The 57,120-nt window shown below is 67.8% G+C and carries 49 protein-coding genes (1 of these 49 only partly in view); 24 read left to right on the top strand and 25 right to left on the bottom strand.

Translation table 11 applies throughout. The features are described from left to right. Positions 1-126: the final stretch of a flagellar hook-basal body complex protein FliE gene (fliE, locus tag Q8L83_RS06130; protein WP_305285433.1), read on the top strand. Its footprint begins 180 nt before the window's first position; the window shows 126 of its 306 coding nt (coding positions 181-306); its start codon lies beyond the left edge, outside the window; its stop codon occupies positions 124-126. Here the strand turns inward: fliE and Q8L83_RS06125 are convergent. Next, a complete protein-coding gene (locus tag Q8L83_RS06125; protein ID WP_305285432.1) occupies positions 107-1,600 on the bottom strand; it encodes an amidohydrolase family protein in 1,494 nt (497 codons plus the stop codon). The two genes, fliE and Q8L83_RS06125, sit on opposite strands and share 20 nt — an antisense overlap. Positions 1,601-1,726: 126 nt before the next feature. Between Q8L83_RS06125 and Q8L83_RS06120 the strand changes: the two genes are divergently transcribed. Beyond that, positions 1,727-2,497, top strand: coding sequence for an ABC transporter ATP-binding protein (locus Q8L83_RS06120; protein ID WP_305285431.1), 771 nt, complete (start codon positions 1,727-1,729; stop codon positions 2,495-2,497). After that, a complete protein-coding gene (locus tag Q8L83_RS06115) occupies positions 2,494-4,047 on the top strand; it encodes an ABC transporter permease/substrate-binding protein (protein WP_305285430.1) in 1,554 nt (517 codons plus the stop codon). The genes Q8L83_RS06120 and Q8L83_RS06115 overlap by 4 nt, the downstream gene beginning before the upstream one ends. Before the next feature lie 20 nt (positions 4,048-4,067). Here the strand turns inward: Q8L83_RS06115 and Q8L83_RS06110 are convergent, their stop codons facing one another. Genes Q8L83_RS06110 through fdhD form a run of 3 tightly spaced genes read right to left on the bottom strand, consistent with a single transcriptional unit; the run spans position 4,068 to position 5,330 of the window. Beyond that, positions 4,068-4,274: a hypothetical protein gene (locus Q8L83_RS06110; protein WP_305285428.1), complete on the bottom strand. Its 207-nt coding sequence runs from the start codon at positions 4,272-4,274 to the stop codon at positions 4,068-4,070. A 7-nt stretch (positions 4,275-4,281) separates the two neighbouring features. Beyond that, positions 4,282-4,413 (bottom strand): hypothetical protein, encoded by a 132-nt coding sequence (locus Q8L83_RS06105; RefSeq protein ID WP_305285426.1) that lies wholly within the window; start codon positions 4,411-4,413, stop codon positions 4,282-4,284. Between the two features lie 56 nt (positions 4,414-4,469). Next, entirely contained in the window at positions 4,470-5,330 is an 861-nt protein-coding gene (gene fdhD / locus Q8L83_RS06100) for a formate dehydrogenase accessory sulfurtransferase FdhD (RefSeq protein WP_305285424.1), read from the bottom strand. Between the two features lie 95 nt (positions 5,331-5,425). Here fdhD and Q8L83_RS06095 point away from each other — a divergent pair, with 95 nt between their 5' ends. The 5 genes from Q8L83_RS06095 (at position 5,426) to Q8L83_RS06075 (ending at position 11,075) form a co-directional block, all read left to right on the top strand. Next, positions 5,426-7,720 carry an FdhF/YdeP family oxidoreductase gene (locus Q8L83_RS06095; protein ID WP_305285422.1) on the top strand — a complete coding sequence of 765 codons (2,295 nt, stop codon included), beginning with the start codon at positions 5,426-5,428 and terminating at the stop codon, positions 7,718-7,720. Between the two features lie 134 nt (positions 7,721-7,854). Then, positions 7,855-8,373 (top strand): hypothetical protein, encoded by a 519-nt coding sequence (locus Q8L83_RS06090; protein ID WP_305285420.1) that lies wholly within the window; start codon positions 7,855-7,857, stop codon positions 8,371-8,373. Between the two features lie 43 nt (positions 8,374-8,416). Then, a complete protein-coding gene (locus Q8L83_RS06085; RefSeq protein ID WP_305285418.1) occupies positions 8,417-9,151 on the top strand; it encodes an SDR family NAD(P)-dependent oxidoreductase in 735 nt (244 codons plus the stop codon). Positions 9,152-9,157: 6 nt separating this feature from the next. After that, on the top strand, positions 9,158-10,126 hold the full coding sequence (locus Q8L83_RS06080; protein WP_305285416.1) for a magnesium and cobalt transport protein CorA: 969 nt from the start codon (positions 9,158-9,160) through the stop codon (positions 10,124-10,126). Positions 10,127-10,208: 82 nt separating this feature from the next. Further along, positions 10,209-11,075 (top strand): alpha/beta fold hydrolase, encoded by an 867-nt coding sequence (locus Q8L83_RS06075; protein WP_305285414.1) that lies wholly within the window; start codon positions 10,209-10,211, stop codon positions 11,073-11,075. Between the two features lie 176 nt (positions 11,076-11,251). Here Q8L83_RS06075 and Q8L83_RS06070 read toward each other — a convergent pair whose 3' ends face one another. Further along, positions 11,252-14,797, bottom strand: coding sequence for a hypothetical protein (locus Q8L83_RS06070; RefSeq protein WP_305285412.1), 3,546 nt, complete (start codon positions 14,795-14,797; stop codon positions 11,252-11,254). 301 nt (positions 14,798-15,098) lie between these two features. Here Q8L83_RS06070 and fliQ point away from each other — a divergent pair, with 301 nt between their 5' ends. The 4 genes from fliQ (at position 15,099) to Q8L83_RS06050 (ending at position 17,774) form a co-directional block, all read left to right on the top strand. Further along, complete coding sequence (gene fliQ, locus Q8L83_RS06065) at positions 15,099-15,362, top strand: flagellar biosynthesis protein FliQ (protein ID WP_304713386.1); 264 nt, start codon at positions 15,099-15,101, stop codon at positions 15,360-15,362. Positions 15,363-15,369: 7 nt separating this feature from the next. Continuing rightward, the gene (fliR, locus tag Q8L83_RS06060) at positions 15,370-16,125 is read left to right on the top strand and encodes a flagellar biosynthetic protein FliR (RefSeq protein ID WP_305285407.1); all 756 of its coding nucleotides are present in this window, start codon (positions 15,370-15,372) and stop codon (positions 16,123-16,125) included. A gap of 9 nt (positions 16,126-16,134) precedes the next feature. Continuing rightward, complete coding sequence (flhB, locus tag Q8L83_RS06055) at positions 16,135-17,226, top strand: flagellar biosynthesis protein FlhB (protein WP_305285405.1); 1,092 nt, start codon at positions 16,135-16,137, stop codon at positions 17,224-17,226. Positions 17,227-17,315: 89 nt separating this feature from the next. Continuing rightward, positions 17,316-17,774, top strand: coding sequence for a DUF4126 family protein (locus tag Q8L83_RS06050; protein ID WP_305285402.1), 459 nt, complete (start codon positions 17,316-17,318; stop codon positions 17,772-17,774). A gap of 12 nt (positions 17,775-17,786) precedes the next feature. Here the strand turns inward: Q8L83_RS06050 and yghU are convergent, their stop codons facing one another. Then, positions 17,787-18,662 (bottom strand): glutathione-dependent disulfide-bond oxidoreductase, encoded by an 876-nt coding sequence (gene yghU, locus Q8L83_RS06045; RefSeq protein WP_305285400.1) that lies wholly within the window; start codon positions 18,660-18,662, stop codon positions 17,787-17,789. 233 nt (positions 18,663-18,895) lie between these two features. Between yghU and cckA the strand changes: the two genes are divergently transcribed. Then, complete coding sequence (gene cckA, locus Q8L83_RS06040) at positions 18,896-20,968, top strand: cell cycle histidine kinase CckA (protein WP_305285398.1); 2,073 nt, start codon at positions 18,896-18,898, stop codon at positions 20,966-20,968. 19 nt (positions 20,969-20,987) lie between these two features. Here the strand turns inward: cckA and Q8L83_RS06035 are convergent, their stop codons facing one another. The 3 genes from Q8L83_RS06035 to Q8L83_RS06025 form a co-directional block, all read right to left on the bottom strand. Next, positions 20,988-21,665, bottom strand: a complete 678-nt coding sequence (locus Q8L83_RS06035) for an exopolysaccharide biosynthesis protein (RefSeq protein WP_305285396.1) — start codon at positions 21,663-21,665, stop codon at positions 20,988-20,990. A 103-nt stretch (positions 21,666-21,768) separates the two neighbouring features. Continuing rightward, the gene (locus Q8L83_RS06030) at positions 21,769-22,443 is read right to left on the bottom strand and encodes a hemolysin III family protein (RefSeq protein WP_305285394.1); all 675 of its coding nucleotides are present in this window, start codon (positions 22,441-22,443) and stop codon (positions 21,769-21,771) included. Between the two features lie 102 nt (positions 22,444-22,545). After that, a complete protein-coding gene (locus Q8L83_RS06025) occupies positions 22,546-23,841 on the bottom strand; it encodes a M20/M25/M40 family metallo-hydrolase (RefSeq protein WP_305285392.1) in 1,296 nt (431 codons plus the stop codon). 190 nt (positions 23,842-24,031) lie between these two features. On the opposite strand from Q8L83_RS06025, the gene Q8L83_RS06020 reads away from it, so the two are divergent. After that, positions 24,032-25,522: a sodium:alanine symporter family protein gene (locus Q8L83_RS06020; protein WP_305285390.1), complete on the top strand. Its 1,491-nt coding sequence runs from the start codon at positions 24,032-24,034 to the stop codon at positions 25,520-25,522. 105 nt (positions 25,523-25,627) lie between these two features. Beyond that, positions 25,628-27,451: a DUF885 family protein gene (locus Q8L83_RS06015; protein ID WP_305285388.1), complete on the top strand. Its 1,824-nt coding sequence runs from the start codon at positions 25,628-25,630 to the stop codon at positions 27,449-27,451. A 19-nt stretch (positions 27,452-27,470) separates the two neighbouring features. Here Q8L83_RS06015 and Q8L83_RS06010 read toward each other — a convergent pair whose 3' ends face one another. After that, positions 27,471-29,111: an EAL domain-containing protein gene (locus Q8L83_RS06010; protein WP_305285386.1), complete on the bottom strand. Its 1,641-nt coding sequence runs from the start codon at positions 29,109-29,111 to the stop codon at positions 27,471-27,473. A gap of 135 nt (positions 29,112-29,246) precedes the next feature. Between Q8L83_RS06010 and Q8L83_RS06005 the strand changes: the two genes are divergently transcribed. Beyond that, entirely contained in the window at positions 29,247-30,392 is a 1,146-nt protein-coding gene (locus Q8L83_RS06005; RefSeq protein ID WP_305285385.1) for a phosphatidylinositol-specific phospholipase C1-like protein, read from the top strand. Here Q8L83_RS06005 and Q8L83_RS06000 read toward each other — a convergent pair. The 4 genes from Q8L83_RS06000 to Q8L83_RS05985 all read right to left on the bottom strand — a co-directional run bounded on the left by Q8L83_RS06000 (position 30,368) and on the right by Q8L83_RS05985 (position 34,704). Then, positions 30,368-30,796, bottom strand: coding sequence for a GFA family protein (locus Q8L83_RS06000; RefSeq protein WP_305285384.1), 429 nt, complete (start codon positions 30,794-30,796; stop codon positions 30,368-30,370). The two genes, Q8L83_RS06005 and Q8L83_RS06000, sit on opposite strands and share 25 nt — an antisense overlap. Beyond that, entirely contained in the window at positions 30,793-32,811 is a 2,019-nt protein-coding gene (gene mdoH, locus Q8L83_RS05995) for a glucans biosynthesis glucosyltransferase MdoH (protein WP_305285382.1), read from the bottom strand. The genes Q8L83_RS06000 and mdoH overlap by 4 nt, the downstream gene beginning before the upstream one ends. After that, positions 32,799-34,340 (bottom strand): glucan biosynthesis protein G, encoded by a 1,542-nt coding sequence (locus tag Q8L83_RS05990; RefSeq protein ID WP_305285380.1) that lies wholly within the window; start codon positions 34,338-34,340, stop codon positions 32,799-32,801. Before Q8L83_RS05990 ends, mdoH begins: the two co-directional genes overlap by 13 nt. A 166-nt stretch (positions 34,341-34,506) precedes the next feature. Beyond that, positions 34,507-34,704: a hypothetical protein gene (locus tag Q8L83_RS05985; protein ID WP_305285379.1), complete on the bottom strand. Its 198-nt coding sequence runs from the start codon at positions 34,702-34,704 to the stop codon at positions 34,507-34,509. A gap of 205 nt (positions 34,705-34,909) precedes the next feature. Here Q8L83_RS05985 and mnmA point away from each other — a divergent pair, with 205 nt between their 5' ends. Together mnmA and Q8L83_RS05975 are read left to right on the top strand one after the other, a co-directional pair. Continuing rightward, positions 34,910-36,103 (top strand): tRNA 2-thiouridine(34) synthase MnmA, encoded by a 1,194-nt coding sequence (gene mnmA, locus Q8L83_RS05980; protein ID WP_305285377.1) that lies wholly within the window; start codon positions 34,910-34,912, stop codon positions 36,101-36,103. Between the two features lie 47 nt (positions 36,104-36,150). After that, positions 36,151-37,341, top strand: a complete 1,191-nt coding sequence (locus Q8L83_RS05975; protein WP_305285376.1) for an acetyl-CoA C-acyltransferase — start codon at positions 36,151-36,153, stop codon at positions 37,339-37,341. Positions 37,342-37,407: 66 nt separating this feature from the next. On the opposite strand, the gene fumC is transcribed toward Q8L83_RS05975, so the two are convergent. Beyond that, entirely contained in the window at positions 37,408-38,799 is a 1,392-nt protein-coding gene (gene fumC, locus Q8L83_RS05970; protein ID WP_305285375.1) for a class II fumarate hydratase, read from the bottom strand. Between the two features lie 84 nt (positions 38,800-38,883). On the opposite strand from fumC, the gene Q8L83_RS05965 reads away from it, so the two are divergent. After that, positions 38,884-39,294 (top strand): RusA family crossover junction endodeoxyribonuclease, encoded by a 411-nt coding sequence (locus Q8L83_RS05965; RefSeq protein ID WP_305285374.1) that lies wholly within the window; start codon positions 38,884-38,886, stop codon positions 39,292-39,294. Here the strand turns inward: Q8L83_RS05965 and Q8L83_RS05960 are convergent. The 5 genes from Q8L83_RS05960 to Q8L83_RS05940 form a co-directional block, all read right to left on the bottom strand. Beyond that, the gene (locus Q8L83_RS05960; RefSeq protein WP_305285373.1) at positions 39,268-39,654 is read right to left on the bottom strand and encodes a DUF5367 family protein; all 387 of its coding nucleotides are present in this window, start codon (positions 39,652-39,654) and stop codon (positions 39,268-39,270) included. The two genes, Q8L83_RS05965 and Q8L83_RS05960, sit on opposite strands and share 27 nt — an antisense overlap. A 142-nt stretch (positions 39,655-39,796) precedes the next feature. Then, positions 39,797-40,084 carry a DUF1153 domain-containing protein gene (locus Q8L83_RS05955; protein WP_305285372.1) on the bottom strand — a complete coding sequence of 96 codons (288 nt, stop codon included), beginning with the start codon at positions 40,082-40,084 and terminating at the stop codon, positions 39,797-39,799. 177 nt (positions 40,085-40,261) lie between these two features. Then, positions 40,262-41,647, bottom strand: a complete 1,386-nt coding sequence (locus Q8L83_RS05950; RefSeq protein WP_305285371.1) for a flagellar hook protein FlgE — start codon at positions 41,645-41,647, stop codon at positions 40,262-40,264. Between the two features lie 61 nt (positions 41,648-41,708). Next, positions 41,709-42,452 carry a flagellar hook assembly protein FlgD gene (locus Q8L83_RS05945; protein ID WP_305285370.1) on the bottom strand — a complete coding sequence of 248 codons (744 nt, stop codon included), beginning with the start codon at positions 42,450-42,452 and terminating at the stop codon, positions 41,709-41,711. Positions 42,453-42,461: 9 nt separating this feature from the next. Beyond that, positions 42,462-44,057: a flagellar hook-length control protein FliK gene (locus Q8L83_RS05940; protein ID WP_305285369.1), complete on the bottom strand. Its 1,596-nt coding sequence runs from the start codon at positions 44,055-44,057 to the stop codon at positions 42,462-42,464. Between the two features lie 383 nt (positions 44,058-44,440). Here Q8L83_RS05940 and flgK point away from each other — a divergent pair, with 383 nt between their 5' ends. Both flgK and Q8L83_RS05930 read left to right on the top strand, forming a co-directional pair. Continuing rightward, complete coding sequence (gene flgK, locus Q8L83_RS05935; protein WP_305285368.1) at positions 44,441-46,537, top strand: flagellar hook-associated protein FlgK; 2,097 nt, start codon at positions 44,441-44,443, stop codon at positions 46,535-46,537. Between the two features lie 11 nt (positions 46,538-46,548). Next, the gene (locus tag Q8L83_RS05930) at positions 46,549-47,481 is read left to right on the top strand and encodes a flagellin (RefSeq protein ID WP_305285367.1); all 933 of its coding nucleotides are present in this window, start codon (positions 46,549-46,551) and stop codon (positions 47,479-47,481) included. A gap of 103 nt (positions 47,482-47,584) precedes the next feature. Here the strand turns inward: Q8L83_RS05930 and Q8L83_RS05925 are convergent, their stop codons facing one another. Next, positions 47,585-48,127, bottom strand: a complete 543-nt coding sequence (locus tag Q8L83_RS05925) for a glutathione S-transferase family protein (protein ID WP_305285366.1) — start codon at positions 48,125-48,127, stop codon at positions 47,585-47,587. 197 nt (positions 48,128-48,324) lie between these two features. Here Q8L83_RS05925 and recA point away from each other — a divergent pair, with 197 nt between their 5' ends. Beyond that, positions 48,325-49,392 carry a recombinase RecA gene (gene recA / locus Q8L83_RS05920; protein WP_293320976.1) on the top strand — a complete coding sequence of 356 codons (1,068 nt, stop codon included), beginning with the start codon at positions 48,325-48,327 and terminating at the stop codon, positions 49,390-49,392. A 258-nt stretch (positions 49,393-49,650) separates the two neighbouring features. Further along, positions 49,651-52,290: an alanine--tRNA ligase gene (gene alaS / locus Q8L83_RS05915; RefSeq protein WP_305285365.1), complete on the top strand. Its 2,640-nt coding sequence runs from the start codon at positions 49,651-49,653 to the stop codon at positions 52,288-52,290. Between the two features lie 40 nt (positions 52,291-52,330). Here the strand turns inward: alaS and Q8L83_RS05910 are convergent, their stop codons facing one another. The 3 genes from Q8L83_RS05910 to Q8L83_RS05900 all read right to left on the bottom strand — a co-directional run bounded on the left by Q8L83_RS05910 (position 52,331) and on the right by Q8L83_RS05900 (position 54,368). Beyond that, positions 52,331-52,756 carry a VOC family protein gene (locus Q8L83_RS05910; RefSeq protein ID WP_305285364.1) on the bottom strand — a complete coding sequence of 142 codons (426 nt, stop codon included), beginning with the start codon at positions 52,754-52,756 and terminating at the stop codon, positions 52,331-52,333. A 69-nt stretch (positions 52,757-52,825) separates the two neighbouring features. Continuing rightward, complete coding sequence (locus Q8L83_RS05905; protein ID WP_305285363.1) at positions 52,826-53,743, bottom strand: AEC family transporter; 918 nt, start codon at positions 53,741-53,743, stop codon at positions 52,826-52,828. A gap of 22 nt (positions 53,744-53,765) precedes the next feature. Then, a complete protein-coding gene (locus Q8L83_RS05900; protein WP_305285362.1) occupies positions 53,766-54,368 on the bottom strand; it encodes a DUF2939 domain-containing protein in 603 nt (200 codons plus the stop codon). Positions 54,369-54,516: 148 nt separating this feature from the next. Here Q8L83_RS05900 and Q8L83_RS05895 point away from each other — a divergent pair, with 148 nt between their 5' ends. Further along, positions 54,517-55,839 (top strand): DUF2254 domain-containing protein, encoded by a 1,323-nt coding sequence (locus Q8L83_RS05895; protein WP_305285361.1) that lies wholly within the window; start codon positions 54,517-54,519, stop codon positions 55,837-55,839. Between the two features lie 10 nt (positions 55,840-55,849). On the opposite strand, the gene Q8L83_RS05890 is transcribed toward Q8L83_RS05895, so the two are convergent. Then, positions 55,850-57,070 (bottom strand): NADP-dependent isocitrate dehydrogenase, encoded by a 1,221-nt coding sequence (locus Q8L83_RS05890; protein WP_305285359.1) that lies wholly within the window; start codon positions 57,068-57,070, stop codon positions 55,850-55,852. Positions 57,071-57,120 lie beyond the last annotated feature (50 nt).

The raw sequence follows: 57,120 nt of genomic DNA, 5'->3' as shown, positions 1-57,120 counted from the left end.
GGCAAGGCCCAGCTGGTCGACGTGGTCACCGCCATCTCCGCCGCCGAGGCGAGCCTGGAAACCGTGATGGCTGTCCGCGATCAGGTGATTTCCGCCTATCAGGAAATCATGCGGATGCCGATCTGACATAGCCATAGCGCCTGAGGCTTGGCCTGCCGCCGGCCGCCAGATAGGCGCTCTTGCGCTGCGCCAGGCCGTCGCCGGCCAGGGCTGCGACCTCGTCCTGCCCCACCCCATAGAGCCGGGCGTTGTTGCCGCCGAAGACGGCGGTCTTCACCGGCCCATCGGCGGCGCCCAGCTCGGCGAAGCCGTGGGCGCGTCGCATGTCCTCAGGAATCTCCAGCCGGCGCAGGCCTTCGATCTGCCACTGGGGCGAGCCGGTCCAGACGGCGTCGGTCCCCCAGCACACGTGGTCGGTGCCCAGGCCGCGGATCAGAATCCCCATCAGGGCGGCGCACACCCGCGGCTCGGCGACCATGGTCTGGGCGAAGACCTGGCCAAGGTCGGCATAGACGTTGTCCACGCCGTATTTTTCCGGGATTTCCGCCAAGTCGCTCACCCAGTCCAGGCGGCCGGTCTGTTCGAACTGGGCCAGGGCCTTGGCCGGGTCCCCCAGGCGATAGGCCGAGTGGTAGATGACGAAGGTGAGGTCGGGCCAGTCCTTGGCCGCCTTGCCCACGTCGCGCACGTCGGCGAAGGGCGCCAGGTGCGGGAACTGCGCCTCGACCTCGGTCGAGAACAGTCCCTTGTGGACGCAGACGATCTTGGACCCCGCCGCGGCCATCTTCTCATAGCCCTTGTAGGCCACGGCCTCGTCGTCCATCCGCCAGGGATAGCGGCTGGTGGCCTTGTGGGTGTTGTCGCCGACCGTGTAGCCCTTGAGGGAGTCCGGGCGCAGTTCCAGGGCCGCGTCCAGGTCATCCAGCCATCCCGGCGCGCCCGGCGTGAAGATGGCGTGGGTGAACAGGCGCCGGCCGCCCGCCTCGGCGTTCACCCGCTCGCGGGCCTTGGCCATCTGGCTGTTGGTCAGGAACCAGTCTTCAGGAATGTCCGAGGGCGCGCTGGAGATCAGGGCGGCCTTGGTGTCGCTGTCGAGGAAGACCTCCTTGATGTAGTTGTCGAACTTCAGGTCCTCGAGGGACTGAGGCTTGCCCGAAAGGTCCGGGTTCCAGCCCTGGCGGCCCACGGCTTCGCGCATCCGCACAAATCCAGTCAGCCGGGTGTCGTCCCGCAGGAAGTGGGTGTGCATGTCCATGATGAACTGGCCGCGCAGGGCGTCGGATCGCGCCTGGGCCATGTCGGGCGTCGCGGCCTCGGCCCGGCTGGCGGAGAAGACCGGTCCATAGACGTCGTTCAGCGCCACGAAGGCGGCCGCCATGCCAGCCGAGGTCTGGAAGAAGCGGCGGCGGCTCAGGCCCTGATGGCGGGAGAGATCGGCCCCCATCTCCATCAGCCGCGCCTGCACCTCGCGCTGGCGGGGCGTCTGGGCCTGGGGCGCATATTCATCGCTGGCGACCATCTGGACCGGGATCGGCGTGCGCGGCGAGGCGGCCTCCGCCGGCTCGAGCCCCGCCTTGTCGTCGTCACTGAGAAAGCCCAACGGCGTCATCCCTCACTATGCGGTCGGTCGAGCCTAGCCTCTGAGCGGCGGCTTGTGGGACACATGCCGGTGAAGCCCGGCGTCGTCGGGGGAGCCCAAGGACGGTGAGCGTGTTAGGTCTGGCGCATGGCTGAACCCCGCATCGCGCTGGCGCGCGTCACCAAGACCTATGGCGCGCATGTCGCCCTGTCCGAGGCGAGCCTCACGGTTGAGGCCGGAGAGTTTGTCGCCCTGGTGGGCGCTTCTGGCTCGGGCAAGACCACCCTGCTCAAAACCATCAACGGCCTGATCGCGCCGGACGCCGGCGAGGTGCGGATCGAGGGCGAGGCGGTCGGGGCTCTGGCGCCGCACATTTTGCGCCGGCGCATCGGCTACGTCTTTCAGGAAGTCGGCCTCTTCCCCCACCTGACGGTGGCCGAGAATATCGCCATCACGCCCAAGCTGCTGGGCTGGGACAAGGCCCGTCGCGCCGCCCGGGCCGCCGAACTGCTCGATCTGGTGGCCCTGCCGCGGGAGATGGGGAGCCGGTTCCCCGCCGCCCTGTCAGGCGGGCAGCAGCAGCGGGTCGGCGTGGCCCGCGCCCTGGCGGCGGAGCCGCACATCGTCCTGATGGACGAGCCCTTCGGGGCGCTTGATCCGCTGACCCGCGACGCGCTGGGCGAGGACTATCGCGCCCTGCATGAGCGCCTGAACCTGGCCACGGTCATGGTCACGCACGACATGACCGAGGCGCTGCTGCTGGCCGACCGCATCGTGGTGGTGGCGCAGGGCCGCCTGATCGCCGACGGGACGCCGCAGGCGCTCGCGGCCTCGACCGAGCCCGAGGTCGCCGCCCTGCTGGCCGCCCCGCGCCGGCAGGCCGAGCGGCTTCGCGCCCGCCTGGGAGAAACCGCATGAGCTCGCAGGTCGAGGCGGCCTTCGCCCGCCTGCCGGAATATCTCGCCTGGCACGTCCTGCTCAGCGCCTCGGCGCTGGGGCTTGGCCTGTTGATCAGCCTGCCGCTGGCCGTGGCCGCCAGCCGCAACCGCCATATCCGCTGGCCGGTGCTGGCCGGCGCCAGCCTGATCCAGACCATTCCCAGCCTCGCCCTGCTGGCGCTCTTCTTCCCGCTGCTGCTGGTGATCTCCGCGGCGAGCGAGGACCTGATCGGTCACGGCTTCTCCGCGCTCGGCTTCCTGCCGGCCCTCCTGGCGCTCACCCTCTATTCGATGCTGCCCATTGTGCGGAATGGGACCACCGGCATCCTCTCGGTAAGTCCGGCCATCATCCAGGCGGCCGAGGGCGTTGGCATGACGCCTCGCCAGCGGCTGTTCCAGGTGGAGCTGCCCCTGGCGGCGCCGGTCATCATGGCCGGGGTGCGGACCGCGGCGGTCTGGACCATCGGGGCGGCCACGCTCTCGACGCCGGTCGGTCAGACCAGCCTGGGCAACTACATTTTCTCAGGCCTGCAGACCGAGAACTGGGTGCTGGTGTTGTTCGGCTGCGCAGCCTCAGCCCTGCTGGCCATGGTCACCGACCAGCTGCTGGGGCTGATCGAGGCCGGCGCCGCCAAGCGGGACGTCAGGCGCGCGGCGATCGGCGCGGCGGGCATTCTGATCGGCGTGATCGTCGCCCTGACGCCGCTGATCAGTTTCGGCAAGCCCGCCAGCTATGTGGTCGGCGCCAAGAACTTTTCCGAGCAGTACATCCTGGCCGAGATGATCGCCGAGCGGATCGAGGACCTGGGCGGTGAGGCGCGGATGAAGGAGGACCTGGGTTCCGCCATCGCCTACCGCGCCTTGGCCTCGGGCGAGATCGACGTCTATGTCGACTATTCCGGCACGCTCTGGGCCAATGTCCTGAACCGGGAAGACAATCCCGGGCGCGAGGCGGTGCTGGAGGAACTGACGAAGGAACTCGCCGAGCGGGACGGCGTCCTGGTGCTGGGTTCGCTGGGCTTCGAGAACGCCTATGCGCTGGCCATGCGCCAGGATCGCGCCGCCGAACTGGGGATCGAAAGCCTGGATGATCTGGCGCGGCGCTCGGCCAGCCTGACCATGGGCGGCGACCTGGAATTCTTCGCAAGGCCCGAGTGGACGGCGATCAATGAGGCCTATGGCTTCGACTTCCGGGCGCGCCGCTCCTACCAGCCCACCTTCATGTTCCGGGCCGTCACGTCAGGGGATGTGGACGTGATCTCGGCCTTCTCCAGCGATGGCCGCATCGCCGCCGACAATCTGGTCACCCTGGCCGACCCTCGCCAGGCCCTGCCGCCCTATGACGCCGTGGTGCTGATCGCGCCAGACAGGGTGAACGACGCCCGGCTGTTGGCGGCCCTGCGGCCGATGATCGGGAGCATTCCGGTGGAGGAGATGCGCGACGCCAACTACAGCGTCGACCGCGACGCCGACAAGCTGCGTCCCGTCGAGGCCGCCCGGGCCTTGACCCGCAAGCTGGGCCTCGACTGATCGCGCCTGAACGTCGAAATTCAGCGCTGGTTGTCGGAGCTCGGCGGCGGCGCCAGCAGGCGCGCGCCCTCGGGCGTAATGTCCCAGCCCTGGCGGCTGCGGACCGCAAGACCCAGTTCCTCCAGGACCTGGGCGTCGCTGATATTCACAAAGGGCACGTCGCCGCCCGCCTTCTTGCGGCTGAGGTTCCTGAGCGCGTGAAGTTGGCCCTCGGTCAGATCACTCATGGGCGGATCAGCGCGTGCTGCGGCGGTCGTTCAGCAGGACCCGGGGGGCCTGCTGTGGCGTATTGACCGGGCCGGTAGAGCGGGGATCGGTCAGATCCCGGCGCGCTGGCGCCTGCAGGCGCGACTCGTAGATTTTCATGGAAGGCGGCCTTTCGGGCCTGGGCTGCGGTGGGTCCGCAGACGCTGGCCTTCATCCTAGCACGAGGAGGCGGCCTTGTCGGAAACCAAGTGCGCACCTGCGGCCAGACGCTCCTGGCCGGTGAACACCTCGAACCCGTCCCGGCGCGCCACGCCGATCAGGGTCATGCCCGCCGCCTTGGCCGTGCGGATGGCCAGGGCGGTCGGGGCCGAGACGGCGATGATCGCCTGGGCGCCGATGACCGCGGCCTTCTGCACCATTTCGACAGAGACCCGGCTGGTCAGCACCACGGCGCCCGGCGGGGCCTGCGTGGGGGCCATGGCCAGGGCGCCGGCGAGCTTGTCCAGCGCATTGTGACGGCCGACATCTTCGCGCACGGCGAGGTAGCCGCCCGCGGGGCTCCACCAGCCTGCGGCGTGCACGGCTCGCGTCAGGTCGCCGAGGCTCTGGAGTTGGGGCAGCGCCTCCAGCGCGGCGTGGATGTCCTGGGGAGACAGGGTCAGGCCGCTGGCCACCATGGGCGGCGCGCGCAGAGCCTGGGCGAGGCTGTCGACGCCGCAGAGGCCGCAGCCGGTAGGGCCAGCTTGGCGCCGCCGCCGCGCCGCCGCCGCCGCCGAACTGCGGGGCTTGAGCCACATCCGAACCTCGATCCCGTCCTCGGCGGCGATCACCTCCATGTCGCGCACGTCGGAGGGGTCGGCGATGATCCCTTCGGTGAGGCTGAAGCCCAGGCCAAAGTCCGTAAGATCTGACGGCGTGGCCATCATGACCGCCGTCGTGGAGGCGTCGTGAACGATGGCCACGGCGGTCTCTTCGGGCACTTCGCGCGGGGTGAGGGCGCTGGCCTCGCCCCGGAAGCGCAGGGAACTTGTGCGCACGGCGTCTGAGACGTCCGGCAAGTCTGGACTGCGCAACATTGTGAACTCTCCCCAAGGGGCGGGGGCGCCGCACAGGCGAACCCGATGGCGACTGCGCCGTTAGCATCCCAACCCCTGCTGTACGCGGAGACCCCATGACCCGTTCCAAGCCCCGCACCTTTGGCCAGGTGAAGATCGATCCCTACAAGGGTCCGGCCGGCGGCTGGGGCTCCATGGTCGGCATGGCCAAGGTGATCGGGGCGGAGGGCGACCTGCCGGTTCGCCAGCTGATGCGGCAGAACAAGCCCGACGGCTTCATGTGCGTCAGCTGCGCCTGGGCCAAGCCCGCCAAGCCGCACCCGGCGGAGTTCTGCGAGAACGGGGCCAAGGCGACCATCTGGGACCTGACGCCGCGCCGGGCCACCCTTGCCTTCTTTGCCCGCCATACCGTGACCGAGCTCCGGGACTGGACCGATTATGATCTCGAGCAGGCCGGCCGGCTGACAGAGCCCCTGCGGTATGATGCGGCCACCGACCGCTATGTGCCCTGCGACTGGCAAGACGCGTTCGACGCCATCGGCGCCGAGCTGAAACGCCTGGAGCCCACCTCGGCGGTCTTCTACGCCTCGGGCCGGGCGTCGCTGGAGACGTCCTACATGTACGCCCTGATGGCGCGCATGTACGGCAGCCAGAACCTGCCCGACAGCTCCAACATGTGCCACGAATCCACGTCGGTGGGGCTGACCCAGAGCATCGGCGCCCCGGTGGGCACGGTGATCCTGGACGACTTCGACAAGACCGACTTCTTCTTCTTTTTCGGCCAGAACGTCGGCTCCAACAGCCCCCGGATGCTGCACGACCTGCAGAAGGCGGTGCGGCGCGGGGCGACCATCGTCACCTTCAATCCTTTGCGCGAGCGAGGCCTGGAGGCGTTCCGCAACCCGCAGTCACCGTTCCAGATGCTGACGCCCGACGTCACCGAGATCAGCGCGCAGTACCATCAGGTGAAGACCGGCGGCGATCTCGCGGCCATCACCGGCCTCTGCAAATGGCTGATCGAGGCCGATGACATGGCGCGCGCAGCGGGCAATCCGGCCCTGCTGGATCACGACTTCATCGGCCAGTACACCCAGGGTTTCGATGCCTTCGCCGACTTCTGCCGCCAAGCCGACTGGGCCGATATCGAGCGGGAGTCGGGGCTGTCGCTCGCCGCTCTGGCGGGCGCGGCGCGGGCCTATGCCGAAAGCTCGGCGGCCATCGGCGTCTATGGCATGGGCCTGACCCAGCAGCGGCTCGGCGTCGAGAACGTCAACATGGTCTGCAACCTTATGCTGCTGCGGGGCAATGTGGGGCGGCCGGGCGCAGGCCTCTGCCCGGTGCGCGGCCATTCCAACGTCCAAGGCCAGCGGACGGTGGGGATCACCGAGAAGCCCGAGCTGGCCCCGCTGGACAAGCTCGCCGAGCAGTATGGCTTCGAGCCGCCGCGGGAAAAGGGCATGACTACAGTGGAGGTGTGCGAGGGCGTCATGGATGGCACCGTGCGGGCCTTCGTCGGCCTGGGCGGCAACTTCCTGCGCGCCGTGCCCGACAGCCCGCGGGTGGAGGCGGCCTGGACGGGGCTCGACCTCACCGTCCAGATCGCCACCAAGCTCAATCGCAGCCATCTGGTGAACGGCAGGGTCGCCTATCTGCTGCCCTGCCTGAGCCGGATCGAAGAAGACGTGCAGGCGACAGGTCCGCAGACCGTCTCGATGGAGGATTCCACCAGCTGCATCCACGCTTCGGACGGCACGCATCCGCCGGCCAGCCCCCACCTGAGGTCCGAGCCGGCCATCGTGGCCGGGATCGCCAAGGCCCTGCTGACGCCCAACCCCAATGTGGACTGGGACGCCTGGACCGCCGATTACGGGAAGGTCAGAGACGCCATCGAGGTCACCTATCCGGACAAGTTCGCCGACTTCAACGGCCGCTTCCGCCAGCCGGGCGGCTTCCACCGGGGCCATCCGGCGCGGGAGCGGGACTTCAGCGGCATGGAGGGCGGCCGGGCGAAGTTCATCGTGCCGTCCAGCCTTTCGGCGGTGGGCTTCGCCGATCAGGCCGACCTCTTCCGGCTGATGACCCTGCGGTCCAACGACCAGTTCAACACCACGGTTTATGGCTATGACGACCGCTTCCGCGGGATCCAGGGGACGCGGGACGTGGTGCTGATCAACGCCGCGGACATGGCGCGGCTGTCCCTCACCGAGGGCCAGGTGGTGACCCTGGTCACCGATAGCGACGACGGGATCGACCGGCGCAAGGGCGGCCTGCGGGTGACGGCCTATGACATTCCGCCCGGCTGCCTGGGCGCCTATTATCCGGAGTGCAACGTGCTGGCGCCGGTGGCCCACCATTCCAAACAGGCCCTGACGCCCGCGGTGAAGGGCATTCCGGTGCGGATCGTGGCTTAGCCGGACGGCCGATTAGGCGAGGCGGGCGGGAGCCTAAGCTTGGCCTTTGCGTTTCTCAAACTCGGTGGCGGCCGGTCGTCGCAATCTGGCGACTGTACCTGCGGGCCCTGGCCCGCGCAGAACGGAAGAGACCCATGGCGATCACACGCAAGGAAGAAGCCCGCGCCCTGAGCGGCGACGAACAGGAACTGGTCGATCGCACCCATCATCCTGAGATCCAGGAAACCTCGGACGAGGACCTGCGCGACCTGATCCGTCTGGTGCGCGAGCGGCGCAACAAGGCCCGCGACATGGCCCATCAGCGTCGGCGCGAGATGCGCGGCAAGGGCGAGCCCCGGGGCGCGTCGGCCTCGGCCAAGGACGACGGCTCCAAGGCCAAGCTGGCGGTGCTGGCCATGGCCCTGCGCCGGGCCAATGGCGAGGCCGAGCGTCGCCGCAAGATGGCCGCCCGGGTGGAGATGACGCAGAACGCCCAGCGCGCCCTGCAGATGAAGCGCGAGGCCAAGGACTCCGCCGCCCCCAACAGCCGTCACGCCCACCAGGGGATGCGCAAGGCTGTCAGCCAGCGCCGCGAGGATCTGATGCGGCCCATGGAGCGGGGCCGTCAGCGCAAGGCCGGCGCCGTGGCCCAGGCCCGCCGCGACGCGCGCTAACGCCGCTATGGCCGGGGCGGGGTCTCGCGGCTAGCTTCGGCCCATGCCTGAGTCCCCGCCCCACATCCTCGTCACCGGCGCCACCCGCGGCATCGGCGCAGCCGTCGTCCAGGCCCTGAGCGCCCGCGGCGCCCAGGTGCTGGGCCACGGCACGACGGCAGCCCCCGGAATCCTGGCCGCCGATCTCGGTGAGGCCGGGGCCGGCGACCGGCTGTGGGCGGCGGCGCTCGAGGTGCTGGACGGCCGGATCGACGTGCTGATCAACAATGCCGGCGTGTTCGAGGCCATTCCCGTGGATGCGCCGGACGAGGCCTGGCAGGCCAGCTGGTCCCGCACGCTGCAGATCAACCTGCAGGCCAGCGCCGATCTCTGCCGTCGCATGGTGCTGCACGCCAAGGACCGCGAGCCGGACGCCGGAGGCCTTCGCGGCCGGATCGTCAATGTGGCCAGCCGGGCGGCCTATCGCGGGGATTCGCCGGCCCACTGGCACTATGCGGCCCCCAAGGCCGGCATGGTGGCCATGACCAAGTCCATCGCCCGTGGCTATGCCGGTCAAGGGATCGCCGCCTTCGCCATCTGCCCCGGCTATGTGATGACCGGCATGGCGGAGGACTATCTGGCCAGCCGGGGCGGGGACAGGCTACTGGCCGACATCCCGCTCGGCCGGGTGGCCCAGCCGGACGAGGTGGCCAGCATCGCGACCTATCTGGCCCTGGATGCGCCGGCCTCCATGACCGGCGCGGTGCTGGACGTGAACGGCGCCAGCTTTGTCCGGTAGCGCCCGATGAGCATCGTCGCGGCCTATGTCTACAAGGACGGCGCCCGCGTGCGTGAGGCCTCGCTGAGCGCCGACGGCCTGGCGCTCGGCCCTGGCGAGTTCGTCTGGATCGGCCTCTTGGAGCCCGACGAGGCCGAGCTGCGCGCCCTGCAGGCCCGCTTCCACCTGCACCCGCTGGCGGTGGAGGATGCGCTCTCGGCCCACCAGCTGCCCAAGGTCGAGACCTATGGGGAGGAGCTGTTCGTCGTCGCCCGCACCGCCCAGATCGACGAGGGCCAGGTGATCGCCTATGGCGAGACCCACATCTTCCTGGGCGCGGGCCACATCATCACCGTCCGCCACGGCTCGGCCCGGGGGCATGTGAACCTGCGCGCCCACCTGGAGGCCTCGCCCGTCCTGCTCCGCCACGGGCCCGACTATGTGCTGCACGCCATCCTCGACTTCGTGGTCGATGGCTACACCCCCATCGTCGATCAGGCCGAAGAGGCGGTGCTGGCCATGGAGCAGCGGGCGCTGGACACCTTCCTGAGCCGGGCCGAGATCCGCGCCCTGTTCCAGCTGCGCCGTGAGCTGCTGCGCTTCGAGCGCATCCTGGGGCCGATGGAGGAGGTGGCCAGCCGGCTGGAGCGGCTGGAGTTTCCCTGCATCGACCCCGAGGTGCGGCCCTATTTCCGCGACATCCGCGACCATGTGCGGCGGGTGAACTCCCGCGTCGGCGCCCTGCGCGAGACGCTCACCTCGGTGTTCGAAGTCTCCAACCTGCTGGAGCAGCAGCGCCAGGGGGTGATCACCCGCAGGCTGGCCGCCTGGGCCGCCATCCTGGCCGTGCCGACGGCCATCGCCGGCATCTATGGAATGAACTTCGACTATCTGCCCGAGCTGCACTGGCGCTACGGCTACCCCGCCGTGCTCGCCGTCATCGCCGCGGCGTGCACAGGCCTCTATGTGGGCTTCAAGCGCTCCAAGTGGCTTTAGGGCGCAGCGCATCTGGCGGGTGGAGCCGGCCGCCGTCCCGGTGCTAAGGCCTAATCCGACGACCCCAGCGAAAGAGAGCGCCATGCAAGGCCCCACCTCCCACTTCTACTTCTCCCAGCGCCTGCGCCTGCACTATGTGGACTGGGGCAATGAGGGGGCAGAGCCCCTGCTGCTGGTGCACGGCGGCCGCGACCATTGCCGCAACTGGGACTGGGTGGCCCAGCGCCTGCGCGACCGCTACCACATCATCGCGCCCGACCTGCGCGGCCATGGCGACAGCGCCTGGTCGGTCGGCGGCGGCTATGACATGGCCTCCTACATCTACGACATCGCCCAGATCGTGCACCAGAAGGCCATGGGGCCGGTGACCATCATCTCCCACTCCATGGGGGCGGGCATCGCGCTCAATTACTGCGGCGCCTATCCTGACCAGGTGAAGAAGATCATCGCCATCGAGGGCCTGGGCCCGTCGCCGGCGGTGATGGCCGAGCAGGCCAAACGCACCGTGGACCAGCGCCTGCGCGACTGGGTCGAGGACCGCCGCAAGAACTCCGGTCGCAGCCCGCGCCGCTATGCCAGCCTGGACGACGCCGTCGCTCGCATGGCCGAGGAAAACCCCCACCTGTCGGCCGAACAGGCCCGCCACCTGACCCTGCACGGCGCCCTGCAGAACGAGGACGGCACCTATAGCTGGAAGTTCGACAACCATTCCCGCTGGGGCCTGGGCGGCCTGTCCCACGCCGACCAGCACTACCTGTGGAGCCAGATCACCTGCCCGGTCCTGCTGATGCGCGGCGAAGAATCCTGGGCCTCAGACCCGGAGGCCGATGGCCGCATCAAACACTTCCAGAACGCCCGCCTGGTCAATTTCGAAGGCGCGGGGCATTGGGTCCATCACGACCAGCTGGAGGCGTTCATGGCGGAGGTGGAGGGGTTCTTGGCGGAGTAGGGGGGGCCAGGAGCGGACTCCGGGACTGCTCCAAAAAGAAGACCTTGGCTAGGCCGATCGAACGGCCGGAGCCGACCCATTGCAACCCTCTTGTCAACTTCGGAGGCTCATTCAAATTGCAACGAGGCAGCTACTTCCACCGCTGCGACATGGAATCTGCCGTTCCGCGCGTCGTTTCAGCGCCTGTAGAGATAGACGCGCAGGTATTCGGAGAAGAAGCCCTTGTCCACCTTCCACGAAGATATGATTTTCCTCGAGTCTAACCAACCGAGCAGATCCATGTTTTCCGAATTTTTGTCCAATCGAACTGTATAGTTTCCGGTTCTTATTTCGGAATAGGGCGGCGGAAGGTCGGCAAGGGCCTGGCGGACATCGTCGTTCGTCAGGGCAGCGCTGACCTTGTTCAGTATCGAGATACGCGTCGAGACTGGTCCTGAATGCGCGATTAGGCTTTTTGCCACGTCGGCATTCAATTTTGACAGGTCGGTGTTGATGCGATCCATGATTGGGCCGAGGAGGGCGGCCCGTTCCGGAAGATTGGCGACCGCACCTAGGTCCATAAGCCCTATCACCGATGCCTTTTGCTCATCAGTGATCTCCGCCTGGAGTACGTTCTCGAGAAAGTCGTCGTCGAGCGCGAATATTTCCGGATTTTCTAGATAGGAATCAATGTTCTTCGTAACGAATAGCGCCTGCAACTCCCTGTCGCCGGCGAGATCGTCGAAGCTCTCCTTGTTAAGGGTGATCTTCCGCCGATTTATCAGAATTCTTCGCTTTGAAGCCTCTACAGATGCGGGAAACTGCTTGAACGGCAGCGGGAGCGCTTCGACGTAATCGGCATAGGCGGGATCGGAGAGAGCAGCGGCATTGACGAGAAACTCCCGCAGCGGTCGCGAAGCCGAATCGGCTGGGATAGGCTTCTCGAGCAGGACTGCTCTCACCCCGGCGCTGTCCAGATAGGAAATCAAGTGCTCGTCATCAAATCCATTACCTCTCAGGAATGCGAGGCAGTTCTCCCAACTCGGACTAATCCTGCGTAGCTCGAACAACATCGCATGCAGCTTTTCGGGAACTTCGCTCAGGTCGGGTACAAGCACTGACTGCCGCCCAACGAATTCACGCAAGCTTTCATGGTTGACATCGTCGCGTCGCAAGATCGCTAGTATGCACGAGATGTCCTCGCAGGAATTGCCCTCGAGTTTCAGAAGGACTTCATCTAGGTATGCATCGAAGTTGCGTTCGATCCTGCCTTCCAGAATATCGCTGCCCATTGATCTGAGTGTGGTGTAGTTTCTCGTTTGCAGAGCTTCGAGGTCCGAGCCGCCCAGAATATGCAGATAGATGTACTCTATGTTCTCGACTGACAGCTCGAATAGGCTGTCTTCGACCATTGCTCGCGCGATGGAGGGGTGATCGCCAATAGCAGACAGGCTCTTTACCTCGAAGTCCAACAGCTGGAGGCGCTGGGGCGGTAGTTCCGGCACATGCGCTAGGATTTCCGGCAGGCGTTCCGACACGAACGCGGGAAGGTCGTTTCCCGTGGCTTGGGCTCGGAGCGCCTCTTCGGACAGGCCCGCAACGAGCCGGGTGGCATGGGACATGCCGCGCGGGCTCGAGAGCGCCGCCGTTATGAACCTTTCCCAGAATGCTGTGAGCCTCGTGAGCAACACCGGTGTTTTCTTTCCGCGCGCATAATAGGCTTCAAGGAAGTCTTCGCACCTGTCGAATTCTGTCGAAATGAGCCCAAGAAGCTTTGTGATCTGATCGGAGTAGAGGCCCTGATCGCTCAGCAAGCAATCGACCAGACTAACGTTGAGGACATAGCCCTGCCCAAAATCCGTCTCGCGCATAGCGTCGATGACTTCCTTGGCATTGTCGATCTGGAAGTCGGGATCGGGCGTGATGAACGCGCGTATCTGGATAAGGAACTTGTTGTCGTGTGGCGATAGGCGACCCGAATGAAACAACGACGTATATTGATAATAAGTGTCGTCAAGATAGCCTTCAATGATGAGGAAGCGCGCTAGCTCGACGTTTTCCCCTGTGCCCTCGAACATATTTTCGATGTTTTCCGGACTGACGCGGAAAATTTCATTGAACTTCATTGTCCGAAGCTTCGAGATAGCCGCCCTAAGCTCTGCTATCTGACGCTGGTTCTCAAGCTTTCTCGCAACTGATTTTTCGAGGATCTCATCCCTGCGTTGCGAATAGGTTCGCTCGGGATCGACCTTGTCCTCAATGCCTGACAGCGGGACCGGCTGGTTGTAGGATTGCTGTATCCGGCAGTTCACCCGCCCAGCGCTGATCCACGGTTCGAAGGGGTCCTGTTCGGGCAGCTGCCGGAGAGAAATCCAAGGCTGCCCCTCGACATTGATCTGGCCGACGTGGTCCGGGAGCTGCTCGATGAGCGCCATAGCGTAGATTTGGTTCAGCTCCCGCACGTCGGCGGGGATCTGCCGCTCAGCCGCGGCTGTCCTTTGCTCTAGGGCGGCGATCTCCGACCTGTGGGCGGCCTCGCCCTGCGCGACAAACTCATCATGGCGAGCGAGAATCTTCGCCAGATTGCCCTCTCCGCGGTGGAGATCCTCGAAGTCCTTCGGGTAGACGTTCTTGTATATCAGTACGGCGAGCAACTTGTTCGCGTCGAGTAGGTTCTGGTCGTCGGCTTCGAGGTTCGCCACATATATCGCGTATTCGTTGAATATGTTCGTGATCAGCCGAAGATCGCTAAGGTATCTCGAGACCTCACGCAGAAACTGTTGGTCTAGACGCTCAATCAGCTCCAGGCGCTTGCCTTGACTCAACACCATGTCGATCGAGTTCGACGCGTTGATGATGGGGATGACAGGGATGATGAATTCGAAGAACTTGGTCCTGTCTGTGTTGACGAACATATCATCCCTCAAGGCGTACAGGAATCTGATCTGCCGCTTTACGCCGGCATTGGCGTTCACAAGGCTATTGATTTCCCGGAGCGTGACGAAGATGTCCGCGTCGTTGAAGCGGTCGAGATCCTCGACGACCACCAGCTCATAGTCTGTGGATTGAAAGAAGTAGATAATCTCGTCGAGATGACGATTTAGTATGGATTCCCCTGTATCCGAAGCGGGCTTTATCTCGATGTCCCTTAAAGATATACTCTTCAATGACAGGCCGAAGCTTGCGACGTAGAAGTGGTGAATCATCAGCCACATGAAGAGACCCACCATTGCGATGCTCCCCAGATGAAGCCAGTTGCTTACCGCCAGGGGGCTAAGGAAGGAGCCGGAGATTACGGCTCGGCGGTTGAGGAACACGTAAACCGTGGCGGCTACGCCGATCAGGATGAAGAAGGTCTTGAAGACCGACCAGAAGCCGGGCGACCGAATCCGCTTGAAGCGAGATAGAGGGAGCCTGTTCGCGTCAGCTCCATATAGCATCTGCTGCAGGATGCTTCTTTCGATTTCTTGACGATGGACCTCCTTACTCGCGGCATCGACCCCTGGTACGAAGGCGGCCAGCGATATGTTCAGCGCCGGTCGCTCGTATCGCTTCAGAAACGACTTGATGATGCTGCTCTTGCCCGATCCATACGGACCCGTGAGCGCTATGTTGAACACTCTCTCGTTGTTCATGGCGTAGTTGAGGGCACCGGCGTAGACGCCCTCCTTGTCGGCCTCGTCCGTCGGGGCGAGGTCGATGAAGTTCGGCTTGGGACTGGTGGGATGCGTAAGCTTGTCCAAGAAGGTCGCTGCTCGACCCAATTGTCCGCTGGTCCAGCGTAGGACGGATGTGAGGCATGATTTCATTGCGCTCGGACTAGCACGTGCTCGACCGTCACCCTACAGCGGGTCTTATCAACGTCGCCGATGAGCCCGATGGAGCCACATTGGCTTAGGTTCCAGTGCGTGCCCGGGAGCGGACATCCCCAACCGCCGCAATGAGCCCGTGGCAGACCATCGTCTGCCAATGAAGTAGCCCTTCGTTAACCACGTTCGCCGCATCTTCCCGCGCAGTTCCCCACGCTTGTCGAAAGGGCGCGCGATGAATGGCGCCGAGGTTTTGGATGTTGGCCGTGACGCCATCTGGCTGACCATCCAGCTGTCGGCGCCGGTGCTGATCGTGGGCCTGGTCGTGGGGGTGGCCATCGGCCTGATGCAGGCGCTCACCCAGATCCAGGAGGCGACGCTCGTCTACGCGCCCAAGATCGTCGCCATCTTCATCTCGCTGCTGCTGTTCCTGCCGCTGATGGGGGCGCTGATGTCCAACTTCATGAACCAGATCGCCGCCCGCATCGCGGCGATGTAGGGGCGGCATGGAAGCCTATGCCTCGGCCCCCCAGGTCTATGCCGCCGGCCTGATCTTTGCGCGCCTGGGCGCCCTGCTGATGCTGATGCCCGGCGTCGGCGACGGCTCGGTGCCGGTCCGCATCCGGCTGGCCTTCGCCGTCCTGTTCGCCCTGATGCTGTTTCCGGTGCTGGGGGGGCAGGTGGGGGCGGTGCCGGCCACCAACGGCGCCATGTTCGCCGACATCTTCCGCGAGATCCTGATCGGCCTGATGATCGGCCTGGTGCTGCGCATGATGCTGGCGGCGCTGGGCATCGCCGGCGAGATCGTGTCGATCCAGTCGACGCTCGCCTTTTCCCAGACCGCCAATCCCGGCCAGGCTCAGCCGTCCACCTCGCTGTCGACCTTCCTGACGGTGATGGGGGTGACGCTGATCATGGCCACCGACCTGCACCACATGTTCCTGGCGGCCATCGTCTCGTCCTACCGGGTGTTTCCGTTCGGGGGCGGGGTTCCGGTGGGGGATGCGGCCCAGCTGGCGGTGCAGACGGCGGCGCAGTCGTTTTCGCTGGGGCTGCAGCTGGCCGCGCCGGTGGTGGTGTTTTCGCTGATCTTCAATGTGGCCGCCGGCCTGGTGGGCCGTGTGATGCCGGCCTTTCAGATCTTCTTCGTGGCCACGCCGCTGCTGGTGCTGAGCGCGCTGTCGATCTTTGCGCTTAGCCTCGGCGTGCTCGGCATGGTCTGGGTGGAGCGCTACCGCGAACTGATCGCGTTGTTCCTGTGAGCGTGATCCATGGCTGAGAACAACGACGCCGCCTCGAAAACAGAAGAGGCGACCCCGCGAAAGCTCGAACAGTCCCGCGAAAAGGGGGACGTGGCCAAGACCCAGGACCTGGCGCCCCTGGCCGCGCTGACCTTCGCGGCCGGGACCCTGGCCATCCTCGGCGGCTGGCTGGCCAAGACCATGACCTTCGCCCTGCTGCCCTTCATCGCCCATCCCGAGCAGATCCCGCTGGAGGGGGCGGCCGGCGTCAATGTGGCGCGCATCGCCATCATGGCCGCGGCGCCTGTGCTGGGCGCCGTCCTGCTGACCGCGGCCCTGGGCGGCATGGCGGGCAATCTGGTGCAGCACGGCCTGCTGTTCACGCCCGACAAGCTGAAGCCGGACTTCAAGAAGGTCTCGCCCCTGTCGGGCTTCCAGCGGATCTTCGGCCCCGACGGCCTGGCCCAGTTCGTCAAGTCGATCTCCAAGATCCTGGCGGTGGCCGGCGTGGCCTATCTGGTGCTCAAGCCCCACTTCCACGAGTTTCGCACCCTGTCGGCGCTGGACCCCGCCGCCATGCTGCCGTTCAGCGCCGAGATCCTGCGCAAGCTGATCTTCGCCGTCATCGCCCTGATGCTGGTGATCACCGGCGTCGACTGGATCTGGCAGAAGCAGCGCTTCATGAAGAAGATGCGCATGAGCCGCGAGGAGGTGAAGGAGGAGTACAAGCAGACCGACGGCGACCCGCTGATCAAGGCCAAGCTGCGCCAGATGCGCCACGAAAAGGCCAGGCGCCGGATGATGGCGGCGGTGCCCACCGCCACCGTCGTGGTCATGAACCCCACCCACTATGCGGTGGCCCTGAAGTACGAGGCCGGAACCGCCGGCGCGCCGGAATGCGTGGCCAAGGGCCTGGATGCGGTGGCCCTGCGCATCCGTGCGGCGGCCGAAGAGGCCGGCGTGCCGGTGATCGAGGATCCGCCGCTGGCTCGCGCCCTCTACGCCGCCGTGGAGATCGACGAGGCCATTCCGCCGGCCCACTTCGAGGCCGTGGCCAAGATCATCGGCTTCATCCTGGGGGCCAAGGCGCCGTCCACCGCGCGCGCCCGGCCGATGCGCTAGGCTCGGTGCTGATCTTTCCTGGCTGCGGCGGCTGAACCGAGCGCGCGCCTGACCGTTCGGCTCCCTGAACACCACAGGGAGATGACGCCGTGATCCGATCCATCCTGATAGGCCTGGTGGCCGGCATGCGCTCCATGGCGCCCCTGGCCGTGGCCAGCGCCGCCGTCGCCCGCGGCGAACTGGAGGAAAGCGGGCCCATGGCCCTGCTGGGCCACCCGGCCGTCTCCACGGGCCTGTCGGCCCTGGCTGTGGCCGAGGCCATGGGGGACAAGCTGCCCTTCGCCCCCGACCGGATCGTCATCCCCGGCATCGCCGCGCGCATCGTCACCGGCGCCCTGGCCGGGGCGGCCCTGGCCCCGCGCGAGCAGCGCAACGTCGCCGCCGTCCTGGCCGCAGGCGCGGCGGTGGCCGCCTCCTACTGGACCTTCAAGCTGCGGGTCCGCGCCATGCGCCGCTATGGCCAGGGCCGCACCGGCGTCGTCGAGGACGCCGTGGTGCTGGCCGCGTCCCAGTGGCTGGTCAGCGGCGCCAAGGGCGGCCGCCGCTGACCGACTGGCGGTTCAGGCCTTCGGGGCGACCTTGTCCTGGGTCTTGGTGTCGAAGTCGCTGGCCTCGTGCCGCTCATGCAGCTGGGAGGACGGCTCGCCCGAGGTCTTGTTGACCATGCGCCCGCGCTTGACCGCCGGCCGCTCGCCCAGCTGGTCGGCCCAGCGGATGACGTTCTTGTACTCTTGGACCTGCAGGAACTCGCCGGCGCCATAGAGCATGCCCTTGGCCATGCCGCCGTACCAGGGCCAGACGGCCATGTCGGCGATGGTGTAGTCGGCGCCGCCCAGATACTCGCTCTCGGCCAGGCGGCGGTCCAGCACGTCCATCTGGCGCTTCACCTCCATGGCGAACCGGTCGATGGCGTATTCGATCTTGATCGGCGCATAGGCGTAGAAGTGGCCCAGCCCGCCGCCCAGATAGGGCGCGCTGCCCACCTGCCAGAACAGCCAGGACAGGCATTCGGCCCGCGCCGCCGGATCGGTAGGCAGGAAGGCGCCGAACTTCTCGGCCAGGTGGATCAGGATCGCGCCGGACTCGAAGACCCGGATCGGCTCGGGCCCGCTGCGGTCCACCAGGGCCGGGATCTTGGAATTGGGATTGGCCGAAACGAAGCCCGAGCTGAACTGGTCGCCCTGGCCGATATTGATCAGCCAGGCGTCGTACTCGGCGCCGGCATGGCCAAGCGCCAGCAGCTCTTCGAGCATGATGGTCACCTTCTGGCCGTTGGGCGTGCCCAGGGAATAGAGCTGCATCGGGTGGCGGCCGACGGGCAGGTCCTTGTCGTGGGTCGGGCCGGCGATGGGCCGGTTGATATTGGCGAACCGGCCGCCGCTGCCCTTGTTCCAGGTCCAGACCTGGGGCGGGGTGTAGTCGGTGGTCTCGGTCATGGTCGTCTCCCGGAGTGTTCGCCTCTGCGCCTTGGTCGGCGCCTCCGCTGCAATGTGGTGGCGAAGGCCGGCTTTGGCGAGCCCTCGGCGGGACGAACTTTCTCAGGCCCGTGCGGAAACCTTCCTGCCACAGAAAGGTCTCGTAAGGGTCTCAGGTGACCTTGTGGAGTATGATGCTCGATGATTCGGTGGGACGCCTGGTCCCACGCCCCAAGGCAAGCCGCAGGTCCGCCATGGCAGAGACCCCGCAGAGCCCCGCGCCGGCCCGCCGGTTTGATCCGCTCACCGCGGTGGCGGTGGTGTTTTTCCTGATGGCCGTGGCCTTCGCCGCCGCGCCAGCGATCAACGCCGGACCCGCCACCCTGGCCGGGCTGCTGCTGCTCGTCGGCCTGGCGGGCGTGGCGTGCCTCGGCCTCTTCGTCCTGCGCTCGACCCTGGAGCCCGCCGCCGACGCCGAGCCCGGGGCTGAGCGCCTGGTGGAGGCCCTGGCCGAACCCGCGGCGCTGGCCGGCGCCGATGGCCGCATCCACGCCAGCAACGGCGCCTGGCGCGGCGTGCTGGGCGACGGTCCGCGCCTGCCCAAGGGCGGAGCTTCGGCCGCCAGCCTGTTCTCGGCCCTGGGCGCCGCGCGGCGCGGCGAGACCGCCCACGCCACCCTGCGGGCTGCGGGCGTCGATCATGCCGCCGACATCTCGCCGGTCGGGACCCGCCGGTTCCTGGTCCGCCTGCGCCCCGCCGCGCCCGAGCCGCTCGCCCTGCCGGCCGGCGCCCTCGAGGTGCTGACGGCCGCGGCCGGCGCCAAGGCCCCGCCGCCCAAGGTGCTGGACGCCTTCGCCGCCGCCTCGCCGTTCGGCGCGGCCTTGCTGGAGGGCGAAGACCCCTTCAACGCCGTCATCGTCGAGGCCAATCCGGCGCTCGCCGGCATGGCCGGCCCCTATTCGCGCGGCCAGGCCTTCGGCGACCTGATCGAGGCCGCCTCGCGCCAGGACGCCGCCCAGCGGATGGCGCAGGGCGCCGAAGGGGCCCTTGAGGTCCGCCTGTCGCGGGACCCGAGCAAGATCGCCCACCTCTATCTGTCGCGCACCGGTGGGCGCTGGGTCGCCTATCTGGTGGACGTCTCGGACCAGAAGCAGATGGAGCTGCAGCTGGCCCAGAGCCAGAAGATGCAGGCCATCGGCCAACTGGCCGGCGGCGTGGCCCACGACTTCAACAACCTGCTCACCGCCATCCTGATGCAGCTCGACAGTCTGGCGGCCCGCCATCCGGTCGGCGATCCCTCCTATGAGGGGCTGAACGAGATCCGCCAGACCTCCAACCGCGCCGCCGACCTGGTGCGCAAGCTGCTGGCCTTCTCCCGCAAGCAGACGGTCCAGCGGGAGATCCTGGAGCTGGGCGAACTGATCAGCGAGTTCGAGGTGCTGCTGCGCCGGGTCCTGAGCGAGGACGTCACCGTCGACACCGAATACGGCCGCGATCTGCCCCATGTGCGCGTCGACCGGGGTCAGCTCGAGACCGCGGTCATGAACCTGGCGGTCAACGCCCGCGACGCCGTGCGCGCCTATGGCGGCACCACGGTGCGCATCCGCACGGCCCGGGTTTCGGAATCCGAGGCCGCCGCGCTCGGCTATGCCGGCGCCCAGGGCGACCAGGCGATGATCGAGGTGTCCGACGATGGTCCCGGCATCGCGCCGGAGGTGCTGGACAAGATCTTCGACCCCTTCTTCACCACCAAGCCGGTGGGCGAGGGCACGGGCCTGGGTCTGGCCACCGTCTATGGCATCGTCAAGCAGTCCGACGGCTGGATCGCGGTGGCGTCAAAACCGGGGCAAGGTTCGGCCTTCCGCATCTTCCTGCCGGTCTATGCGCCGCCGGCTGGCGTGGCGGCGCCGACCCCGCTGATCAAGCCGAAGACCGTCGCCCGCGACCTGTCCGGCGCCGGCCGCATCCTGTTCGTTGAGGACGAGGACGCGGTGCGCGGCGTGGCCGCCCGGCTGCTGCGCGCCCGAGGCTATGAGGTGATCGAGGCCGCCTCGGGCGAGGAAGCCCTGGAGCTTGCCGAACTGCACGCCGGCGAGATCGACCTGATGATCTCGGACGTGGTGATGCCCGGCATGCAGGGGCCTGATCTGCTGAAGCAGGCGCGGCAGTACCTGGCGGGCGCGCCGGTGATGTTTATCTCCGGCTATGCCGAGGCGGAGTTCTCGAATCTGCTGGAAGGGGAGGACAATATCTCGTTCCTGCCCAAGCCGATCGACATCAAGACCCTGGCCGAGCGGGTGAAGCAGGAACTGAACAAGGCGGCGTGACGGCCAGAAGCCCGCCTGCTCAGAACAGCCCGACCACCCGCTCGAACGAGTCGCCCAGGGCGCCGATGAAGGTCACGGCGGCCAGCAGCAGGGCGTTCCAGATCAGGGCCAGGATGATCACGCTGGCCGCAGCTGCGACTGCGCCCACCAGGCCCGCCACCCCGTCTCGTTCCAGCAGGCCGAAGCCGAAGGCGGCGATGGCGAAGGAGGGCAGCATGTTGCCGAACGGGATGGGCAGGAAGACGATCACCGCCAGGGTGACGCAGACCGCGCCGATCAGCCGGTCGGCGACCCGACCATAGAGGAAACGCCAGCGCGGGCGCAGATGACGCTCAAGCCGCTGCAGGTGCGGGGCCAGCCGCACGGCCATGGTCTGGAATTCCGCCCGCCGCATGGAGCGGTTCATCAGGGCCTTGGGCAACCACAGGGTCGGTCGGCCGATCATCAGCTGGAAGGCGATGAAGATCAGCGGCGCGCCGAGGATGGCCGACACCCCGGGGGGCATGGGCAGGGCCAGGGGCGCTGCAAACACCGCCAAGAGGGCGCCGAAGGCCCGATCGCCGAAGGCGTCCAGCACGTCGGCCACCGTCACCTTCGCCTCCTTGCGTGCGGCAAGGCCGGCGAGAATATCGGAAAAGCGGTGGACGGCGTCGACCACGGTCGGACCTGCGGGCTGGGGGTGAGGCGTGGCGTTCAAATGGACGCCCTGGCGGGAAATTGCACCCCCCATGCGAGGGGCGAGGCTCGAAAAGCTGCGATTTGTGGCGCGGGGTCCACGCTGGCCCGATGGACCGAAGGGCCTAGCCGGCCGCTTGTTGTCCGAAGACGACGCCCACCAGCACGGCGGCGTAGTGGACCCCGGCTCCGCCGACCACATGTCCGTGCCAGATGGCCCGGCGGAAGGGCAGCTTGCGCATCATGTAGAAGATGACGCCGACGCTGTAGACGATCCCGCCGATCGCAAGCAGCAGGAGGGACGACGGGGGCAGGGCGGCCATCAGCGGCCCCAGGGCCACCACCACGGCCCAGCCCAGGGCCAGGTAGATGATGACCCAGAGTTTGCGATCCAGGCCGCTCAGGAACAGCTTGCCCGCGACGCCGAGCGCCGCCACGCCCCAGATCGCCGCCGTCATGGCGACAGCCCAGACGCCGCTGAGGCCCGCCACGGTGAACGGGGTGTAGGAGCCGGCGATCATGATGAAGATGCCGGCGTGGTCGAGCCGCCGCAGGAGCGGCCGATGGCGGTGAGGGGCGAAGTTGTAGGCCGTCGAACAGCCCAGCATCAGCAACAGCCCGGCGGAATAGATGACCACCGCCGTGGTCAGGATCGGTGATCCCCGCCAGATCGACAGGCCGATCAGGACGCCGCCGCCGATCAGGGCCGCGGTCAGGCCGATGATGTGCACGCACAGGTCGGCGCACTTGGCCGACGGAGTCGGATAGTGGCGCGGCGGCTTGGGCGTCTGGCTGGTCACGATACTCTTCCTTCAACCCTGCTTGTACGCCGCAGCGCCCCTGGCCGGCTACCGCGCGCGAACCTTAGCAGCCGGGTTTGTCGCCATTGCGACCCTGGCGCCTCACTGGACGCCAGCGACCGCCAGTATGGCCAGCAGGCCGACGGTCATGCCGCGGACGCTTTCCACCGGCTCGACATCGATCCATTCGTCGAGAGCGTGAGCCCGCCCGCCGGAGCCCCCGGAGCCCATGGTGATGGCCGGCACGCCCAGGCTCATGGGGACATTGGAGTCCGTCGAGGAGGCGGACAGCTGCGGCGCGAAGCCCTGGATTTCGATGGCCGCCACCACGCTGCGGACCAGCAGGCTGTCGGGATCGGTCCCGCCCGCCGGCCGGTCGCCGATGACCAGGGGCTCGACCGTGATTTCGCCCTCGGCCACCGAGCGGGCCGCATTTTCCGCCGCAACCGCCTGATCGAAGATCGCCAGGAGCTGGGTCTCCAGTTTCGCGAGCTCCTCGGGGCTCTCGGAGCGCATGTCGTACTCGGTAAAGACCTCGGCCGGGATGGAGTTCACCGACACGCCGCCGCCGGTGACGCTGGCCGAATAGGTCGTGCGCGGGGTTTGCGGAACCTCGATCTGATAGAGCCCCGCCGTCGCCATGGCCATGGCGGCCATGGGATTGACCAGACCGAACGCGCCATAGGAATGGCCGCCCGGGCCGCGGAAGATGGCGCGGTAACGCTTGGAGCCCACCGCCCCGGTCACCACCCGCGAGGGATCGGAGCCGTCGAAGGAGAAGAAGGCGCTGACCCGGTCCTTATAGGCCCCCTCGGTGAACAGATGGCGCACGCCACGCAGGTCGCCCGGGCCTTCTTCGCCGACGGTGCCGACGAACAGGATGTCCTTTTCGGTCACGATGTTTGCGGCGTCCATGGCGCGGATATAGGCCAGCAGGACGGCCAGGGACCGGGTGTCGTCGCCGACGCCGGGCGCCATCAACCGCGTGCCTTCCCGGCGAACCTTCACATCCGTGTCAGCGGGAAAAACCGTATCCAGATGGGCCGAGACCACGATCACCGGCCCGCCGGCCGGGCCGGAGCCCCGCCGCAGGCCCATCACATTGCCCTCCGCATCGGTGGTCGTTTCGGTGAGACCATGGGCCTGGAGCATCGCCAGATAGGCCTTGGCCCGCTCGGCCTCCTGGAAGGGGGGCGCCGGGATTTCCGTCAGGGTGATGATGTCGGCCACCGTCTGGTCGAAATCCCTGGCCAGCTGGGCCTTGGCCTCGTTGAAGGCCGCCGTCCGGGCGATGGCGCCGACCGGGGTCTCCTGGGCCAGCGCGCCGCCGCCCAGGGTCAGAAGACAGGCGGCCGACACACCGGCGAGGACGGGAGCGAGGCGGTCTCGAAGGGGCATCCGAAGGCTCTCTCTGAAGACATGTGGCTGTGAGTCAGGCGCCATGATGCGCTGATCGCTTCTCCTGCGCACAGGCGTTTCGCCGCACGGGCCATCGAAGGCTCGCCGATGCGTCACCTCTGGTCAAATCCGCGCAGGCGAGTCTAGGTTCGCGACTTCGCGCGTCGGGCGCCTGTCTAGGGGGACATTCATGCCGGAAGAGACCAGCGCCGTTGAGGCCTTCTACGCCCACGTGACTAATGTCAGCGACTTCATCTGGGGGGGCACCTGGAACGGGGTCTCGGTCATTCCTTTCCCGCCCATGGTCATCGCCCTGCTGGGTGTCGGCCTGTGGATGATGATCGGCCTGCGTTTCTATCCGATCCTCAACCTCGGGTCGGCCTTTGTCGGCCTGTTCAAGAGCGAAAAGCAGGCTGACGCCGAAGGCGACGGCAAGAAGGGCGAGATCTCGCCCTTCGCCGCCCTCTCCACCGCCCTGTCAGGCCAGGTCGGCACTGGCAATCTGGCCGGCGTGGCCACCGCCATCACGCTGGGCGGTCCGGGCGCCCTCTTCTGGATGTGGATCACCGCCCTGATCGGCATGGCGCTGGCCTTCGCCGAGGGTTCGCTGGCCATCCGTTTCCGCGAGCAGGGGCCAGACGGCCACTACCGCGGTGGCCCCATGACCTATATCCGCCGCGGCCTGGGCAAGAAGTGGGGCTGGCTGGCCGTGCTCTTCTGCATCGGCACCCTGTTCTCCTCGATCACCACCGGCAACATGATCCAGGCCAATTCCGTGGCCGACTCGATCCACGGCCTGACCGGCGCGCCGGAATGGCTGGCGGGCCTGATCGTCGCGGGCGCGGTGTTCGCGGTGATCATCGGCGGCATCAAGTCGATCGGCGCCATCGCTGAAAAGGTCGTGCCGGCCATGGCCCTCGCCTACATCACCATGGCGGTGATCGCCCTGATCATAAACATCGAGGACCTGCCGGGCGCCTTCGCCACCATTTTCGAGAGCGCATTTACGGGCCACGCCGCCGTCGGCGGCTTCCTGGGCGCGGGCATGATCGTCGCCATCCGTTCGGGCGTGGCCCGCGGCCTGTTCTCCAACGAGGCTGGCCAGGGCTCCACCGCCATCGCCCACGCTGTGGCCCAGACCGACGACCCCGCCCGCCAGGGTCGCTTCGCCATGATGGGCACCTTCATCGACACCATCATCATCTGCACGGCCACGGGCCTCGTCCTGCTGACCGTCCAGGGCGCCTTCCCCGCCACCGGCGCCGATGGGGTGACGGTGATGCAGGAGCATGCCTGGTCCTCGGACCTGAACGGCTTCGCCATGACCGAGGCGGCCTATGCCGCGGCCTTCCCGCTGCCGGTCTTCGGCTTCCCGATCGGGTCGCTGATCGCCTCGGTGGCGCTGATCCTGTTCGTCTTCACCACGCTGCTGACCTGGAGCTATTACGGCGAGCGCGCCGTCACCCATCTGTTTGGCCCGAAGCTGGCCATTCCGTTCCGCCTGCTGTGGGTGCTGATGATCTTCGTCGGGTCGTTCCAGGAGATCACCTTCGTCTGGCGGATGGGAGACATCGCCAACGCCAGCATGGCCCTGCCCAACCTTGTGGCGCTCGCCCTGCTGTCGGGCGTGGTCTTCAAGCTCGCGCGCGGCGACAGGAAGGCTGGCAAGGACCACGACTGACGGCGTTTTTTACAAGGCTGGCCGCGCCTTTCGGGTTTTCCTGACCGGTCACGCGCCGTAGCGTGGCCGGTAACACAGGTAACAGTCCCGAAAGAGGAGTCCGCCTTGCAGACCCGTCGCCAAATGCTCTTCACCGCCGCCGGCGCCCTGGCCCTGGCCGGCGGCGCAGGTCGCGTCTCCACCGCCTTCGCCCAGACCGCCGCCGACGTCCGGCTCGACGCCCTGCTGGAGGCCTTCTACGAGGAGGCCCTCAACGACGTTCCTGAGCTGGTCACCCGGCTGGGCCTCGATTCCGGCCCGCGCGCCGCGGCCAAGAGCCAGCTCAGCCCGGCCTCGACGGCGGCGCTCGCCGCCGAACGCGCCAAGACCGCCGACCAGCTGGCCCGCCTGAAAGCCATCCCCCGCGGCGGCCTGACCGGCATGGACGCCGTCAACTATGACGCGGTGCTGTTTGTCCTGGAGACCGACGATGCCGCCAATCGCAGCTTCGTCTACGGGGATGAGGGCGCCGGCCAGCCCTATGTGATCTCGCAGCTCACGGGCGCCTATCAGAGCGTGCCCGACTTCCTGGGCTCCCAGCACGTCATCGAGACCAAGGCCGACGCCGACGCCTATCTCTCGCGTCTGGAGGCCTTCGCCACGGTGATGGACCAGGAGATCGAGCGGGTGCGCCGCGATGTCGATCTCGGCGTGATCCCGCCGGACTTCGTGATCGAGCGCACCCTGACCCAGATGAGCGGCCTGCGCGCAGAGCCTGGCCAGTCGCCCCTGGTCACCTCGGTGGCCGAGCGCGCGGCGGAAAAGGGCATCGCCGGCGACTATGCCGGTCAGGCCCAGGCGATCTATGCCGACAAGGTCCTGCCGGCCCTCGAACGCCAGATCGCCCTGATGGGCGAGCTTGCGCCCCGGGCTGTCCATGACGCCGGCGTCTGGCGCCTGCCCGATGGCGAGGCCTATTACGAGCACGCCCTGCGCGCTTCGACGACCACGACGCTCACCGCCGAAGAGGTCCACCAGATGGGCCTGGAGCAGGCCCGGCAGCTGTCGGCCCGGGCCGACGTCATCCTCAAGGCGGAGGGCTATAGCCAGGGTTCGGTGGGCGAGCGGATCGCCGCCCTGTTCAAGGAGCCGAAGCACCACTTCGCCAATACCGACGCGGGCAAGGAGGAGCTGATCGAGTCCCTCAATGTCATGACCGAGGCCATGTACAAGCGCCTGCCGGAGTACTTCGGGACCCTGCCCAAGGCCCCGGTCGAGGTCCGCCGGGTGCCCAAGTTCATCGAGGCCGGCGCGCCGGGGGGCTACTACAACCAGCCGACCCTGGACGGCTCACGGCCGGGCATTTTCTGGATCAACCTGCGGGATTCCGCCGAAAATCCCACCTGGACCCTGCCGACCCTGACCTATCACGAGGCCGTGCCGGGCCATCACATGCAGCTGGCCCTGCAACAGGAGGCCGACCTGCCGATGATCCGCCGGGCCACCTTCCTGTCGGCCTATGGCGAGGGCTGGGCGCTCTATGCCGAGGAGCTGGCCAAGGAGATGGGGGTCTATGAGGACAACCCGCTGGGCGAGCTCGGCTATCTGCAGGCGGCCCTGTTCCGCGCCGCGCGCCTCGTGGTCGACACCGGCATGCACGCCAAGCGCTGGAGCCGCGAAAAGGCCATCGAGACCATGTCGTCGATCGATGGTTCGCCCACCTCGTCCTCGACCACCGAGATCGAGCGCTATTGCGTGTGGCCGGCCCAGGCCTGCAGCTACATGGTCGGCAAGCTCACCTGGCTGCGGCTCCGCGAAAAGGCCCGTACGGAGCTGGGCGATCAGTTCAATCTCAGCGCCTTCCATGACGCTGGACTGCTCTCCGGCGCCATGCCGCTGACCGTGCTGGAAGCGGTGATCGACAACCACATCGCGGCGCGCCGGGTCTGACTTCCCGGCCTCTGGCGCTCTAGCCCCAGCTGTCCACCGCCCCCCGGCGTCGCGCCGGGGCGGCGGTCGGCGGCGGCGATGACTGCAGAGCCGGGACGAGGGCGGGCTCTTTCTGCGCCGCCCCATAGAGCCAGCCCTGGGCCATCTGGACGCCGGCCTTGCGGACCACATCCTCGATCAGCTGGGTCTCCACCATTTCGGCCAGGGTCGCGATCTTCATCTCGCCGCACATGCGCGCCAGCTGGCCGATGAAGGCCGCGCCACGGCTGTCATGCTCCAGCTCCCGGATGAAGGCCCCATCGATCTTCACCACATCGACATGCAGGCGCTGGAGATAGGCGAGTGAGCTCGCCCCCGCCCCGAAATCGTCCAGGCAGATGTCACAGCCCAGGGCGCGCAGAGTCTGGAGCCGGCGGTCTGCGGCATCGAGATCGGCCACAGCCGCACTCTCGGTCAGCTCGAACATCAGACGGCCCCGGAGCTCGGGGTAGCTGGCGATGCGGCTCTTGATCTGACTGACGAAGGCGTCCTTGCTGACCGACCGGCCAGACATGTTCACCGCCAGGGTGAGGCCGGGCGTGCGGGCGAGCTTTTCCAGGGCCTTGTCCACCACGGCGGCGTCCAGCGCGCAGACCAGGTCCATCTCCTCGGCCATGCGGATCATGGGGAAGGGCGCGCCCTGGTCGCCAAAGCGGATCAGGGCTTCGTGGTGGTGCAGCTGCGGCGGCCCGTCCAGGCTGACCACCGGCTGGTAGAAAAGGGCGAAGTCCTTGGCCTCCACCCGCCGCCCCAGGGCGCCGACGCGGGCCAGGGTCTGGGCCACCGACAGCTGGAAGGCCTCCCCGAGGGTGGAGGGCGGCGACCAATGGCGACCGTCGCGCAGGAACAGGTCCACCGCATAGCGAATGGCCTTCAGCATCTGGTCGGCCGGCATGTCGGCGCCGGCCCCCAGGGCCTGGATCACCGGGCGGACGTCCTGGTCCGCCCTCAGGGCCAGCAGCCGGTGAACCCTGCGCGACAGGTCCTGGGCGCTCTCGCCTTCTTCCCGCAGCAGGGCGAAGCGGTCCTCCCCCAGTTGGGCGACCGAAGCGCCGGCATAGGACTCGGCGCGCATCACCGCCGCCAGGCGGGCGCGCATGTCCGAGGCCTCCGGCTCGCCGGCCTGGGCGGCCACGGCCTCAAAGCCGGCCAGTTCGATCATCGCCAGCTCGATGTCGAGGCCCCGCTCGTGGGCATGGGCCAGAAGCGCGACGGCGGCGGTTTCGAAGGTGGCGCGATCATGCAGGCCGTGCGGCCCCGGCGCCCGCGGCGCGCTCGCCCGGGACAGGACGCATGAGGTCGCCCCACCGTTGCCAGGCAGTCGAAAGGCCGAGAGACTCGCCGCGCGATCATTCTCGCCGCTCTGGCTGTGCAGGCGCACCACCACGGGCCCCGCGCGCCGCCCCTCTTCAAGGCCGTCGAGCAGGACCGAAACGAGTTGGCGGTCCTCCGCAGCGACGAAATCCGCCAGCTGAGCCCCTTCCAGGGCGCGGTCTGCGGAGCCTGCGAGCGCCTCACCGGCGCCCAGGGCGATGGAGATCTGACCCCTGGCCGAGACCTCGATCAGCAGGTCGGCTGATGCGAAGGCGAATCCCAGCAGGCGTTTGGGGGTCAGTGGCACAGGGCGCTCCGGATCTGGCCTCACCGTGCACAGCCAGGCTTAATGTGGCGTAATGGCGCTCGCCCACATCTTGCGGCAAGTTGGCGCAGGCTTGGCCGTCATCCAACCGACGCCTGGATGAGATATTCCCCGCCCATGATCACCGCCCTTATCCTCGCCGCCGCCCTGTCCCTGCCCGCAGACTGCGATCTGGAGGCGCCCCACGGCCGTGACGGCTGCACGCGCGCCGTCGTGGACGTCCTGCCGATGAACGCCATCCAGGCGGTGGGCACACACAACTCCTACAAGCTGGCCATCCCGGCGGCGGAGATGGCCATGCTCAGCGCCATGGCGCCGGACATGGCGCGCAGCCTCGACTACGCCCACGCGCCCCTGACTGACCAGCTTGAGGCTGGCGCGCGGCAGTTGGAGATCGACGTGCTGAACGACCCGGAACCGGGGCTTTATGCTTCGCCCCTGGCCCGGCGACTGGTTCCCGCGGCCGAGGCCTATGACCTGGCGCCGCTCCGGCGGCCGGGCCTGAAGGTGCTGCATGTGCAGGATGTGGACTACCGCAGCTCGTGTCCGCTGTTCGTCGAATGCCTGGCTCAGGTGGCGGCCTGGTCGCGGGCCAATCCCGACCACGCGCCGCTGCTGATCCTGATGAACCTGAAAGAGGGCGCGGCCCTGCCGGCGCCCGGCGCGGTGACGCCGGCCCCCTTTGACGCCGCGGCCATGGACCTGGTCGACGCCGAGATCCGTAGCGTCTTTCCGCCAGAGGCCCTGATCACGCCGGATCTGGTCCGTGGCGAGGCCGCGACCCTGCGCGCCGCCGTGGCGGCCGGGGGCTGGCCCAACCTGGGCGAGGCCCGCGGCAAGGTGATGTTCGCCCTGGACGCGCCGCGGGCGCAGGTCGATCTCTATCGCGGCGCGCGGGCCTCGCTGGAGGGCCGGGTGCTGTTCGTGAACATCGAGGAAGACGAGGACGCTGCGGCCTATATCACCCTCAATTCCCCGCTCGAACAGGCTGAGCGGATCGAGGCGGCCATCGCCGCGGGCCTGATCGTCCGCACCCGGGCCGACGCCGATACGCTCGAGGCGCGCCAGAATGATCCGGCGCGGCGTGAGGCCGCCTTCGCCTCCGGCGCGCAATATGTGTCCACCGACTACATGACGCCGGATCGCCGCTTCAGCGATTTCCAGGTCGCCCTGCCGCATGGCGCGGCGGCGCGGCTCAATCCGCGCCAGGGTCTGGTCGCGGCTGCCGACGATCCTGCTCAGGCCGGCGGGCGTTCGGAATAACGGGGCAGCTTGTCGTCCAGCGGCCACCAGTCGGCGTGGGAGTCGGCGAAGATGTGAAAGCCGAGGCGGGCGCCGGTGGGCGCATCCAGGCTGCCGGCCCGTAGCCGGACGACGCCGGGCACGGCGACCGCCTGGCTCATCAGCGGCGAGCCACAGCGCCCGCAGAAGGTCCGAACCTTTCCAGGGGAGGACTCGAACCGGCTCAGCAGCTCTTCGCCGGAGGTCAGGCGCAGCTTGTCCTGATCGACCGGGATATTGGCCGCAAACGCCGATCCCTGGGCTTTGCGGCAAAGGCTGCAATGGCAGAGCTGAATATCGGCCAGCGGTCCCGCCAGCTCGTAGCGGACGCCGCCGCACAGGCAACCGCCCAGGTGAACGATCTCCGAGGTCTGGCTCTGGCTCATGAGATGACGTCGGCCTCCTGGCGCGGGGTTTCGACCCGCACGATGGCGGGCGCATAGGGGGGCACGGGATCGACCATCAGCCGATCGATCTCCAGCCGCGCCGCTCGCTCCCCGTCTTGCCGCAGGCGAAGGGCCGTTGCACGGGAAATCACCCGAGGGGGCGCAGTGTCTTCCGGCGTTCGAAAGAGCCCGCTGCGACCGGCGCCGACGGCGCGCGATGTCCAGACCGTCAGGGGGGCCGAGAACACCAGGCCCAGGGCCAGGGGGCTGGTCCAGGCCAGCAGCATGGGATCGAGGGCGCCGGCCAGCGCCACCCAGGCGACGCCCACGGCCGTGTGCCGCCGATGCCGCCGCCAGGCGTCGGCCAGGGAGATCTGGGGGTCATCGCGGGTCTGGGCGTTCCAGCCGGAGTCGCGACCCAGCAGGACGTCGATCACCGCCCGGCTCTGCATCAGCATCATGGACGCCGCCATCAGCGATGACAGGATGAGCTCTGCGACCACGCCCGCCACGAGCCTCAGGGCGCCGCCATAGGCGCGACGGGCGCCGGCCTGACTGAGGGCCATCGCCGCCGCCATGGCCTTGGGCGCCATCAGCATCGCCATGGTGACGCCGAACAGGGCGAGCGCCGCAGAGGGATCGGCGCCCGGGGCGTGGCGCTGGTTGGCCCAGACAATCCCGCCCAGGATCAGGAATCCCAGCCAGAGGGGCGAGGTGGCGTAGGACAGGATGCCCCGGACCATGTGCAGCCGGCTGACCCAGTGCAGGCCCTTGGCCGGCAATACGGCCGAATGCTGCAGATTCCCCTGGCACCAGCGGCGATCGCGCACGGCCATGTCCACCAGGGAGGGCGGCGCCTCCTCGTACGAGCCGTCCAGATGGGCGGCCATCCGCACCGCCCAGCCGCCGCGGCGAAGCAGGGCGGCCTCGACGAAATCGTGGCTCAGGATGTGACCCCCGAAGGGCTTGCCGCCCCGAATATGCGGCAGACCTGCGCAGGCGGCGAAGGCCTGGGTGCGGATGATGGCGTTGTGGCCCCAGTAATTGCCTTCCGCGCCGGACCACCAGGCCTGGCCCCTGGCCACCATGGGGCCATAGAGACGCCCGGCGAACTGCTGCATGCGGGCGAACAGGGTCGAGCCGTTGATGATGGTGGGCAGGGTCTGGATGAGGCCGGCCTTGGGGTCATGCTCCAGGGCGCTAGTCAGGCGGACCAGGGTGTCGCCGCTCATCAGGCTGTCGGCGTCGAGAATGACCATGCCCTGGTAGTCGGCCCCGCAGGAGGTGACCCACTCGGCGATGTTGCCGGCCTTGCGGTCGCAGTTCAGCGCCCGGCGGCGGTAGAAGAACCGGTCAGGCGCCCCTGTGCGGGCGCGCAGGCGCAGGACGCCGGTGGCCTCGGCCCGGGCGATGTCAGGGTCGCGGGTGTCGGACAGGACGAAGATGTCATAGAGCTCGGCCACGCCGCAGGCGACGAGATCCTCATAGATCGCCTCCAAGCCCGCCAGGACGCGGTCGGGATCCTCGTTATAGACAGGCGCCAGCAGGGCGGTGCGGGTCAGGATGACGGGGCGCGGTCGCCAACGCTCGCCGGCCGCCCTCCAGCTGAGCAGGAGGCCCGCCGCCCCGCTCAGGAAGGCGAAGGCGATCCAGGCGAACAGAATGCAGAACAGGGCGAGCATGCCGAGATCGGCCAGTCCCAGGCCGCCGGGGGCCAGGATCTCGGCCATCCGCAGACCCGCCGCCGCGGTCATGGCCAGGGTCAGGCCGATCAGCAGGACGCGGCGCAGGCCCACATCCAGGATCGGCGTGAGCCGGTTGGGCCCCTTGTACAGGCGCTGTTCGGGCATGTCCAAGGGCGCCGGATCGGGCAGGGAGCGCAGCGCCGGATAGGGGGCGCGGGGCCGCTGCGATACTGGGGCGGCGGCCTGGGGGGCGACCTTCAGGCGCGAGGGCCGCAGTTTCCGGCGACGGCGGCGGGTCGCCGGCCCCATGGCGCGGCTCAGGCCAACCATCGACGCACCCAGACTTCGCTGCACGGACCGCTGGCGTTCACCAGCACGGCCCGTTGCTCGATCTCCCGGGCCTGGGCCGGATGGAACTCGAAGGTCAGCCGCCAGCCGCCAGCGGCGGTGTTGGGCTTGACCACCACATGTCTGACGCGAACGTCTCCCAGATCGATCCTGGCCTCAGGCGTGACATCGCTGCCTGTGGGGTCAAAGTCGATCAGCACCCGCCGCCAGCCGGCATTCTCGGGGTCGTCATGGTGCCAGCTTTCGAGGGCCGACTCCCGCCACTGCCGGGCGCGCGCGAGCTTGGCGGCGGGGGCTGGTTCGCCACCCCAGTGCAGGCGATAGCCAAAGCGGTGCGGACGGCCGGGGGCAAGAGGCGTCGGCGAGCGCCACTCCGCCACGATATTGTCCTCGGTCTCGTCAGGCGTCGGCAACTCCACAAGCCGGACCTGCCCAGGTCCCCAGTCGTCCAGGGGCTCGACCCACATGCTGGGCCGCTGGTCGTAGCGCGCCTCCAGATCCTGATAGGCGGCGAACCCTTGGGCGCGCTGGGCGAGGCCAAATCCCTGAGGCCTATTGTCGGCAAAGCCGCTCGCCTGAAGCGTCGTCGGGTTGGACAGGGGCCGCCAGAGCCGCTCGCCGGCCCCATTGGCGATGATGAGACTGTCGGAGTCATGCACCCGCGGCCGATAGTCGTCGTACCGCCGGGCCGTCTGCGGATCGAACAGGAACATGCTGGTCAGCGGCGCGAAACCCACGCGAGGCGTCTCAGTGCGAGGGTGCAGTTCGGCCTGAACTTCGGTCACGGTCGGCGCGCCCGGCGTGATCACGAACCGATAGGCGCCGGCCAGGCTGGGGCTGTCCATCAGAGCATAGAGGGTCAGGCTGCGGTCTCGGCGGCCCGGGCGCACCAGCCAGAAGGTGCGGAAGCGGGGAAACTCCTCGGCCGGCTCGCCAGCGCCGATCGCTAGGCCCCGCGCCGAGGCGCCATAGACCCCGCCCCGGGCCACGGCGCGGAAATAGCTGGCCCCCAGAAAGGCGACGGTCTCGTCGAACTTGTCGGCGCTGTTCAAAGGATGGAGCAGGCGCAGGCCCGCGAAGCCCAGGGTCGGGTCTTCCACGGTGACGAGATCGCTCAGCGGTCCTCGGCCATAGCGGAACATGGCCGGATCGTAGGCCACCGGGCGCGCACGCCCGTCGGCCACTTCGAAGATCTCGACCTTTTCGAGGAAACGGCCGCCGCGATGGAAGAACTGCGCCTGGAAGGGGAGGCGCTGGTCGGCCCACAGGCCCTGGCTGTCATGGAAACCCAGCTGCCGGTAGGTGTCGTAGGTCAGGGCGCCGAGCTGATCTGGGAGGGTCGTGTCGGGCGGCGCATAGGGCCTGGCCGCCAGGTCGCGGGCCATGAGGCCGACATCGTCGAACCCGAAGGTCTTCGGGGCCGCGGCGGCCAGCATCAGGCCTGCGCCCCCAACCATGAGGTCGCGGCGGTTCGGGCCGCCTGCGAAGGTGTTGGTCGTTCCGGAACTCACGCCGGCTCAGGCTCCCTTGCCGTTGGTGTCCGCGCCTTACTTAAGCAGGGCTTTGGCCAAACAAAGGCGCGAAGCAAAGCTAGGCTCCCAGGCGGCGACCCTAAAGTGGGCCGGAAGCGTCGATCGCGGGGCGCTGGCGCGGCGCCGGGCGCCGCTTGCGTACGTCTTAGGCGTGGCCGCCGAAATCGAAATCTTCGCCCAGCCGGGCCACGAGCCGTTCGCCGGTCCACACCTCGACGGCGTGATCGTCGGTCCGGAGGCGGGCGGCTTGCGCCAAAGCCTCGTGATCACTGGGATAATCGTGCTCAAGGGTGCGGAAGATGTCTTCCCCCGCCGTGACGACATAAAGTCTGTACCGCTGCATATCGCTCGCTCGCAAAAGGAAAGCGGGAGCACCGAACGTCTCTCGATCACCGGCCCTTGGGGTTACTCGCCGACGATGCCTGCAACCTATGGCAGAGCTGTCCGGTTGACCAATCAACTCTCAAGTTACATCGATCGAAGACTCGAAGGGACTACGCGCCGCCGCGCACCTCGCAAATGAGCCGGGCAGTCGCTAAATAGGCGCCATGAGCGCCCACACCCTGTCCTCGCCGAGCTCCGCCACCGCAGACGCCGCGGTCGAAGCCGCGCGCGCCGCAGTCGGCCTTCCGCTGGGCGCCCGGGTGGTGACGGCCATGTCCGGCGGCGTAGACTCCACCGTGACGGCGGCCCTGCTGGCCCGCGCCGGCTATGACGTGGTCGGCGTCACCCTGCAGCTCTATGATCACGGCCAGGCCCTGGCCAAGAAGGGCGCCTGCTGCGCGGGCCAGGACATTCACGACGCCCGCACCGCGGCCGAGGCCATCGGCATACCGCACTATGTCCTCGACTATGAAAGCCGCTTTCGCCAGGAGGTGATTGAGGACTTTGCCGACGCCTATCTGAGGGGCGAGACGCCGATCCCCTGCGTGCGTTGCAACCAGACGGTCAAGTTCCGCGACCTGCTGGACGTGGCCCGCGACCTGGGCGCCGAGGCCCTGGCAACCGGCCACTATGTGCGCCGCGCCTCGGGCGGCAACCGGCCCCACCTGCTGCGCGCGGTCGATGCGACGCGGGATCAGAGCTACTTCCTGTTCGCCACCACGGCCGAGCAGCTGGACTTCCTCCGCTTCCCCCTGGGCGGCCTGCCCAAGAGCGAGGTGCGCCGCGTGGCGGCCGAACTTGGCCTGGCCATCGCCGACAAGCCCGACAGCCAGGACATCTGCTTCGTGCCCGAAGGCCGCTACACCACGGTCATCGACCGCCTGCGCCCCCATGGCGCCGAGCCTGGCGACATCGTCCACATGGACGGCCGGGTGCTGGGCCGGCACGACGGCGTGACCCGCTATACGATCGGCCAGCGCCGCGGTCTGAACGTGGCCGTGGGCGATCCTCTGTTCGTGGTGAAGATCGACGCGGCCGCCCGCCAGGTGATCGTCGGACCGCGCGAAGCCCTGATGACGGCGGCCCTGCGGCTGAAGGAAACCAACTGGCTGGGCGAGTCCGCCAGTTTCGAAGCCGCCTGCGACGAGGGCCGGCCGGTGCTGGCCCGGGTCCGCTCGACCCGCGAGCCGGTGGCTGGCCGCATGGCCTGGGTCGAGGGCGAACCTGGCGTGGAGTTGGACGGCGCCGAAGAGGGCGTCGCGCCCGGCCAGGCCTGCGTGCTCTATGCGCCGGAAGATCCCGATCGGGTGCTCGGCGGCGGCTTCATCGCCGGCACGCGGGCGGCTGTCCCGGCGTAGGCGCCGCCGGCTGGAGCCTGACGCCCGCCCGGCCTATATCTGGGTCCATGACCCAAGCCGCCGATCCCGTCGTCATCGCCGCCTTCGCCCGCACGCCCATGGGCAGCTTCCAGGGCGCGCTCTCTTCGCTGAAAGCCACGGAGCTTGGCGCCGCGGCCGTTCGCGCCGCCGTCGAACGGGCCGGCGTCTCGCCCGAGGCGGTGGAGCAGATCTTCATGGGCTGTGTGCTGCCGGCGGGCCTCGGTCAGGCGCCAGCCCGGCAGGCGGCCCTGGGCGCCGGCCTTCCCCGCTCGGTGCAGGCGACCACCGTCAACAAGATGTGTGGCTCAGGCATGCAGGCCGCCATCATGGCCCATGACGCCCTGATGGCTGGATCGGCCGACATCATCGTCGCCGGCGGCATGGAGAGCATGTCGAACGCCCCCTACCTGCTGGCCAAGCATCGGGCAGGCGCGCGGATCGGTCACGATACGGCCTTCGACCACATGTACCTCGACGGTCTGGAGGACGCCTATGAGCCCGGACGGCTGATGGGGTCTTTCGCCGAGGAGACCGCGCGGGCCTACCAGTTCACCCGCGAGGCCATGGACGAGTTTGCGATTCTGAGCCTCGCCCGTGCGCGGGCCGCCACGGAGACCGGCGCCTTCGAAGGCGAGATCGTTCCGGTTGAGGTCGCCAGCCGCAAGGGCGCCGAAACCATCGCGACCGACGAACAGCCGCTGAAGGCCGACCCGGCCAAGATCCCGACCCTGAAGCCCGCCTTCGCCAAGGACGGGGCGATCACCGCGGCCAACGCCAGTTCGATCAGCGACGGGGCTGCGGCCCTGGTGCTGACCCGAGCCTCGGTGGCCGAGAGGCTTGGCCTGCCGGTGGTGGCGCGCATCACAGCCCACGCCGCCCACGCCCATGAGCCGGGCCAGTTCACCACGGCCCCGGTTCCGGCCATGCGCAAGGCCCTGGCCAAGGCCGGCTGGAGCCTGGACGAGGTCGATCTGTTTGAGGTGAACGAAGCCTTCGCCGTCGTGGCCATGATCGCCGAGCGCGAGCTGGCCATTCCCCGCGAGAAGCTGAACGTCAATGGCGGCGCCTGCGCGCTGGGCCATCCGATCGGCGCGTCGGGCGCGCGGATCCTGGCCACCCTGATCGCGGCCCTGCAGGCGCGCGGCGGTCGGCGCGGCCTCGCCCGCCTGTGTAGCGGCGGCGGCGCGGCCACGGCGGTGGCGGTGGAACTCGTCTGAAGCGCGTTCCGATAAGTGGAAACCGGTTATCGGATCAAAACGCGCGCCATCTAAAGGCTCTTGAGATCAGCCCGGCGAGATCATCTTCTCCGGGCGCACGACCTCGTCGAACTCCTCGTTGGTCACATAGCCGCCGCCCACGGCTTCGTCGCGCAGGGTGGTGCCATTCTTGTGCGCGGTCTTGGCGATCTTGGCGGCGTTGTCGTAGCCGATCTTCGGCGCCAGCGCGGTGACCAGCATCAGGGAGCGCTCGAGGGCGGCCTTGATGTTGTCCTCGCGGGCCTCGATGCCGGCCACGCAGTTGTCGGTGAACGAGATGGCCGCATCGCTCAGCAGCTTGCACGACTGCAGGAAGTTGTAGGCCATGACCGGATTGAACACGTTCAGCTCGAAGTGACCTGAGGCGCCGGCGAAGGTCATGGTCGACTGGTTCCCGAACACCTGAGCGCAGACCATGGTCAGGGCCTCGCACTGGGTGGGGTTCACCTTGCCCGGCATGATCGAGGAGCCGGGCTCGTTCTCCGGCAGGGACAGCTCGCCGAGGCCCGAACGGGGGCCGGAGCCCAGGAAGCGGATGTCGTTGGCGATCTTGAACAGGGAGCCGGCCACCGTGTTGATCGCGCCGTGGCTGTAGACCATGGCGTCATGGGCGGCGAGGGCTTCGAACTTGTTGGGCGCGGTGATGAAGGGCAGGCCGGTGATGGCGGCGATCTTCTCGGCCACCTTCTCGGCGAAGCCCACCGGCGCGTTCAGGCCGGTGCCGACGGCGGTGCCGCCCTGGGCCAGCTCATAGAGACCATAGAGGCTTTCCTTCAGCCGCCGTACGCCGCTGGAGACCTGATGGGCGTAGCCGGAGAACTCCTGGCCGAGCGTCAGGGGGGTGGCGTCCTGGGTATGGGTGCGGCCGATCTTGATGATGTGATTGAAGGCCTCGGTCTTGGCCTTGAGCGCCACGTGCAGGTGCTCCAGAGCGGGCATCAGCTCGCGGGCCACCTGTTCGGCGCAGGCGATGTGCATGGCCGTCGGATAGGTGTCGTTGGACGACTGGCTCATGTTCACGTGGTCGTTGGGATGGACCGGCGACTTGGAGCCCATCACCCCGCCGAGGACTTCGATGGCGCGGTTCGAGATCACCTCATTGGCGTTCATGTTCGACTGGGTGCCCGAGCCGGTCTGCCAGACCACCAGGGGGAAGTGGTCGTCGAGCTTGCCGTCAATGACCTCCTGGGCGGCCTGGACGATGGCCGCGCCGATCTTCGGGTCCAGCCGGCCCAACTCCATATTGGCCTCGGCTGCGGCCCGCTTGACCACGCCCAGCGCGCGGATCATCGGCTGGGGCTGCTTTTCCCAACCGATCTTGAAGTTGCCGATGCTGCGCTGCGACTGGGCGCCCCAGTAGCGGTCGGTGGGCACCTCGATGGGGCCGAAGGTGTCGGATTCGGTGCGGGTCGCGGTCATCGGGGAAGCCTCCAGCAACTGGGTGTCGCGTCGGTTTAGCGAGGCCGGGCGAGACTGCAAAGCGTCTGCAGGCTAGAGAGGGGCATGAACGATGGCTGGACCCACCACGGTAAGGTGCGCGCCCGGGAGGGCGAGGGCGCCATGGACGTGGTCGTCGACGGGCTGACCACCCAGGCCAAGTACTACAAGCCCCTGATCTATGAGTTCTTTCGCAAGGCCTGGCGCGGCGGCCGGCCGGCCTGGGGCGAGTATGCGGTCGAGATCACCATGGAATATGTCGGCGATCCGCCGTGGCTCGATCTCGACAACCTGGCCAAGGCGATCCTCGACGCCATCAAGGGCTACGCCTTCCATGACGACGCCCAGGTGGCGCGGTTGCTGGTGGAGCGCCGGGCCGGCGAGCGGGAACGGATCATCGTCCAGGTGCGGCGTCTCTCCGACGCCTTCGCCGCCAGCACGCCTGCGCCGTCAAGCGGACTTGGCGGGCCGCTCTAGGGCGAGCGTGGCGACCACCACATAGGCGACGGCCACAAAGGCGCCGTAGCGGCCGAGGCTTTCGGGCGGCAGGCCGGGCATGAGGCTTTCGAACAGGATCATCACCACGCCGGCGCCGACCAGGCCGGGCGCGCTGAACGTCGCCGCCGCCGCCAGCCAGTTGCGGCGCGCAATCCGTCTCAGCCGGGCGGTGAGGTGGAAGACGAAGGCCAGCGCGCTGGCCGCCAGGGCGGCGTTGAGCGCGTAGAACCAGAAGGCCCGTTCGATCAGGCCGCCGGCGAAAGCCGCATAGAACAGAGTCGCCGCCGCCCAGACCACCGTCCCGGCGAGCGCGAACCACAGACTGTCCTCTTTTGACACCTGATCCCCCCAAAACCCGTTCAGTGGCCAGCCCTGCTTATCGCATGCCAATGTTCGACGAACGAGGGGGCAATAGAAAACGGCCGCGCCTCTTGCGGGGCGCGGCCGTCTTATCGCGAACCGACCTGGGGGGAGTTCAGGTTCAGCGATACTGTTGCAGTCGTGTGGTCCGCAGCCCGGCCAGACCGTGGCGATCGATCGACTTCTGCCAAGCGAGGAACTCTTCGGACGTCAGACCGTAGCGGGCCAGCGCGTCGTCCAGGCTGAGCAGGCCGCCGCGGACCGCGGCGACCACTTCGGCCTTGCGCCGGATCACCCAGCGCCCGGTGTCGGCCGGCGGCAGATCGGCCAGGGTCAGGGGCGCGCCGGTCGGACCGATCACATAGGGCTCGCCACGGCTGTTCGTTCGGGTCTGCTGTTGTTGCAACATGGCTTTACGCCTTTCCCACCATCATCGTTGGGGCAGACAATAGGCCGGCTGACATAACAGCTCGTGAATCGCGATAGTGAAAATCGGAGTAACCATTCACTCCCCCATGTACTGAAATGATACAGTTAGAGAATTCAGTGGGCGTTAACCTTCGCTAAATCCCAGTTACTCTCCAAGTTATCGGCGCATACTGATAAGTTCATCCAACATCTGATCGGCGGTGGTGATGATGCGCGAGCAGGCGGAATAAGCTTTCTGCGTCGTGATCAGGCCTGTGAACTCGGCGGACATGTCGACTGTGGAGTTTTCGAGGGTCGAGGGGGAAATAGCGCCGGCGCCGCCCTGGCCCGCCTGCTTGATCACATACTCACCGCTGTCGATGGTCGCGCGGTAGGAGTTGCCGCTGACGGCCTGCAGCCCATCGGGGTTGGCGAAGGTGGCGACCCCGATTTTGGCGATCTGCCGGACCTGGCTGTTGTCGAAGATGGCCGAGACGACCCCAGCCTCATCGACCTCGACGCCGACCACCGTGCCGACCGTGGCGCCGTCGGGGTTCACCAGGCGGACGGTCGAGGCGTTGGCGTACTGGGTCAGCTTGTCCAGGTCGAAGGTGATGTTCTGAGCGCCGACGCCCAGGCCGTCGTCCCAGCGCGGCGTGCCGGCCGTGCCTGACGCCGCCAGGCTGATGGTCGGGGCCGCGCCAGCCGCGCCGAACAGGGTGGTGTTGTCCAGGTCGATGGTGCCGTCCTGGTTGAACATGACGATGCCCGAAGCGATCTGGCCCGAGGGGCCGCCGGTCACATCGGCCGCAGGGATGGCGAAGATTTCCGCATGCCACTCATTGGGGTTGGCCGAGGAGCGCAGGAAGCTCATCGATACCTTGTGGGTGCCGCCCATGGTGTCGACCACGTTCATTTCGATGCTGAAGTCCGGCTGGGTGCCGGTCAGGGGATCGGAATTCTCTTCCCAGTCGGCCATCGAACGGGTGGCGGCGTCGTATGTGCCTTCGGCCGCCGAGATGGTCTGGCGCTTGTCCAGATTGGCGTTGATGACGACATTGGCCGTCGCCTGCACCGCCGAGCCGAGGTTCTTGACGTTGATCGAGTCGAGCTCGGTCAGGTCGGACGGGTTGTAGTTGATGGTGCCATCGGCGGCGATCGGCCAGCCCTGCAGATAGAACCCGGCGTCGTTGCGCAGGTAGCCGTCGGAATCGACGCTGAACGATCCGGCCCGGGTGAAGACCCGCTTGTCGGCTTCGGTGAGCCCCGCGCCCTTTTCGGTGACGATGAAGAAGCCGTCGCCGGAGATGGCCAGGTCCGTCGAGGAGTTGGCGCTCTGGATCAGGCCCTGCTGGCTGATGTACTGGCGCGTCAGGCCCTGGACGCCGCCGGCGCTGTAGCGCCCCGTCACGGCCTGGGCCGTGACGATATTGGCGAAGTTCACCTGGTTTCGCTTGTAGGCGACGGTGTTGATGTTGGCGATGTTGTCGGAGATCGCCGCGAGTGCGGAGGAATTGGCGGTCAATCCCGACACGCCGGCGAGCATGGCGCTGTTGATACTCATGGGGGCTTACCTTCTCTAGAGGTTGTGGGGGGGACTCGGACGGACCCTTTCAGGATGGCTCTCAGGCCGCCTGCGCCGGGGTCTCTTCGTCTTCGCTGTCGTTGCTGGGATTAGGGGTCGGGGTGGTGTTGGCGGTCGGCTCGCTCGGCAGGCCGATGCTGCTGATCGTCTGCCAGAGGGCGCGGCTGCCCCCGATCGTCACATAGGTCTGTCCGTCAACCTGCTCGACGGCGCGAACCAGGCCCTGGATAAAGGTGTTGTGGCCCACCGTGGCGCCGACGGAGTCGGTGGCGGTGATGCGCAGGGTGTAGGCCCCGCCATCGGCCAGCTGGGCGCCCAGGACGTTCTTGCCGTTCCAGCTGAACTCGTGCTCGCCGCCCGCGACATTTTCCAGGGCCTGGACGTGGACGATGGAGCCCTTGTCGTCGAGCACCTCGATCTTGACGCTCTTCGCCTCGCGGTCGAGGCGATAGATCCACTCGGCTTCGCCCTTGGACAGGTTGGCCTTATCGGTCGCCGCCCGAACCTCCTTGCCGATCAGGCTGACGGCGTCGGCGACGCCGTCGCCGGCCGAACCCACCAGCTGTTTCAGAAGGTCGTTGGTCAGCAGCTGCTGCTCGACCCCGGTCATCTGCACGATCTGCTGGGTGAACTCGCCGGAATCCATCGGCGAGAGCGGGTCCTGGTTCTTCATCTGCGTCGTCAGCAGGATGAGGAAGGTGTCAAAGCTCTCGGCCAGCCGCTGGGTCCCTGCATTGGTCCCGGAGTTGGCCGCGGCGTTCTGGTTGGTGACGGAATCGACCATGGTGGTTCTCTAAATCCGGAGGTCCACGCCGGTGGGTGACCGGCGTTGCTGGTAGAGTCTGGCGGCGACCGCGGCGGTTTCGGCCTCGTCGGCGACGCCAAGGGCGTTCTGGAAAGCGCGGCCCTGCCAGGCCTCCCGGTCGGGCGCCTGGTCGGCGAACTGGCCGCCGCCGCGACCATCCTGCGGCGACTGGAAGGACAGGCCGCCGGAGATGTCGAAGCCAGCCTGTTCCAGGGCCCGCTGCAGATCACCGGCCCGGCCGCGAAGTTCGGCCGCCGCATGGGGATTGTCGAAGGCCATGGCCGCGGTGAGCTTGCCCTGGGAGTCGATATCGACACGCACGTCCACGCGGCCGAGGCCTTCGGGCGTCAACTGAATGTCGAAGTGGGTGTTGCGGCCCTGCAGCTTGCGCGACACCTGGGCGGCCAGATCGGCCACCGTGGCCGAGGTGGCCGCCACGCGGGCGGCCTCGCGCGCTTCGAGGTGGGCCGCCGAGGCGTGAGCCGCCGTAGACGCGCTGGACTGGTCGGGGGAGTCGAGGTGGGCTGAGGTGTCCAGGGTCTCGACGTCGGTCGGCGCGGCGTCGCCCGCGGCGGGCTCGATCGCCGCGGCCAGCTGTGCCGTAGCCTCAGGCTTGGGGGCGGCCGGGCCGGGATTGGGCTGGATCAGGGTGAAGGCGTTCGGCTTGGCCTGCTCGACAACGGTGTTGGGCTTGGCGTCGCCAGCCTTGGCCGCGGTCGGTTGCGCCGGGGCGTCGTCTTCGGCGGCCGCGCCCTCGACAGACTCCGTGGTCTGGGTCGCCTTGACGCTGGTGGCCGAGGCCGCGACGGCGGCGGTCATCAGCGGCTGGGCTGCGGCGGTGACGCTCGCCTGAGCCGCGGCAGGGGCCGCCGGTGGCGGGGCAGGTGCGGCTTCAGCCACGACCGGCGGCGCGGCCGGGGCCGGCGCCGGGCGCCGATCCGCAGCCTGGGCGGCCTGTTCAACGGGGGGGCTGCTGACGGGCGGCCCCGCGTCCGTGGCTTGCGCCGGACGCGGGGCGGCCTCGGCGGCCGTCTCCATGGCGACCGGACGCTGAGGAGCCGTCTCGGCCGCCGGCGGGGCGGTGTCGGGGGTCTCGACCGGGCGCGCGTCTATCGCTGCGGCCAGATCGGCTTCGACATCCGCAGCGGGCAAAGGCTGTTGCGGCTCGGCGGGCGAGGCGACTCCCGCAAGCGCAGGGTCGATGACGGCGCCTGGCCCCTCGCCTGGACCCATGATCGGGACGGGCGGGGCGGGCGTCTGGGCCGCCGCCGCCAGCAAGGCGGCCTCGGCGGTCATCGCCTCGGCGTCGTCGTCCGGGGGCGTGATCTCGCCCTGCGGGGTGTCTTTCGAAGCGAGGGCCTTGCCCTTGGTCCCGGGTACGACCGGCGCCTGGCCCTGCGCTTCGGGGGTGTCGCCCAGCAGGGCCGACAGCAGGGTGCTGAAGGCCGAGGCCGCCTGGCCCGACGCATCGGGCGCAGCCGCGCCGCCGGCTCCGGAGACGGCGGGGGGCGGAACGGCGATAAGCGGCAACGAAAACGACATCAGGACCAGCAGGCTGGGCGCAGAAGCAATTGCGCCGGACATGGGGAGAGGGGGGCGCCTGCTGCGCCGGGGTGTTCGACACAACTTCAGCAACCTTCACGCCAGTTTCGAACCGCCATCCAAGCCTATGATTAAATGAGATAAATTTCCGGAGCGTCGTTCCGGCTGTCGCGCTGACGCAGGCGGAACTTGCCCAGTCGACCGATCGTGGCCCGGACGAGTCTGCCGCCTTTCAAAAGGGTTACCGAGCAGGGCGACGCGGGCTGGCGCCAGACTTGCGACCCTCAGGTTGTCTATTCCGGGCCCTGAATGGGTCGGTATTGAAAAGGTTGGGTTTTTCCGGACCCTCGCGTGCGCGTTCACTCTATGCCCGGCAGAATGCGCCGGGCGCCGCAGCGAGGATTGCCGGGTGGAAGGTGAAGGCCATGTCGCTGACAGCGGTCCTTAAGACAGCCAATTCCGGCCTGGTGGCGTCACAGGTCGGACTCCGCGCCGTCTCCGACAACATCGCCAACGTCAACACCCCTGGCTATGTCCGCAAGACCGTGGACCAGCAGCAGCTTGTGGTCGGCGGCCGCGGGATGGGCGTCGAGGTCTCCGGCGTCAAGCGGGTGACCGATCAGTACCTCCAGCTGGCCAGCCTGAGCTCGTCCTCGGAGGCCGGGCGCTGGGAGGCTGTCGCCCAGTATATGGACAACGCCCAGTCCCTGTTCGGCGACCCGTCGGGGGACAGCTTCTTCTTCGGGCGGCTGGACGACATCTGGAGCGCCTTTGCGGCGACGGCCAACGATCCGTCATCCAGCCTGCTGCGCAGCCAGGCGCTCTCCACCGTCGAGGACTTCCTCAACGAAGGCGCCCGGATCAACAACTCCCTGCAGGACCTGTCCCGGACGGTCGACACCCAGATCACCGCCAATATCGACCGGGCCAACGATCTGCTCGACCAGATCAACAAGCTGAACGCCGACATCAGCCGCGCCAAGATGGTCAATGCCGACGCCTCGGGCTCAGAGAACATCCAGAGCCAGCTGGTCGACGAGCTGACCACGCTGATGAACGTCCAGGTCTCGGCCCGCCCCACCGGCGGCCTGATGATCCGCTCCACCGAAGGGGTGATGCTGGCGGGCGACGGGGCCGCGGTGCTGGCCTATTCGCGCACCGACAGCACCAAGGGCTACATCACGGCGATCACCACGGCAGGGTCGGGGATCGCCAAGCCGATCACCATCACCGGCGGAGAGCTCCGCGGCCTCCTGGATCTGCGCGACGACAAGTTGCCGGGCCTGTCGGACCAGCTCGGCGAGTTCATGAGCCGAGCGGCCGACGCCATCAACGCCGCCCATAACGGCGCCAGCACCGTGCCGGCCCAGGCGAGCCTGACCGGACGCTATACGGGGCTCGACCTGCCGACCGCGGTCAGCGGCTTCACCGGCGCCACCACGGTCGCCATCGTCGACGCCGCCGGTCAGCTGACCCGCCGGGTGGATATCGACTTCAGCGCCGGGACCATGAGCGTCGACGGCGGGCCGGCGGCGGCCTTCACCCCCGCCAGCTTCCTCGCCGACCTCAACGCCAGCCTGGGCGCGACCGGATCGGCCACCTTCACCAACGGCGCGCTCAGCCTGTCGGCCGCGGCCGGCGGGGTGGCGATCGACGAGGGGACCTCCAAGAAGGCCGGGCGAGGCTTTTCTCACTTCTTCGGCCTGAACGACATCGTCCGCTCGGACGGCGTCACCAACTATGACAGCGGCCTGGCCCTCACCGACGCCCATGGGTTTACGGCGGGTGATCAGATGGTCCTGCGTCTGGCCCAGGCCGACGGCAAGCCGATCCGCGATGTGACCGTCACCGTGCCGGCGGGCGCCACCATGGCCGATCTGGTCAACGCCCTGAACAGCAACACCACCGGCGTCGGGCTCTATGGCCAGTACAGCCTGGACGCCAATGGCGCCCTGGCCTTCACCGGGTCTGACCCCTTCTACGCCACAGCCTCGGTGGTGCAGGACAACACCTCCCGCGGCGCCGGCGGTCCCTCGATCAGCGAACTCTTCGGCCTGGGGGTCACCGAGCGTACGAGCCGGGCCAACCGGCTGCAGGTGGCCTCGGCCTTCATCGCCGACCCGATGAAGATCGGCCTGGCCAAGCTCGACCTGTCCATGGCGCCGGGCCAGCCGGTTCTGACCCCTGGGGACGGTCGCGGCGCCCTGGCCCTGGCCAATGCCGGCGACGTCGTGACGCGGTTCTCGGCGGCCGGCTCCCTGGGGGCGGTGAACATGACGCTGTCACGCTACGCCTCAGAATTCGGCGGCTCGGTCGGCCGGGAGGCCGCCGCGGCCGACACCCGCAAGCAGAGCGCCCTGGCGGTTCAGACCGAGGCTATGAACCGCCGGCAAGCCGTCGAGGGCGTCAATCTCGACGAGGAGCTGGTGCGAATGACCACATATCAACAGGCCTTCAACGCTTCGGCCCGCATGATCCAGGCGGCCAAGGAATTGTTCGACGTCCTGACCAACATCGTCTGAGGACCATCACCATGGTGAGCCGCGTCTCCACCGGCGGAAACTACAGCGCCGTCCTGGCCAATCTGATCGCCGCTCAGCAGCGCCAGACCGACGCCGGGGAAAAGGTCTCGAGCCAGAAGAACGGCTCGGATCTGAAGGACTATTCCCGCAACGCCGAGATGCTGACGGCGATGCGATCCATCGACACGCGACTGGCCGGCTATACCGACCAGAACAAGCTGGTCAGCGACAAGCTGATCACCCAGGACTTCGCCCTCAACCAGGTGGCCGACGCCGCCCAGACCGCCCGCCAGGCCATCGCCGAGGCCATCGCCAGCGGCCGGGTCGATACCCTGATGCAGGACATGCAGGGCGCCTTCCGCAACGGCGTCGAAGGGCTGAACAGCCGCTATGGCGGCAAGTACCTGTTCGCTGGCGGCCAGGTGGACACGCCGCCGTTCTCGGCCACGACCCTGAGCGACCTGACCATCCCGGCGACCAATGTGGCCGACTATTTCCACAACGACACCTTCATCGCCCAGGCCAAGGTGGACGACTCCACCCTGGTCAATACCGGCTTCCTGGCCGACGCCTTCGGCACGGGCATGATGGAGGCCTTCAAGGCGATGCAGGCCTTCCATGAGGGGGCCGACGGTCCCTTCAGCGGCAATCTCACCGACGCCCAGCGGACCTTCCTGGAGAACCAGCTGCAGGTCTGGGACGGCATCTACAACGACCAGATCAACACCGCTGGCCGCAACGGCATGGTTCAGAGCCGCGTGGAGGCGGTGAAGGAAGACCTGATCATCCGCACCAACAGCATGAAGAGCATGATCGGCGACATCGTCGACGCCGACATGACCCTGGCCATCTCCAACCTCGAGCAGGCCCAGATCTCCGTGCAGGCGGCCGCCCAGGTCTTCATCGCCCTGAAGGAAAGCTCGCTGCTCAACGTGTTGAGGTAGGGCCCTCAGTCCTCAGTCCATACCGTGGCGGGCTTGCTGGACAGACTGTGGAAGGCGACATAGGCGTGATCCATGGGGCTGCCGACATAGCTTGGCCTGGAGATCATCTGCTCGAGCCAGGCCTTGGCGTGCGGCCGAAGAACAGCAGGTGGGGCAGCAGGAAGGCGTCTGCCAGAGTCATCTGACGCCCAACCAGATAGCCGCCGTCCGCCACGGCGTCGCCGATCAGCAGCATTTGCAGACGGAGCGGGTCGCGGGCGGCCTGCAGGAAGGCTTGATCCACCTCGAACCCCCAGTTCGGACGCACCAGGCGCTCCTTCATGAAGCGGTTCATGATCGGGAACACATAGGCGTTGACCAGACTGATCCAGCGCAGAACCTCGGCCTGGCCAAGTGCGTCGGAAGGCTGAAGGGGCGGGCCTTCGAAGGCGCGGTCGATATAATGGGTGATGGCGAGGGTCTCGTAGAGGATGACCTCGCCGTGCTGCATCACCGGCATCTTGCCGAACGGGTGGAGCTGCAGATGGGCCTCTGAGCCAAGGACCAGGGGGTTCAGCTCGTAGTCGATCCCTTTTTCGTCGGCCGCCAGCATGGCGGTCCACAGATAGGCGCTGCCGGCCATCGAGTGAAAGATAAGCGTCGCCATGGGCTGTCTCCCCGCCGTGGCCAGCATTGCCGGCGTCCGACGGCTTGGCCTTGTCCCCGATCAAATCGCAGGGCCATGCGGCCAAAGAGAACATCTTGCGAACATAGAACAAAAAGCGTACGACTGAGTCCTGGCCGCGCGAGCCGGGGATCGCCCCGGTCGGCCCGATGGAATCATGGGATAAGGGGTCCCCTCAAATGGCACAGTCGGCGTTGAAACTCGTGGGTAAAGAAGAAGGCGACAAGCAGCGCGCGCTCGAGGCGGCGCTGTCTCAGATTGATCGGGCCTTCGGCAAGGGCTCGGTGATGAAGCTGGGGGACAAGGGCAAGATCGTCGAGATCGAGTCCTATTCCACCGGCTCCCTGGGTCTGGATCTGGCGCTCGGGATCGGCGGCCTGCCCAAGGGGCGGATCGTCGAAATCTATGGTCCTGAAAGCTCGGGCAAGACGACGCTCGCCCTGCATGTGGTGGCCGAGGTCCAGAAGGGCGGCGGCACCGCGGCCTTCGTGGACGCCGAGCACGCGCTCGATCCGTCCTACGCCCACAAGCTCGGCGTGAACCTGGACGACCTCCTGGTTTCGCAGCCCGACACCGGCGAGCAGGCCCTGGAAATCACCGACACCCTGGTGCGTTCGGGCGCCGTCGACGTCATCGTCATCGACTCCGTGGCGGCGCTGACCCCGCGGGCGGAAATCGAAGGCGAGATGGGCGACAGCCTTCCGGGCCTGCAGGCCCGACTGATGAGCCAGGCCCTGCGCAAGCTCACCGGCTCCATCTCCAAGACCAAGACCCTGGTCATCTTCATCAACCAGATCCGGATGAAGATCGGCGTCATGTACGGCAGCCCGGAGACCACCACCGGCGGCAATGCGCTGAAGTTCTACGCCTCGGTGCGCCTGGACATCCGACGCACCGGCTCGGTCAAGCAGCGCGACGAGATCGTCGGCAACAATGTCCGGGTCAAGGTGGTGAAGAACAAGGTGGCCCCGCCGTTCCGCGAGGTCGAGTTCGACATCATGTATGGCGAAGGCATCTCCAAGTTGGGCGAGATCATCGACCTGGGGGTCAAGGCCGGCGTGGTCGAGAAGTCCGGCTCCTGGTTCTCGTTCAACAGCCAGCGGATCGGCCAGGGTCGCGACAATGTGCGGGAATTCCTGAAGGCCAATCGCGACGTGGCCGATGAGATCGAGAAGGCGGTGCGCGGCGCCACCTCCAAGATCGAGGAAGAGCTGCTCGTGGGCGGCCCCGACGACAAGGACGACTGACCTCGCAAGGGGGCTCCCAAAAGCCCCCGACCGAGGGCCTGTCACAGGACCTCCGCAGGCTGCGCCGCGCCCAGGCCGGACACCCCCGCCGATATGCGTCCGGTCCTATCAGGACCCCAACGCGGCGCCTCGTTTGCGGAGGAGGACGCCCTGGCCCGCCGCCAGGGCGTCCTTTTTCTTTGCGCAGGCCGTGGACTCCCGTAAACGACCGGCAAAATTCCCCTGCGCGGCGGAGCCTGCGCGCCCTATATGCAAGCCATGTCCAGCCTGAACCAGATCCGCAGCACGTTCATCGACTTCTTCAAGGGTCGCGATCACCTGGTGATCCCCTCGGCGCCCCTGGTGCCGCAGAACGATCCGACGTTGATGTTCGTCAACGCCGGCATGGTCCCGTTCAAGAACTACTTCACCGGCGCCGAGACGCCTCCAGCGCCCCGCGCCGTGTCGGTGCAGAAGTGCGTCCGGGCGGGCGGCAAGCACAATGACCTGGACAATGTCGGCTATACGGGCCGCCACCAGACCTTCTTCGAGATGCTGGGGAACTTCTCCTTCGGCGACTATTTCAAGGAAGGCGCCATCGAACTGGCCTGGGAGCTGATGACCAAGGACATTGGTCTGGACCCCGCGCGCCTGATGGTCACGATCGCCCCTGACGACGACGACGCCGCGGCCCTGTGGCGCAAGATCGCCGGCCTGCCGGACTCCAGGATCGTGCGCCTGGAAGAGAACTTCTGGTCCATGGGCGACACCGGTCCCTGCGGCACCAATACCGAGATCTTCTACGACCACGGCGACCACGTCGCCGGCGGCCCGCCCGGCAGCCCGGATGAGGACGGCGACCGGTTCGTCGAAATCTGGAACCTGGTCTTCATGCGCTGGGAGCAGTTCGCCGACGGCACGCGCAAGGACCTGCCCAAGCCGCAGATCGACACCGGCATGGGGCTGGAGCGGATCACCACGGTCCTCCAGGGCGTCCATTCCAACTACGACACCGACCTGTTCCGCACCCTGATCGCGGCCAGCGAAGAGGCCACCGGCGCGGCGGCGCGCGGCGAGGCGCGGTTCTCGCACCAGGTCATCGTCGACCATCTGCGCTCCACCAGCTTCCTGATCGCCGACGGCGTGTCGCCCTCGAACGAGGGCCGCGGCTATGTGCTGCGCCGGATCATGCGCCGGGCCATGCGCCACGCCCACATGCTGGGCGCGGCCGAACCCCTGATGCACCGCCTTGTGCCGACCCTGGTGTCGGAGATGGGCGAGGCCTATCCCGAGCTCCGCCGGGCCGAGGCGACGATTTCCGAGACCCTGCGCCAGGAGGAGGAACGCTTCCGCCGCACGCTGGGCCGGGGCATGAGCCTGCTGGAAGAGGCCACGGCCGGGCTGGCCGAGGGCGGCGAGCTGCCGGGCGAAACGGCCTTCAAGCTCTATGACACCTATGGCTTCCCCCTCGACCTGACCCAGGACGCCGTGCGCGCCATGGGTCTCTCCGTCGATCTGGCCGGTTTCGATGCGGCCATGAAGCGCCAGAAGGATCAGGCCCGCGAGGCCTGGACCGGGTCTGGCCAGGTGGCGGCGTCCGGCGAGTGGTTCGCCCTGCGCGAGCGTCTGGGTCCGACGGAATTCGTCGGTCACGACACCACCGAAACCACCGCCAAGGTCCTGGCCCTGGTCGAGGCGGGTGCAGAAATCCCCCGCGCCGAGGCCGGCCAGACCGTCCAGGTCCTGTTCGACCACACGCCCTTCTATGGCGAGAGCGGCGGTCAGGCGGGCGATCTCGGCGAGGTTGAATGGGACGGGGGCCAGGCCCGCGTGCTCGACACCCAGAAGCAGGCCGGCGACCTCCACGTGCATGTGATCGAGGTCACCGACGGCGCCCTGGTCGCCGGCGCGCCGGTTCGCCTGGCCCTCGACGCCGAGCGGCGCACCGCCACCCGGGCCAACCACTCGGCCACCCACCTGCTTCACGCGGCCCTGCGCAATGTGCTCGGCCCGCATGTGAGCCAGAAGGGCCAGATGGTCGACGGCGAACGCATCCGCTTCGACTTCAGCCACGGCCAGCCGGTGACCCTGGAGGAGATCGACCAGATCGAGGCCGAGGTGAATGCGGTGATCCGCCAGAACCTGCCGGCGGAGACCAAGAACATGGCCCCCGAAGAGGCCATCGAGGCCGGGGCCATGGCCCTGTTCGGCGAAAAGTATGGCGACGTCGTCCGCGTCCTGACCCTGGGCCGGGCCCTGGATGGCAGCGGTCCCTATTCGGTAGAGCTGTGCGGCGGCACCCATGTGGCGCGCACCGGCGACATTGCCCTGTTCAAGATCGTCTCCGAAAGCGGCGTGGCCGCGGGTGTGCGCCGGATCGAGGCGCTGACCGGCGAGCCGGCTCGCCGCTGGTTGCTGGACCAGGCCCTGGTGTCGCGCCAGCTGGCGGAGCTGTTCAAGACGCCGGTCTCCGAGGTTCTGGGCCGGGTCGAGGCCCTGGAGGCTCAGCGGCGCAAGGCCGAAAAGGAGCTGGCCGACGCCAAGCGCCAGCTCGCCATGGGCGGCGGCGGCGCGGCCCAGGCGGGGCCGGAGGAAATCGCCGGCGTCCAGGTGCTGGCGCGGGTCATGGACGGCGTCGGCGGCAAGGATCTTCGGCCTATCGCCGAGGAGTTCAAGAAGCAGATCGCCGACGGGATCATCGCCCTGGTGGGGGTGGCCGACGGCAAGGCCGCCGTAACCGTTGCGGTGACCGGCGCGGCCAAGGATCGGTTTAACGCCGCCGACCTCGCCAAGGCCGCGGTGATCGCCATGGGTGGCCAGGGCGCGGGCGGCCGGCCCGACTTCGCCCAGGGCGGCGCCCCCGATGGCGCGCGCGCCGAGGAAGGCCTTGCGGCCCTGAAGGCGGCGATCACCGGCTAGGCCGGCCGCCGCCTCTGGGTCTTACGCTCTGGCCCGAGCTTCAGGCCGGCGGCGTGCGCACGCAGGCGAGCTTATTGCCCTGCGGATCGCGGACATAGGCGGCGTACCAGCCCTCGCCATATTGCGGGCGAAGGCCGGGGGCGCCCTCATCGACGCCGCCGTGGGCCATGGCCGCGGCGTAGAAGGCGTCCACCACCTCGGGCGTTGGCGCATAGAAGCCCAGCATGACGCCGTTGCCGGCCCGCGCAGCCTGGCCGTCGAAGGGCTTGCAGACCCAGAGCGTCTGGCCGGACGGGTCGCCCTCTCGGCCATAGCCGGTCCAGCCTTCGAAGGCGTAGAGCTGGCTCAGGCCCAGAGGAGCCAGCACGGCGTCATAGAAGGCGACCGCAGCGGGCAGGTCGTCTGCACCCAGGGTCATATAGCCCAGAACCGGGCCGGCGGCTCCGGCGGTCGGCGGCGTGGTCATCTGATCTCTCCCATCCTCTCACCCGCCTGAACGGCGCGGCGTCGATGGTATGAACATAACAAGAACATTCTAGCGTAGGAAGTGGGCGGCCAGGGTCAGGGTCAGCGCGCTCAGCACCGTGCCGGCGATCACCGCCTCGGCGGCGCCGCGGGCGAAGACGTTCAGGGCGCGGGTCTGGATAAAGACGTTCACCGCCGTAGGGCAGGCCGCCAGCAGGGTGGCGACCGCACGCATCGCCGGATCGACCCCGCCGAGGCCCAGGACCAGCCAGACCAGCACAGGCGCAGCCAGGAGCTTCAGTCCCAGGGCCATCCCCAGGGGCCCGAGGGCGGCGCGGTCGGGCCAGGCGCCCTCTCGCCCGATGAGGCCCCCCAGGGCGATCAGGGCCACCGGGCTTGCCGTCGCCGCCAGCAGGCCGAGCCCCTGGTCGACAGGTCCGGGCGGCCGCGTTCCCGTCGCCGACAGGAGAAGGCCGCAGCAGGCGCCGAGCACGGTGGGATTGGCCAGCACCCGGCGCAGCGCCGCGCCCACGCCCACCGAAGCGGCGCCGGTCTGCAGGATGGCCACGGCGAGGCCCATCAGCACGATGAAATCCACCGCCACCAGGGCCGCGGCCTGGGGCCGGACGGCCTCGCCCAGGACAGCGACGGCGAGCGGCGCCCCGAGGAAGGCGGTGTTGCCGATGGCCGCCGCCATGGGCAGGCCGGCGGCGCTCTGGCGGGGCAGGCCCAGCCTCAGGGCCAGGCCCCAGGCGAACAGCAGCACTGCGGTCAGGCTAAGCCCATAGAGGCCAAGGGCTGCGGCCTGGCTCATATTCGGCGGCGGGGCGTCGCCCAACCAGTGGATCAGCAGGGCCGGGAAGCCGATCCAGAAGGTGTAGGCCGACAGCCCTTTCGCAAGCCGCGGCCCAAGCAGGCCGAGCCGGCCAGCCAGGGCGCCGGCGGCGATGATCGCGAAGAAGGGCGCGATGCGCGCAATGAGGTCCACGTCTCGAAGGTCCGGCCAGGCCTCAGGCGTCTACGCGCTCGGGCAGGCGCACATGCACCAGCTTCCACTGGAAGAGGGCGGTGCGCTGGAAGGTGAGCACGCTGACCTCGGCCGGCTGGCCTGGCGGGTGGACGGCGAACCGGGTGCGGTTGATCCCCCAGTAACGCAGGCTGGGCCAGGGCTCCCGGATCGGCGCAGCCTGGCGGCCAGCGCCCTCGGCAGGCGGGGGCTCAGGCGGCGCGGCGCCCGGCTCATAGCCGCGGACCACGTCATAGAGCCCGGCCGGCGTCAAATAGGGCTCCAGGCGGGCAGGGGCGGGCGTGAGGGGGGCGAGCGGTTCGGCGAAGGGCTCCAGGGCTCGGCGCATGGCGCCCATGGGGTCGCGCCAGATGTCGGGCGCCTCCGTCGCCCCGGCGACGCGCTCTGGGGGCGGCGGCTCGCGAACCTGGTCGCGCAGGCTGGTGCGCAGGGCCCGGAAATCCACCATCTCGGCCAGGCCCGCCACATCCTGGTCCCGCGCATTGGCCTTCAGGGCGCGATAGGCGAACCAGGGCGCAGCGGCGAAGGCTAAGGCGAACAGCACGAGACAGACAAGGAAGATCTGGAAGAGCTGGCGTTTGACCATGGGCCGGTCGGGTCCCCTCGGCCAAGCTTTGCGGGTTGTGCGACACGCTTAACATGCCTGAAGTCGGGCCGCCATTTGCCTGGCCCCGCGAGAGTCGGGCGCGAGGCTCCCTGAGGAGCCTAAGCTTGACCTATGCGTTTCCGACGCCATGGGGGCCCGATTACACAAGCTGGCGCACGATTTGCGGACGACCTTCTGGGTCGTACCCTCGGTGCTGGTCGGGCTCGGCACGGCTGCCGCGTTTGGCGCGGTGGCGGCCGAGGGCGCCGACTGGATCCCCGAGGCGCTGAAGGCCCTGCTCTACCAGGGCGGCGAGAGCGGGGCCCGGACCCTTCTGGGCGCCATCGCCACCTCGACGATCGGGGTCACGGGCACCCTGTTCTCGATCACCATCGCGGCCCTGACCCTGGCGTCCAGCCAGATGGGGCCGCGTCTGCTGGACAACTTCACCCGCGACCGGGGCAACCAGGTGGTGCTGGGGGTCTTCCTGGGGGCCTTCGCCTACTGCCTGGTGGTCCTGCGGCAGGTTCGGGGCGGGGAGGACGACCTGTTCGTGCCTCGCCTGGCGCTGGCCGGCGCCATGGCCCTGGCGGGGCTCTGCGTGGTCCTGCTGGTCTATTACGTCCACCACATGTCGACGCGGATCAATATCGACACCGTGATCGACCTGGTCCGCCGCGAACTGTTCGCCGCCCTGGACAAGCTCACCCTTGAGGAACCGGAGCCCAACAGCCTCAGTCCTGCAGACCTCGATCTCGACTGGTCGCAGGCCCGCCCGATCACCGATCGTCGCAACGGCTATCTGCAGGAGCTCGATGTCGAGTCCCTGGCCGCCTGGGCGCAGGAGGCTGGGGCGCGGGTGCGTCTGCTGGTCCGGCCGGGCGACTTCATCGTCGCCGGAGGCTGCGTCGCCCTGGTCCACCCGCCGGGCGCCGAAGGCGCCGATGAGGCCGTCGAGCGGGCCACCGCGCTCGGCTCAAAGCGAACCTCGGGCAGCGATCTTGAATACAGTGTGCGCCAGCTGGTGGAGGTGGCGGTGCGCGCCCTGTCGCCGGGGATCAACGACCCGATGACGGCCATCGCCGTCCTGGACCAGTTGGGCTCGGCTCTCTGCCGGGTTGCGCCGCGCCACTTTCCGACCGGAGTCACCATTCTGGACGGACGGGTGATCCTCGTGCGGCCGGTCAGCGACTATGCGGGCCTGGCCGACGCCTGTTTCGACATGATCCGCCAGAACGGCGCCCAGGCGCCGGCGGTGGCGATCCGCATGCTGGAAATCCTCGCCCTGGTGGCCGAGCAGGAACGCGACCCGCATCGCCTGGCGGCGCTTCGCATCCATGCCGACAAGGTGGTGTCGGACGCGCGAAAGCTCATGGCCAACAAGGCCGACCTGCGCGACCTGATGGCCAGGCGACGCGCCTTTGGCGCGGTCGCCGCCCATGGCGGTCCGGCGCGGCGCGCCGAACCGTAGGGAATGGGCCTTAGCCTCGGGCGGCCAGGGCCTTGTCGAGATTGACCGCCACCTTGTCGATGAAGCCTTCGGTGGTCAGCCAGCCCTGGGTGTCGCCGACCAGCAGGGCCAGGTCCTTGGTCATCGAGCCGCTTTCGACGGTCGAGACGCAGACCTCTTCCAGGGTCTTGGCGAACTTGGCCAGGGCCTCGTTGCCGTCCAGCTTGGCCCGATGCTCCAGGCCGCGGGTCCAGGCGAAGATGGAGGCGATGGAGTTGGTCGAGGTGCTCTCGCCGCGCTGATGCTGGCGATAGTGGCGGGTGACGGTGCCGTGGGCAGCCTCGGCCTCCAGCGTCTTGCCGTCCGGGGTGATCAGCACCGAGGTCATCAGGCCGAGCGAGCCGAAGCCCTGGGCCACCTGGTCGGACTGCACGTCGCCGTCATAGTTCTTGGCCGCCCAGATGAAGCCGCCCGACCACTTGAGCGCCGAGGCGACCATGTCATCGATCAGGCGGTGCTCGTAGACGATGCCGGCGGCCTTGTACTTCTCGGCGTACTTGGCTTCGTAGATCTCGGCGAAGATGTCCTTGAAGCGCCCGTCATAGGCCTTGAGGATGGTGTTCTTGGTCGAGAGATAGACCGGATAGTTGCGGTTCAGGCCATAGGCCAGGCAGGCCTCGGCGAACTCGCGGATCGAGTCGTCCAGGTTGTACATGGCCATGGCCACGCCCGAACCCGGATAGTCGAACACCTCGCGCTCGATGACGTCGCCGCTCTCGCCTTCCCAGCGGATGGTCATCTTGCCCTTGCCCGGCACCAGGAAGTCGGTGGCCCGGTACTGGTCGCCATAGGCGTGGCGGCCGACGATGATCGGCTGGGTCCAGCCGGGGATCAGGCGGGGTACGTTCTTGCAGATGATCGGCTCGCGGAAGACGACGCCGCCCAGGATGTTGCGAATGGTGCCGTTGGGCGAGCGCCACATCTGCTTGAGGCCGAACTCTTCAACCCGGGCTTCGTCCGGGGTGATGGTCGCGCACTTGATGCCGACGCCGTATTTCTGGATCGCCTCGGCGGCTTCGACCGTCACCTTGTCGTCGGTCTTGTCGCGATACTCGATCCCCAGATCGTAGTAGGCGATGTCGAGGTCGAGATAGGGGAAGATGAGCTTGTCCTTGATCATCTTCCAGATGATCCGGGTCATCTCGTCCCCGTCGATATCGACGACGGGATTGGCGACTTTGATCTTGGCCATAGGCGAGGCGCGCTCCGTGGCGGAATTGAGGGGTTGAGGCCGTATACAAG

The sequence above is a fragment of the Phenylobacterium sp. genome, assembly GCF_030680185.1.
Classification (GTDB): Bacteria; Pseudomonadota; Alphaproteobacteria; order Caulobacterales; family Caulobacteraceae; genus Phenylobacterium.
This window is presented reverse-complemented; position numbering and strand designations above follow the sequence as displayed.

Excerpts from the sequence above, each read along its gene's own strand:
- fumC (WP_305285375.1), bottom strand. The coding sequence starts at position 38,799 with ATGACCGCGACCCGCACCGAATCCGACACCTTCGGCCCCATCGAGGTG.
- fliR (WP_305285407.1), top strand. The coding sequence starts at position 15,370 with ATGGAAGCCTATGCCTCGGCCCCCCAGGTCTATGCCGCCGGCCTGATC.
- Q8L83_RS06000 (WP_305285384.1), bottom strand. The coding sequence starts at position 30,796 with ATGAGCCAGAGCCAGACCTCGGAGATCGTTCACCTGGGCGGTTGCCTG.
- Q8L83_RS05925 (WP_305285366.1), bottom strand. The coding sequence starts at position 48,127 with ATGGCGACGCTTATCTTTCACTCGATGGCCGGCAGCGCCTATCTGTGG.
- Q8L83_RS06005 (WP_305285385.1), top strand. The coding sequence starts at position 29,247 with ATGATCACCGCCCTTATCCTCGCCGCCGCCCTGTCCCTGCCCGCAGAC.
- Q8L83_RS05950 (WP_305285371.1), bottom strand. The coding sequence starts at position 41,647 with ATGAGTATCAACAGCGCCATGCTCGCCGGCGTGTCGGGATTGACCGCC.
- Q8L83_RS06110 (WP_305285428.1), bottom strand. The coding sequence starts at position 4,274 with ATGAGTGATCTGACCGAGGGCCAACTTCACGCGCTCAGGAACCTCAGC.
- Q8L83_RS05955 (WP_305285372.1), bottom strand. The coding sequence starts at position 40,084 with ATGTTGCAACAACAGCAGACCCGAACGAACAGCCGTGGCGAGCCCTAT.
- Q8L83_RS05890 (WP_305285359.1), bottom strand. The coding sequence starts at position 57,070 with ATGGCCAAGATCAAAGTCGCCAATCCCGTCGTCGATATCGACGGGGAC.
- alaS (WP_305285365.1), top strand. The coding sequence starts at position 49,651 with ATGTCCAGCCTGAACCAGATCCGCAGCACGTTCATCGACTTCTTCAAG.
- Q8L83_RS06105 (WP_305285426.1), bottom strand. The coding sequence starts at position 4,413 with ATGAAAATCTACGAGTCGCGCCTGCAGGCGCCAGCGCGCCGGGATCTG.
- flgK (WP_305285368.1), top strand. The coding sequence starts at position 44,441 with ATGTCGCTGACAGCGGTCCTTAAGACAGCCAATTCCGGCCTGGTGGCG.
- flhB (WP_305285405.1), top strand. The coding sequence starts at position 16,135 with ATGGCTGAGAACAACGACGCCGCCTCGAAAACAGAAGAGGCGACCCCG.
- Q8L83_RS06090 (WP_305285420.1), top strand. The coding sequence starts at position 7,855 with ATGGCGATCACACGCAAGGAAGAAGCCCGCGCCCTGAGCGGCGACGAA.
- Q8L83_RS06080 (WP_305285416.1), top strand. The coding sequence starts at position 9,158 with ATGAGCATCGTCGCGGCCTATGTCTACAAGGACGGCGCCCGCGTGCGT.
- yghU (WP_305285400.1), bottom strand. The coding sequence starts at position 18,662 with ATGACCGAGACCACCGACTACACCCCGCCCCAGGTCTGGACCTGGAAC.
- Q8L83_RS06075 (WP_305285414.1), top strand. The coding sequence starts at position 10,209 with ATGCAAGGCCCCACCTCCCACTTCTACTTCTCCCAGCGCCTGCGCCTG.
- Q8L83_RS06095 (WP_305285422.1), top strand. The coding sequence starts at position 5,426 with ATGACCCGTTCCAAGCCCCGCACCTTTGGCCAGGTGAAGATCGATCCC.
- Q8L83_RS05985 (WP_305285379.1), bottom strand. The coding sequence starts at position 34,704 with ATGCAGCGGTACAGACTTTATGTCGTCACGGCGGGGGAAGACATCTTC.
- Q8L83_RS05930 (WP_305285367.1), top strand. The coding sequence starts at position 46,549 with ATGGTGAGCCGCGTCTCCACCGGCGGAAACTACAGCGCCGTCCTGGCC.
- Q8L83_RS06020 (WP_305285390.1), top strand. The coding sequence starts at position 24,032 with ATGCCGGAAGAGACCAGCGCCGTTGAGGCCTTCTACGCCCACGTGACT.
- Q8L83_RS05940 (WP_305285369.1), bottom strand. The coding sequence starts at position 44,057 with ATGTCCGGCGCAATTGCTTCTGCGCCCAGCCTGCTGGTCCTGATGTCG.
- Q8L83_RS06115 (WP_305285430.1), top strand. The coding sequence starts at position 2,494 with ATGAGCTCGCAGGTCGAGGCGGCCTTCGCCCGCCTGCCGGAATATCTC.
- cckA (WP_305285398.1), top strand. The coding sequence starts at position 18,896 with ATGGCAGAGACCCCGCAGAGCCCCGCGCCGGCCCGCCGGTTTGATCCG.
- Q8L83_RS06025 (WP_305285392.1), bottom strand. The coding sequence starts at position 23,841 with ATGCCCCTTCGAGACCGCCTCGCTCCCGTCCTCGCCGGTGTGTCGGCC.
- Q8L83_RS05895 (WP_305285361.1), top strand. The coding sequence starts at position 54,517 with ATGGGGGCCCGATTACACAAGCTGGCGCACGATTTGCGGACGACCTTC.
- Q8L83_RS05975 (WP_305285376.1), top strand. The coding sequence starts at position 36,151 with ATGACCCAAGCCGCCGATCCCGTCGTCATCGCCGCCTTCGCCCGCACG.
- fliQ (WP_304713386.1), top strand. The coding sequence starts at position 15,099 with ATGAATGGCGCCGAGGTTTTGGATGTTGGCCGTGACGCCATCTGGCTG.
- mnmA (WP_305285377.1), top strand. The coding sequence starts at position 34,910 with ATGAGCGCCCACACCCTGTCCTCGCCGAGCTCCGCCACCGCAGACGCC.
- Q8L83_RS05945 (WP_305285370.1), bottom strand. The coding sequence starts at position 42,452 with ATGGTCGATTCCGTCACCAACCAGAACGCCGCGGCCAACTCCGGGACC.
- Q8L83_RS06120 (WP_305285431.1), top strand. The coding sequence starts at position 1,727 with ATGGCTGAACCCCGCATCGCGCTGGCGCGCGTCACCAAGACCTATGGC.
- Q8L83_RS05900 (WP_305285362.1), bottom strand. The coding sequence starts at position 54,368 with ATGGTCAAACGCCAGCTCTTCCAGATCTTCCTTGTCTGTCTCGTGCTG.
- mdoH (WP_305285382.1), bottom strand. The coding sequence starts at position 32,811 with ATGGTTGGCCTGAGCCGCGCCATGGGGCCGGCGACCCGCCGCCGTCGC.
- Q8L83_RS06085 (WP_305285418.1), top strand. The coding sequence starts at position 8,417 with ATGCCTGAGTCCCCGCCCCACATCCTCGTCACCGGCGCCACCCGCGGC.
- Q8L83_RS05965 (WP_305285374.1), top strand. The coding sequence starts at position 38,884 with ATGAACGATGGCTGGACCCACCACGGTAAGGTGCGCGCCCGGGAGGGC.
- fdhD (WP_305285424.1), bottom strand. The coding sequence starts at position 5,330 with ATGTTGCGCAGTCCAGACTTGCCGGACGTCTCAGACGCCGTGCGCACA.
- recA (WP_293320976.1), top strand. The coding sequence starts at position 48,325 with ATGGCACAGTCGGCGTTGAAACTCGTGGGTAAAGAAGAAGGCGACAAG.
- Q8L83_RS05910 (WP_305285364.1), bottom strand. The coding sequence starts at position 52,756 with ATGACCACGCCGCCGACCGCCGGAGCCGCCGGCCCGGTTCTGGGCTAT.